This is a genomic window from Hymenobacter perfusus, from assembly GCF_003944765.1.
GTDB lineage: Bacteria > Bacteroidota > Bacteroidia > Cytophagales > Hymenobacteraceae > Hymenobacter > Hymenobacter perfusus.
Window position 1 is genome coordinate 340,563 of record NZ_RWIU01000002.1, and the last position, 57,671, is coordinate 398,233.

General features: G+C 60.5%; 51 protein-coding genes (1 of these 51 only partly in view). 26 read left to right on the top strand and 25 right to left on the bottom strand.

The window, feature by feature from the left end:
* The 8 genes from EI293_RS07580 to EI293_RS07610 form a co-directional block, all read right to left on the bottom strand.
* Positions 1-1,797: the 5' portion of an efflux RND transporter permease subunit gene (locus tag EI293_RS07580; protein WP_125436542.1), read on the bottom strand. 1,365 nt of this gene lie to the left of the window's left edge; 1,797 of the gene's 3,162 nt are visible here — the first part of the coding sequence; the start codon lies at positions 1,795-1,797; its stop codon lies off the left edge, out of view.
* Positions 1,798-2,023: 226 nt separating this feature from the next.
* Positions 2,024-3,118 carry an efflux RND transporter periplasmic adaptor subunit gene (locus EI293_RS07585; RefSeq protein ID WP_125436543.1) on the bottom strand — a complete coding sequence of 365 codons (1,095 nt, stop codon included), beginning with the start codon at positions 3,116-3,118 and terminating at the stop codon, positions 2,024-2,026.
* A 125-nt stretch (positions 3,119-3,243) separates the two neighbouring features.
* Positions 3,244-4,533: a TolC family protein gene (locus tag EI293_RS07590; RefSeq protein WP_125436544.1), complete on the bottom strand. Its 1,290-nt coding sequence runs from the start codon at positions 4,531-4,533 to the stop codon at positions 3,244-3,246.
* A gap of 54 nt (positions 4,534-4,587) precedes the next feature.
* A complete protein-coding gene (locus EI293_RS21985; protein WP_148103276.1) occupies positions 4,588-4,782 on the bottom strand; it encodes a hypothetical protein in 195 nt (64 codons plus the stop codon).
* Complete coding sequence (locus EI293_RS07595) at positions 4,775-5,854, bottom strand: efflux RND transporter periplasmic adaptor subunit (RefSeq protein WP_125436545.1); 1,080 nt, start codon at positions 5,852-5,854, stop codon at positions 4,775-4,777. The genes EI293_RS21985 and EI293_RS07595 overlap by 8 nt, the downstream gene beginning before the upstream one ends.
* A 389-nt stretch (positions 5,855-6,243) precedes the next feature.
* Positions 6,244-7,593: an ATP-binding protein gene (locus tag EI293_RS07600; RefSeq protein WP_125436546.1), complete on the bottom strand. Its 1,350-nt coding sequence runs from the start codon at positions 7,591-7,593 to the stop codon at positions 6,244-6,246.
* A 199-nt stretch (positions 7,594-7,792) separates the two neighbouring features.
* Positions 7,793-8,470: a response regulator gene (locus EI293_RS07605; protein ID WP_125436547.1), complete on the bottom strand. Its 678-nt coding sequence runs from the start codon at positions 8,468-8,470 to the stop codon at positions 7,793-7,795.
* A 169-nt stretch (positions 8,471-8,639) separates the two neighbouring features.
* On the bottom strand, positions 8,640-8,981 hold the full coding sequence (locus EI293_RS07610; protein ID WP_125436548.1) for a tetratricopeptide repeat protein: 342 nt from the start codon (positions 8,979-8,981) through the stop codon (positions 8,640-8,642).
* Positions 8,982-9,055: 74 nt separating this feature from the next.
* On the opposite strand from EI293_RS07610, the gene EI293_RS07615 reads away from it, so the two are divergent.
* From EI293_RS07615 to EI293_RS07630, 4 genes are all read left to right on the top strand, one after another.
* On the top strand, positions 9,056-9,796 hold the full coding sequence (locus EI293_RS07615; RefSeq protein ID WP_125436549.1) for an electron transfer flavoprotein subunit beta/FixA family protein: 741 nt from the start codon (positions 9,056-9,058) through the stop codon (positions 9,794-9,796).
* A 125-nt stretch (positions 9,797-9,921) separates the two neighbouring features.
* Positions 9,922-10,899: an electron transfer flavoprotein subunit alpha/FixB family protein gene (locus EI293_RS07620; RefSeq protein ID WP_125436550.1), complete on the top strand. Its 978-nt coding sequence runs from the start codon at positions 9,922-9,924 to the stop codon at positions 10,897-10,899.
* Positions 10,900-10,998: 99 nt separating this feature from the next.
* Entirely contained in the window at positions 10,999-11,625 is a 627-nt protein-coding gene (locus tag EI293_RS07625; protein WP_125436551.1) for a bifunctional nuclease family protein, read from the top strand.
* A 111-nt stretch (positions 11,626-11,736) separates the two neighbouring features.
* Entirely contained in the window at positions 11,737-12,279 is a 543-nt protein-coding gene (locus EI293_RS07630; protein ID WP_125436552.1) for a YfiT family bacillithiol transferase, read from the top strand.
* Positions 12,280-12,363: 84 nt separating this feature from the next.
* On the opposite strand, the gene EI293_RS07635 is transcribed toward EI293_RS07630, so the two are convergent.
* Positions 12,364-13,173 (bottom strand): ABC transporter ATP-binding protein, encoded by an 810-nt coding sequence (locus tag EI293_RS07635; RefSeq protein ID WP_125436553.1) that lies wholly within the window; start codon positions 13,171-13,173, stop codon positions 12,364-12,366.
* A gap of 79 nt (positions 13,174-13,252) precedes the next feature.
* On the bottom strand, positions 13,253-13,942 hold the full coding sequence (locus tag EI293_RS07640; protein WP_394343395.1) for an MlaE family ABC transporter permease: 690 nt from the start codon (positions 13,940-13,942) through the stop codon (positions 13,253-13,255).
* Positions 13,943-14,101: 159 nt separating this feature from the next.
* Between EI293_RS07640 and EI293_RS07645 the strand changes: the two genes are divergently transcribed.
* Positions 14,102-14,812, top strand: coding sequence for an SDR family oxidoreductase (locus EI293_RS07645; protein ID WP_125436555.1), 711 nt, complete (start codon positions 14,102-14,104; stop codon positions 14,810-14,812).
* On the opposite strand, the gene EI293_RS07650 is transcribed toward EI293_RS07645, so the two are convergent.
* Entirely contained in the window at positions 14,809-15,240 is a 432-nt protein-coding gene (locus EI293_RS07650) for a hypothetical protein (RefSeq protein ID WP_125436556.1), read from the bottom strand. The two genes, EI293_RS07645 and EI293_RS07650, sit on opposite strands and share 4 nt — an antisense overlap.
* A gap of 10 nt (positions 15,241-15,250) precedes the next feature.
* A complete protein-coding gene (locus EI293_RS07655; RefSeq protein WP_246010596.1) occupies positions 15,251-16,009 on the bottom strand; it encodes a GIN domain-containing protein in 759 nt (252 codons plus the stop codon).
* Positions 16,010-16,044: 35 nt separating this feature from the next.
* Between EI293_RS07655 and EI293_RS07660 the strand changes: the two genes are divergently transcribed.
* The 11 genes from EI293_RS07660 (at position 16,045) to gldC (ending at position 26,855) form a co-directional block, all read left to right on the top strand.
* On the top strand, positions 16,045-16,737 hold the full coding sequence (locus EI293_RS07660; protein WP_125436558.1) for an SDR family oxidoreductase: 693 nt from the start codon (positions 16,045-16,047) through the stop codon (positions 16,735-16,737).
* Between the two features lie 104 nt (positions 16,738-16,841).
* Positions 16,842-17,744, top strand: a complete 903-nt coding sequence (gene gldA / locus EI293_RS07665; protein ID WP_125436559.1) for a gliding motility-associated ABC transporter ATP-binding subunit GldA — start codon at positions 16,842-16,844, stop codon at positions 17,742-17,744.
* Positions 17,745-17,901: 157 nt separating this feature from the next.
* A complete protein-coding gene (gldF, locus tag EI293_RS07670) occupies positions 17,902-18,627 on the top strand; it encodes a gliding motility-associated ABC transporter permease subunit GldF (RefSeq protein ID WP_125436560.1) in 726 nt (241 codons plus the stop codon).
* A gap of 111 nt (positions 18,628-18,738) precedes the next feature.
* Complete coding sequence (gene gldG / locus EI293_RS07675; protein WP_170170294.1) at positions 18,739-20,478, top strand: gliding motility-associated ABC transporter substrate-binding protein GldG; 1,740 nt, start codon at positions 18,739-18,741, stop codon at positions 20,476-20,478.
* A 38-nt stretch (positions 20,479-20,516) separates the two neighbouring features.
* Entirely contained in the window at positions 20,517-20,786 is a 270-nt protein-coding gene (locus EI293_RS07680) for a hypothetical protein (RefSeq protein ID WP_125436561.1), read from the top strand.
* A gap of 203 nt (positions 20,787-20,989) precedes the next feature.
* Positions 20,990-22,714 carry a circadian clock protein KaiC gene (kaiC, locus tag EI293_RS07685; RefSeq protein ID WP_125437124.1) on the top strand — a complete coding sequence of 575 codons (1,725 nt, stop codon included), beginning with the start codon at positions 20,990-20,992 and terminating at the stop codon, positions 22,712-22,714.
* Positions 22,715-22,721: 7 nt separating this feature from the next.
* Complete coding sequence (locus EI293_RS07690; protein ID WP_125436562.1) at positions 22,722-23,039, top strand: circadian clock KaiB family protein; 318 nt, start codon at positions 22,722-22,724, stop codon at positions 23,037-23,039.
* Positions 23,036-23,386, top strand: coding sequence for a circadian clock KaiB family protein (locus EI293_RS07695; protein WP_246010574.1), 351 nt, complete (start codon positions 23,036-23,038; stop codon positions 23,384-23,386). The genes EI293_RS07690 and EI293_RS07695 overlap by 4 nt, the downstream gene beginning before the upstream one ends.
* Positions 23,379-25,085 (top strand): sensor histidine kinase, encoded by a 1,707-nt coding sequence (locus EI293_RS22730; RefSeq protein WP_125436563.1) that lies wholly within the window; start codon positions 23,379-23,381, stop codon positions 25,083-25,085. Before EI293_RS07695 ends, EI293_RS22730 begins: the two co-directional genes overlap by 8 nt.
* 136 nt (positions 25,086-25,221) lie before the next feature.
* Positions 25,222-26,346 carry a DNA polymerase III subunit beta gene (gene dnaN / locus EI293_RS07705; protein ID WP_044002528.1) on the top strand — a complete coding sequence of 375 codons (1,125 nt, stop codon included), beginning with the start codon at positions 25,222-25,224 and terminating at the stop codon, positions 26,344-26,346.
* A gap of 167 nt (positions 26,347-26,513) precedes the next feature.
* A complete protein-coding gene (gldC, locus tag EI293_RS07710; protein WP_125437128.1) occupies positions 26,514-26,855 on the top strand; it encodes a gliding motility protein GldC in 342 nt (113 codons plus the stop codon).
* Positions 26,856-26,943: 88 nt separating this feature from the next.
* Here the strand turns inward: gldC and EI293_RS07715 are convergent, their stop codons facing one another.
* From EI293_RS07715 to EI293_RS07735, 5 genes are all read right to left on the bottom strand, one after another.
* A complete protein-coding gene (locus EI293_RS07715; protein WP_125436564.1) occupies positions 26,944-27,465 on the bottom strand; it encodes a hypothetical protein in 522 nt (173 codons plus the stop codon).
* Positions 27,466-27,655: 190 nt separating this feature from the next.
* Entirely contained in the window at positions 27,656-28,192 is a 537-nt protein-coding gene (dcd, locus tag EI293_RS07720) for a dCTP deaminase (protein WP_125436565.1), read from the bottom strand.
* A gap of 110 nt (positions 28,193-28,302) precedes the next feature.
* Complete coding sequence (locus EI293_RS07725) at positions 28,303-29,148, bottom strand: hypothetical protein (protein ID WP_125436566.1); 846 nt, start codon at positions 29,146-29,148, stop codon at positions 28,303-28,305.
* Positions 29,149-29,279: 131 nt separating this feature from the next.
* The gene (hemL, locus tag EI293_RS07730) at positions 29,280-30,581 is read right to left on the bottom strand and encodes a glutamate-1-semialdehyde 2,1-aminomutase (RefSeq protein WP_125436567.1); all 1,302 of its coding nucleotides are present in this window, start codon (positions 30,579-30,581) and stop codon (positions 29,280-29,282) included.
* 126 nt (positions 30,582-30,707) lie between these two features.
* Positions 30,708-32,642, bottom strand: a complete 1,935-nt coding sequence (locus EI293_RS07735; RefSeq protein ID WP_125436568.1) for an ABC transporter substrate-binding protein — start codon at positions 32,640-32,642, stop codon at positions 30,708-30,710.
* 348 nt (positions 32,643-32,990) lie between these two features.
* Between EI293_RS07735 and EI293_RS07740 the strand changes: the two genes are divergently transcribed.
* From EI293_RS07740 to dgt, 5 genes are all read left to right on the top strand, one after another.
* Positions 32,991-34,706, top strand: coding sequence for a peptidase domain-containing ABC transporter (locus EI293_RS07740; RefSeq protein WP_125436569.1), 1,716 nt, complete (start codon positions 32,991-32,993; stop codon positions 34,704-34,706).
* Between the two features lie 68 nt (positions 34,707-34,774).
* Complete coding sequence (locus tag EI293_RS07745) at positions 34,775-36,169, top strand: HlyD family secretion protein (protein WP_125436570.1); 1,395 nt, start codon at positions 34,775-34,777, stop codon at positions 36,167-36,169.
* A 125-nt stretch (positions 36,170-36,294) separates the two neighbouring features.
* Entirely contained in the window at positions 36,295-37,701 is a 1,407-nt protein-coding gene (locus EI293_RS07750; RefSeq protein WP_170170295.1) for a TolC family protein, read from the top strand.
* A 192-nt stretch (positions 37,702-37,893) separates the two neighbouring features.
* Positions 37,894-38,583 (top strand): DUF1361 domain-containing protein, encoded by a 690-nt coding sequence (locus EI293_RS07755; protein WP_170170296.1) that lies wholly within the window; start codon positions 37,894-37,896, stop codon positions 38,581-38,583.
* A gap of 54 nt (positions 38,584-38,637) precedes the next feature.
* Positions 38,638-40,068: a dGTP triphosphohydrolase gene (gene dgt, locus EI293_RS07760; RefSeq protein ID WP_125436573.1), complete on the top strand. Its 1,431-nt coding sequence runs from the start codon at positions 38,638-38,640 to the stop codon at positions 40,066-40,068.
* Between the two features lie 68 nt (positions 40,069-40,136).
* On the opposite strand, the gene EI293_RS07765 is transcribed toward dgt, so the two are convergent.
* The gene (locus EI293_RS07765) at positions 40,137-43,373 is read right to left on the bottom strand and encodes an AsmA family protein (protein ID WP_170170297.1); all 3,237 of its coding nucleotides are present in this window, start codon (positions 43,371-43,373) and stop codon (positions 40,137-40,139) included.
* A 217-nt stretch (positions 43,374-43,590) separates the two neighbouring features.
* Between EI293_RS07765 and EI293_RS07770 the strand changes: the two genes are divergently transcribed.
* Positions 43,591-43,902, top strand: a complete 312-nt coding sequence (locus tag EI293_RS07770; RefSeq protein ID WP_125436575.1) for a DUF6686 family protein — start codon at positions 43,591-43,593, stop codon at positions 43,900-43,902.
* A gap of 197 nt (positions 43,903-44,099) precedes the next feature.
* Here the strand turns inward: EI293_RS07770 and EI293_RS07775 are convergent, their stop codons facing one another.
* Positions 44,100-44,576 carry a nucleoside deaminase gene (locus EI293_RS07775; protein WP_125436576.1) on the bottom strand — a complete coding sequence of 159 codons (477 nt, stop codon included), beginning with the start codon at positions 44,574-44,576 and terminating at the stop codon, positions 44,100-44,102.
* An 803-nt stretch (positions 44,577-45,379) separates the two neighbouring features.
* On the opposite strand from EI293_RS07775, the gene EI293_RS07780 reads away from it, so the two are divergent.
* Positions 45,380-46,927, top strand: a complete 1,548-nt coding sequence (locus EI293_RS07780) for an alpha-N-arabinofuranosidase (RefSeq protein WP_317127205.1) — start codon at positions 45,380-45,382, stop codon at positions 46,925-46,927.
* 173 nt (positions 46,928-47,100) lie between these two features.
* Complete coding sequence (galB, locus tag EI293_RS07785) at positions 47,101-49,575, top strand: beta-galactosidase GalB (RefSeq protein WP_125436578.1); 2,475 nt, start codon at positions 47,101-47,103, stop codon at positions 49,573-49,575.
* Between the two features lie 85 nt (positions 49,576-49,660).
* Here galB and EI293_RS07790 read toward each other — a convergent pair whose 3' ends face one another.
* From EI293_RS07790 to galK, 4 genes are all read right to left on the bottom strand, one after another.
* Positions 49,661-50,272: a glutathione peroxidase gene (locus EI293_RS07790; protein ID WP_125436579.1), complete on the bottom strand. Its 612-nt coding sequence runs from the start codon at positions 50,270-50,272 to the stop codon at positions 49,661-49,663.
* A 140-nt stretch (positions 50,273-50,412) separates the two neighbouring features.
* Entirely contained in the window at positions 50,413-51,489 is a 1,077-nt protein-coding gene (locus tag EI293_RS07795; protein ID WP_125436580.1) for a LacI family DNA-binding transcriptional regulator, read from the bottom strand.
* Between the two features lie 153 nt (positions 51,490-51,642).
* Complete coding sequence (locus EI293_RS07800) at positions 51,643-52,695, bottom strand: UDP-glucose--hexose-1-phosphate uridylyltransferase (RefSeq protein WP_125436581.1); 1,053 nt, start codon at positions 52,693-52,695, stop codon at positions 51,643-51,645.
* A 201-nt stretch (positions 52,696-52,896) separates the two neighbouring features.
* The gene (gene galK, locus EI293_RS07805; RefSeq protein WP_125436582.1) at positions 52,897-54,066 is read right to left on the bottom strand and encodes a galactokinase; all 1,170 of its coding nucleotides are present in this window, start codon (positions 54,064-54,066) and stop codon (positions 52,897-52,899) included.
* Positions 54,067-54,369: 303 nt separating this feature from the next.
* Between galK and EI293_RS07810 the strand changes: the two genes are divergently transcribed.
* Positions 54,370-56,073, top strand: a complete 1,704-nt coding sequence (locus tag EI293_RS07810; protein ID WP_125436583.1) for a sodium:solute symporter family transporter — start codon at positions 54,370-54,372, stop codon at positions 56,071-56,073.
* Positions 56,074-56,153: 80 nt separating this feature from the next.
* On the opposite strand, the gene EI293_RS07815 is transcribed toward EI293_RS07810, so the two are convergent.
* The gene (locus EI293_RS07815) at positions 56,154-56,528 is read right to left on the bottom strand and encodes a hypothetical protein (RefSeq protein ID WP_125436584.1); all 375 of its coding nucleotides are present in this window, start codon (positions 56,526-56,528) and stop codon (positions 56,154-56,156) included.
* Positions 56,529-56,598: 70 nt separating this feature from the next.
* The gene (locus EI293_RS07820; protein WP_125436585.1) at positions 56,599-56,766 is read right to left on the bottom strand and encodes a DUF2256 domain-containing protein; all 168 of its coding nucleotides are present in this window, start codon (positions 56,764-56,766) and stop codon (positions 56,599-56,601) included.
* Between the two features lie 95 nt (positions 56,767-56,861).
* Between EI293_RS07820 and EI293_RS07825 the strand changes: the two genes are divergently transcribed.
* The gene (locus tag EI293_RS07825) at positions 56,862-57,596 is read left to right on the top strand and encodes a class I SAM-dependent methyltransferase (protein ID WP_125436586.1); all 735 of its coding nucleotides are present in this window, start codon (positions 56,862-56,864) and stop codon (positions 57,594-57,596) included.
* Positions 57,597-57,671: the final 75 nt, after the last annotated feature.

Consider the following 57,671-nt stretch of genomic DNA (forward strand, 5'->3'; position numbering starts at 1 on the left):
GCCCACCTCAGGGAAACTCAGGAATACCCGGCGCATCTCGTTGCAGAGCTTGTTCGATTCATCCAGGCTGATGCTCAGCGGCAGCTGAGCCCGCACGTAAATGGAGCCTTCGTTCAGCTCGGGCAGGAACTCGGAACCCAGGAAGTGAAAGGCGCCCATGCCCAGCACCACAGCCACGGTGGCTACCAGCAGACTGGCGGTTTTGCGGGCGTAAGTGAAGGAAAAGAACCGCTCGGCCCCGCGGTTGATGCCCCGCACGAAGAAGTTATCCTTCTCCACCACGTTCTTTTTGAGCAGCAGCGAGGTGAGCACCGGCACCAGCGTGAGCGTGAAAATCAGGGCCCCCAGTAGGGCGAAACCCAGCGTCCAGGCCAGGGGCGAGAACACCTTGCCTTCCACCTTCTCGAAGGAGAAAATGGGCAGCAGGGCGGTGATGATGATGGCTTTGGAGAAGAAAATGGCTTTGCCCATGTCGCGGCCGGTTTTCTTGATCAGGCCCAGCTTGGCTACTTTGTTGAACCGCTCCATGCCCATGCGGTGCGCCTTGTGGTCGAGGGCCACAAAGAGCCCTTCCACCATCACCACGGCCCCGTCGATGATGATGCCGAAGTCGATGGCGCCCATGCTGAGCAGGTTGGCCGACATGCCCTTCAGCCGGAGGCAGATGAAGGCAAACAGCAAGGCCAGCGGAATAATCACGCTCACAATCACCGTGGTGCGCCAGTCGGCCATGAACACGAACACGATGACCGTGACCAGCACAATGCCTTCCAGCAGGTTGTGGATTACCGTTTCGGTGGAGAAGTCGATGAGCTGCTGCCGGTCGTAGAAGGTTTGAATCTTCACATCGGAGGGCAGAATCTTCTCATTGAGGTCGGCTACTTTATCCTTGAGGCGGGCAATGACTTCAGAGGGATTTTCGCCTTTGCGCATCACCACAATGCCTTCCAGCACGTCGTCGTTCAGGCCCCGGCCCACCTTGCCAAACCGCGGCAGCGCCGATTCGTGCACGATGGCCACGTCCTTCACCAGGATGGGGGCCCCGTTCACGTTCTTGATAACCGTGTTGTTGATGTCGTTGATGTTGTTGAGCAGGCCAATGCCGCGCACCACGTAGTTCTGCTGGCCCTCGTTTATCACGTCGCCGCCCACGTTGATGTTGCTGCGCTGGATGGCGTTGTAGAGGTCGAGCGGGGTGAGGCCCAAGTCCTGGAGCTTGCCGGGGTTCACGCTGATTTCGTAGTCCTTCACCTCGCCGCCGAAGCTGTTCACGTCGGCCACGCCGGGCACGGCTTTCAGGTTGCGTTCCACCACCCAGTCCTGCAGGGTTTTCAGCTCGCGGGTGGTTTTGTTGTTGCTCTTGAGGGTGTAGCGGAAAATTTCGCCGGTGGGGCCGTAGGGCGGCTGCACGTCTGGGTCGGCGCCCTCGGGAAGGTCGGCCTGGCTGAGCAGGTTGTTCACCTGCACCCGGGCAAAGGCATCGTCCACGCCATCATCGAAAATCACCTTCACCACCGACAGCCCAAACAGGGTGGTGCTGCGGATGCTGGTTTTCTTCTGCACCGGGTTCAGCGCAATTTCGATGGGGGCCGTCACGAACTTCTCAATCTCCTCGGCCGAGCGGCCGGGCCACTGCGTGATGATGGTAATTTCGGTGTTGGTAACGTCGGGGAAGGCCTCGATGGGCGTATTCCGGTAGCTCATCACCCCGGCCACAATGACCACAAAGGTCATCAGGAACACGAAGCCCCGGTTTTTAAGCGAAAAGGCGATAATGCCCTGGATGAATTTGTTCATGGTAAGTCGGTGCTGACTTAAAGGAGGTCGTCATGCAGAGCGGAGCGAAGCATCTCGCGTGCTGACTTGGAAATGGCAATGGTCGTGTCATGCTGAGCCCCGCGAAGCATCTCTGCCTCAGGCTGACTCAGTGGTGGTAACGAAGCGGTAGAGATGCTTCGCGGGGCTCAGCATGACAGATAGCTTCTGGCGAGATGCTTCGGCTGCGCCTCTGCATGACGTTCTTTTAATCGTTTAGCTCGTCGTAGACCAGCAGCTGGTTTTGGGCGATGATGTGCTCCCCGTCTTTCAGGCCCGATTGCACGTAGCTCACGTCGCCCACGGTTTTGGCAATTTTGACCTCGCGGGTTTCCACGTGGTGCCGGTCCCGGAACACCATCACGAAGTTGCGGTCCTTATCGAAGACCACGCATTTGGCGGGCACAGCCAGCATCTGCCGGTTTTCGGTGTTGAGCACCTTGATTTGGGCGTACATCTCGGGCTTGAGCTGGTAGCCGGGGTTGTTGAGCTTCACGCGCACCTTCATCACCTTGCTTTCGGGGTCGAGCACGTTGAACACCTTATCGATGCGGCCCTGGAAGTGTTTGTCGGGGTAGGAGAGGGTGGTCACGTCGGCCTGGTAGCCCTGCTGCACCTTGCTGATGTCCGACTCAAACACGTTGGCCATGATCCACACGTCATCCAAGTTGCTCACCGTAAACAGGTTGCCCACGTTGTCGGCGTTGAACTGCATGTGGTCGGTCACGTTCTTCTCCGTGATGAAGCCCGAAATGGGGGCCCGCAACGTGTAGGTCCCATCGGCCGACACGCCGTACACGCCGAGCTGCTTCTGGCTCTTGCCCACGTTGCTTTGGGCTTTGCGCAGCTCCTGGCGGGCCAAACTCACGTCGCGCTCCGAGGCCAAGCCCGATTTGTACTGGTCTTCCAGTACCGAGAGGTTCTTGCGGGCAATATCCAGGTCGGTGCCGGCGGTGCTGCTCTGGTTTTGCAGGTCGGCAATTTCCCCGCTCTTGATGACGGCCAGCACCTGGCCCTTGGTTACATGGTCGCCTAGCTCCACGCTCAGCTGCTCCACCACGCCGCCCACCAGCGGGTACACCTTCACGGTTTTGTCGCCGTCGGTGGCAATCTGGCCCGAGAGGTTCAGCTCGTCGCGCACGGGCTCCCGGCGCACCGTGTCAATCTTCAGCTCCCGCAACATCTGGTCCGACATCGAGAAGCCGGCTTCGGCCTTCTGCGGGGCGTCCGTTTCTTCAGATTTCGAGCAGCCCGTTAGCGTCAGCGAGAGGGCAAAGGGAAGTAAGGGGAGGAGGCGGTTCATGAGTATATGCGGTTGAGGTCGGGCAGAGTCCCCAGGGCTGAAGCCCTGGGCTACGGAGCAGGAAGTGGATGTTGGGGAAACCGGGCGCTGCTTAGCCCAGGGCTTCAGCCCTGGGAACGGGCGAGCTATTCGGCGTTGAACACCGGGCGGCCCACGGCGTAGTTGAGCTGTTCGAAGGCGCGCACCCGGTTGGCGCGCAGGTTGTTGAGTTGCACCAGGTTGTTCTTGTAGCTCTCGTAGAAATCCAGGAACTCCACAATAGTGAGGTTGCGCTTGGCGTAGCTCTCATCAATGCCCTTCATCAGGCGGTCGAAGTCGGAGGTTTCGCGGGCGGTGCCCTGGTAGAGCTGGTCGTTCTGGCGGGCCAGGCGCCAGGCTTCCTGCACGTCGTTCTGCACCTGCAGCTGCTGCTGGCCCAGCTGGGCCTTGCTCACCTCAATCTGGTTTTGCGCCGTGCGGATGTTGCCCTGGTTGCGGTTGAACAGGGGCACGGCCACGCCCAGCGTGAGGGCGTTGTAGTTCTGGATGTAGTTGCCGGCCCGGTCGTACACGTAGCCCACGGCCAAGTCGGGAGTGGCCAAAGCGCGTTGGAGGCGCAGGTTCTGGGTTTGCTGCTGCACGGCGGCCTGGCGGGCCTTCAGGTCGGCGCGGTTCACCTGGGCCGAATCGATGAGCTGCGCCTCGGTGCGGTTGGTCAGGCTCAGGGCTTTCAGGCGGTTCTGGTCGGCCTGGGGCAGGTAATAGGCCCCGCTGGTGTCGCGCATGAGAGTGCGCAAATCGGCTTGCTCGGCGGCAATGTCGTTGAGCAGATTCTGCCGCTCGTTGCGGAGCTGAAACAGGAAGGCCTTAAGCCGAATCACTTCTTTCAGAGCAATGTTGCCCTTGTCGTATTGGCCCTGATACAGACTTACGGTGCGCTGGAAGCTGGCCACTTCCTTGTCGTACACGCCCACGCTCTGCTGCTTGAAATACAGATCGTAGAAGGTGCTGCGGAGCTGGTAGCGCAGGGTGCGCAGCAAATCCTGAAACGTGAACTGCTCCACCAATGCATTCTGCTGGGCCACGCTGGCGGCGGCTTTGCGGCGGCCGGCCAAAGCAAACAGCTGCTGCACCTGCACAATGGAGTTGCCGGTTTTGGTCACGTCCAGCACCTTGCGCGTCTGCGGGTTGTAGGTGTTCTGCTCGATGGAAACCGTGGGGTTGTCCCAGAGCCGGGCCTGCAGAATCTGGGCCTCGGCGGCCGATACGTTATAGCGCTGGGCCAGCAGATTCAGGTTGTTCTGCACGAACCGCTGTTCGGCGTCGGAGAGGGTGAGCCGCACCGTGTCGCCTGCGAGGGGAGCGGCCGAGGCGGTGCGGGTAGTGACGCCGCCGAGCAGCAGGGCCGTCAGCAGCAGAAAAAGGAAGCGTTGCATAACCGGATTCGGTGGTTGGTTATGCAAGAGTACGCCCCCCGTATTAGGACTGAATTAGAGGTAGATTAGAAACGGATTAGAGGAGAAAAATTTTCTCAGAAAGTCCATTTGCGGCTGATTGGTTTGGTTTTGCGTGGCTGCCGAAATAGAATAATCCGGCCGCTGCGCCAACTCCCGCTCCGAGGTCCACATGGCCCGCTCCACCCACTGCCGCGCCGTCCCGGCCGTTAGTTCGTCGGGCCTAGTCATTGAGCTCCTTGTAGATAAGCAGCGGGTTGCCGGTCACCACTTGCTCGCCGGGCGTCAGGCCGCTGCGCACGAAGCTCATGCCGCCCACCGTCTGGCCGGGCTCCACCAGCCGGGTTTCCACCTTCCCCGATTCCTGCAATACCAGCGCGTAGCGGCGGCCGTTGGCAAATACCAAGCTGCCGGCCGGCACGGCGGGTAGCTGCTCGGGCAGGGTGCTGGTGAGCTGCACCTGGGTGTACATGCCGGGCTTCAGCAGGTGGCCGGGGTTGCTGAGCCGCACCCGCACCTGCAGGCTCTTGCTGGTGGCGTGCAGTAGGTTGAACACCTTGTCAACCTGTCCGGTGAACACCTTATCGGGATAGGCCAGCGTCCGGATTTCGGCCGGCACGCCCACCCGCACGCCGGCAATGTCGGCCTGGAACACGTCGGCCAGCACCCACACTTCGTCCAGGTTGGCCAGGGTGAACAAGGCATCCACCTGCCCCGGCTCAAACTGCATACCGGCGCTGACATGCTTAGCGGTGATGGTGCCCGCCAGCGGGGCCCGCACCACGTACCGCTCCTGCGACGCGCCCAGCACCGCCTGCTGCTGCTGCACCCGGCTCACCTCGGCCTGGGCCGTGCGCCACGCCGCCCGGGCCTGAGCCAGCTCCAGCTCCGAGGCCATGCCATCGGCGTGCAGGTCCTCGGTGGCGGCCAGCTCCCGGCGGGCGGTAGCCAGGTTTACGGCTGCTACCTGGGTTTCCTGCGCCAGCCCTGCTACCCGCGTGCTGCGCACCACGGCCAGCACCTGACCCTTGCTCACCTCATCGCCCAGCGTAACGGGCACCGACTCCACCACGCCTCCCGCCACCGGGTACACGGGGGCCGTACGGTCGGCATTGACTACCACCTGCCCGCTTAGCTTGAGTTGGGTTTGCACGGGGGCCAGGCGCACGGTATCGGTAACGAGGTGGGCCAGTTGGGGCGCGGCGGCCGGCACCAAGGCCTCCGCAGCTTCTTCGGAGCAGGCAGTCAGACTCAGGCCCGAAGGCACCAGCAGCAGGCTGGCAAAGTGGAATAAACGGTTCATCGTATCAGCAGCACAAGTGAAGTGCAAGCTTACGCCGCCAGTATTAGGACCCGGTTAGAGCCACATTAGAAACTGATTAGAGCGTGAGTTTTTGATGAAGTTTCTTCCGGATTCCGACGAAAAGAACGTCATGCAGTGGCGCAGATGAGGTGTTTAGCTGAACGAGGTAGAGACGCAATACTTTGCGTCTCGTCGTTGCTGATGTTGTTAGTTCGTAGGATGAGCAGAACGATGTAGAAACGCAACACTTTGCGTCTCGTCGTTGAACGAATGGGACTGCACGCCGCCGCGTAGCTTCAACAACATCGGCAATGGATGAGACGCGCAGTTTAAACAACATCAGCAACGACGAGACGCACAGTGTTGCGTCTCTACACCGTTCTAAACCGCTACAAAACCACCTCCACCACTGTGCCCTGGCCCGGCTGGGAGCTGAGGTGCACCTCGCCGCCGTGCAGCTGAATAATCTTGCGGGCCAAGGGCAGCCCCACGCCGTGCCCCACCACGTGGCGGGCGTTATCGGCCCGGAAAAACGGCTGAAAAACCTGCGGCAGCGCCTTTTCGCTGATGCCGATGCCGTGGTCCTGCACCCGAATGTAGCGCCGCCCGGCCCGGTATTCCAGCTGCACCACCACGGGTTGGTCGGCGGGTGAATACTTCAGGGCGTTGTCGAACAGGTTGGTAAAGGCCCGGCTCAGCAGCTGCCGGTTGCCCTTGATTTCCAGCGCTTCCGCCTCTTCCGGCAACTGGCCAAAGGTGAGCTGCACCCGGCGCCGCTGCTCCGGCAGCACCGCCTCGCGCGCCTCCGACAGCAGCTCATCCAGCCGGATTTCCTCCTGGGCTCCCGTGTTGGTCTGGGTCAGGTCGAGCAGGTTGTTGATGAGCAGCTTGAGTTGTTGCAGCTCGTGTAGCACCGAGGCCACCGCCTCCCGGTACGCGGCCGGGTCCCGCTCCCGGTTCAGCAGCACCTGCAGCTCCCCGATGGTGGCCGTGAGGGGCGTGCGCAGCTCGTGCGAGGCATTGCTGACGAAGGTGCGCTGCGTCTCAAAACCATCTTCCAGCCGTTCCAGCATGCGGTTGAAGGTGCGGGCCAGGCGGGTTATTTCGTCCTGCTCGTGGCTGATGCCCTCGTTTACGCGCAGGTGCAGATCCTGGGTGGTAATGCGGTCCACCTGGTCGTTGACGGCGGCAATGGGGGCCAGGGCCTTGCCCGAAAATACCCGCCCGGCCACGTAAATCACCACCAGACTCACCACAAAAATGCTGGTCAGAATCATCACCAGATGTTCCAGCCGCGCCGCGCCGGAGTGGTTCTGCGCGGCGGCTACAATAATGAACTGGCCCTGGTTGTCGGTGTAAAACAGGCCAATGGCCTGCCGGCTGCCCAACGTGAAATACACTTCTTTCTCGGTGATAATCCGGGTGAGAATCCGGTCGGGAATGTCTACGCGGTCATCCTGTTCAATGAAGCGCGGCTGCAGCTGGTCGTCGTAAATCTGCAGCACCTCGCCGGTGAGGGTGCGCAGGTAGCGGCGCTGAAACTCTCGAAACGCCTCGGCCCGCAACTCGTCCTGCTCCAGAAATACGTAGCCCGTCACCTCGGCCCGGTCGCGCAGGCGCTGGTGAAACTCCTCGTGGGTGTAGTCGGCCTGCAGCAGGTAAATCGTCGTCATCACCCCCAGCAGAATCACGGCCACTACCCCCAAAAACAGCCACGTCAATCGGTTCCGGATGGTCATGAAGGGAATGGTGAATTAGACGGGTGGTAGAACAGCAAAGGAAGCAAAAGACCTAAAAGAACGTCATTCTGAGCGAAGCCGAAGAATCTCTACCGCTTCGTTGCCTCACGACCAAGATTACTATTGCGGTAGAGATTCTTCGGCTTCGCCTCCGGACCCTGGCTCGATGCGCCACCTGCTCAGAATGACGTTCCTTTTCTCACTCCTGAGCCCGCAGCACGTAGCCCATGCCCACTACCGTGTGAATGAGCTTGCGGGGGAAGGGCTTGTCGACTTTGTTGCGCAGGTAGTTCACGTACACGTCCACCACGTTGGAGCCGGCGTCGAAGGAGTCCTCCCACACGTCGGCGGCCAGCTCGGCGCGGCTGAGCACGCGGCCGGGGTGGCGCAACAGCAACTCCAGCAGCCCAAATTCGCGGGCCGTGAGCTTGAGCGGCTGCCCGGCCCGCGTCACGGTTTTGGCGGCCGAGTCCAGCGTCAAGTCCTCGAATTGCAGCACGGCGCTTTTGGCCTGCTGGCCCCGGCGGCGGGTGAGGGCCCGCACCCGGGCCACCAATTCCGGAAAATCGAAAGGCTTCACCAGGTAGTCATCGGCTCCGCCGCCGAAGCCGTGCAGCTTGTCCTGGGTGGTGCCCAAAGCCGTGAGCATGAGCACCGGCGTCTGCTGGTCCTGCGCCCGGATGGCTTCCAGCACCTCCAGCCCGCTGAAGTAGGGCAGAATTACGTCCAGAATAATCAGCTCGTAGGCGTGGGAGAGGGCCAACTGCCGCCCAAACCGCCCATCGTAGGCCACTTCCACCTCAAACCCTTCCTCCTCCAGCCCCCGCTTAATAAATGCCGATACCTTAGGCTCATCTTCAACCAGCAGAATTTTCATGGGAAAAGGGGATGGTTGAACAGATAGGTGGGTAAAACTAAGACGCAACAGAACGTCATTCCGAGCTTGCCGAGGAATCTCGCGTGCTGACGTTGAGTTACTATTACAACGTCAGCACGCGAGATTCCTCGGCAAGCTCGGAATGACGTTCTAAGTAACTTGTGCCGTCCTAGTCCTCATCCTCGTAATCCAGACCCAGCAACTGGTTCATGGCTTGCTGGATTTCGCTGGCGGCGTGCAGTTGCCCGGCTTTGCGGGCCACAGTGAGGCCTTTGCGGTAAACTTTTTCGGCTTCTTCAGGCTTTTCCAGCTGTTGCAGCATCTTGCCAGCGTGGTAGTACGTACCCACGTAATCCGGATGCTCGTCGAGCAGTTTCTGGTAGTACGTCATGGCCTTTTCCGGCTCCGTAACGCGGTATTCGGTGGCCAGCGCGTAGATGGTAAACGCGTCGGTAGGATCATCCTGGTAGAAGGCCAGGAGTTGTTGCAGGCGGCTCGGCGCAGTTTCCATGGGGCGGGAGTTTTGAGTATCTTCGCCCCAAATTTGGCACTTTCTCCTAGTATCTTCCATATAAGCAGCCGTAGATGAAGTTTCTCGTTTGCATCAGCAACGTACCCGACACGACCACCAAAATCACGTTTACTCCTGATAACAAGGAGTTTAACAAAGCTGGCGTGCAGTTCGTGATTAATCCGTGGGATGAGTATGCACTCACTCGCGCCATCGAACTCAAAGAAGCCCAGGGTGGTGGCACCGTAACGGTGCTCAACGTAGGTGAGGCCGACACCGAGCCCAACATCCGCAAGGCCCTAGCCATCGGTGCCGACGACGCCATCCGCGTAAACGCTCACCCGAAGGATGCCTTCTTCGTGGCCCAGCAAATTGCCAACATCGCCAAAGACGGCGGATACGACGTGATTCTGATGGGTAAGGAGAGCATCGACTACAACGGCTTCCAGGTGCACGGCATGGTGGGCGAGCTGCTCGGCATCCCCACGGTGGCCCCGGCCATGAAGCTGGATATGAGCGGCAACACTGCCACGCTGGAGCGCGAAATCGAAGGCGGCAAGGAAATCGTGGAAGTAAACGCCCCGTTCGTGGCTTCCTGCCAGCAGCCGATGTGCGAGCCCCGCATCCCGAACATGCGTGGCATCATGACGGCCCGCACCAAGCCCCTGAAAGTGGTGGAAGCCACCGCCGATGCGGCCCGTACCGAGGTAGCCGCCTTCGCGCTGCCCCCGCAGAAGCAGGGCGTGAAGCTCATCCCGGCCGAAAGCGCCGGCGACCTGATCAAACTGCTCCGCAACGAAGCCAAGGTTATCTAAACATCAATTAATAATTAGCAATTAAGAATTAGTAATTGGCTGACCATGAGCCGGCGAAGGTCGCTCCGATGGGAAAAGCTGATAATTCTTAATTACTAATTCTTAATTACTAATTAAGAAAAGAAATGTCTGTACTAGTAGTTGTTGAATGTGACGGCGGCGAGGTAAAGAAATCCTCGCTGGAAGTAGCTTCCTACGGCAGCCAGGTGGCCCAGATGCTGGGTACCACCGCTACGGCCGTAGCCGTGGGTGAAGCCACCGAAGCCAACCTGGCCAAGCTGGGCGAGCAGGGCATCACCAAGGTGTTGCACGACGCCGAGCCCCGCCTCAAAGATTTCGTGAACGGGGCCTACACCAAGCTGATTGCCGCCGCCGCTCAGAAGGAGGACGCCAAAATCATCGTGCTGGCTAACTCCAACATCGGTGCTTCGGTTGGTTCGCGCCTGTCGATTCGGTTGCAGGCCAGCATTGCTACTAACGTGGTGGAGCTGCCCAAAACCGACGGTGGCTCATTCACGGTGAAGCGCGGCGCCTTCTCGGGCAAAGCCTTTGCCGACGTGACGCTGGCTGGTGACCGGAAAATCATTGCCGTTAAAAAGAACTCCATTGAGGCCCTGCACGAAGCCGGCAAAACCGCCCAGGTAGAGTCGTTCTCGGCGCAGCTGTCGGATGCTGACTTTGCTGACGCCCCCAAACAGGTAGTGATGCAGGATCAGGCCGGCGGCATTCTGCTGCCCGAGGCTGACCTCGTGGTATCGGGTGGCCGTGGCATGAAAGGCCCCGAGAACTGGAACCTCATCGAGGACTTGGCGAAGGCACTGGGCGCAGCTACGGCCTGCTCCAAGCCCGTATCGGACGTGGATTGGCGCCCTCACCACGAGCACGTGGGCCAGACCGGCATCACCGTATCGCCGAACCTGTACATTGCCTGCGGTATTTCGGGGGCCATCCAGCACCTGGCCGGCGTGAACTCGAGCAAGGTAATCGTGGTCATCAACAAAGACCCCGAGGCGCCGTTCTTCAAGGCGGCCGACTACGGCATTGTAGGCGACGTGTTCGACGTGTTGCCCAAGCTGACTCAGGCGGTAAAAGAGCTGAATTAAGGTGACTGAAATGTGCATGCGATGGGAAGGCCAGGCCCGGCTACCCTTCGTATGCACATTTTTCACAACCTTCACCGTAGCACATTCACCTAGACCCTAGTGAAAAAAATACCGCTCGAAATCCTGGGCCTCTCGTCCAGCCAGTCGCAGTCGGGTTCGTTCGCCCTTATTCTGGGGGAGAAGACCGGCAACCGGCGTCTGCCGATCATCATCGGCATGTTTGAGGCGCAGAGCATTGCCATTCAGATAGAAAAAATCAGCCCGAACCGGCCGCTTACGCACGATTTGTTTAAATCTTTCGCTGAGCAGCTGCACGTAGCCGTGCTGGAAGTGCTGATTTCCGATCTGAAGGAGGGAGTGTTCTACTCCAAAATCGTGTGCTCCGACGGGGCCACCACCTTCGAGCTGGATTCGCGCCCTTCCGACGCCATTGCCATTGGTCTGCGCTTCGGCGTGCCCATTTTCACGGTGGAAAGCGTATTGAGCGAAGCCGGTATTATCCTTTCGGACCTCGACGAAAACGCTGAGGACTCAGATGAAGATGATGACGACGACGAGGATGACGACGCCGGCGACCGGCCCGTGACCTCGCCCACTGAGCCTAAGGAGCCCAGCGGCCAGGTGTCGCTGGACGAGCTGACCAAAATGCTGGCCCAGGCCTTGGAGCGCGAGGACTACGAGAAAGCCGCCAAAATCCGCGACGAACTCAACAAGCGCAACGACTAACCGTCGCCGCCTCGCTTACCAAAAGCCCCGAACACCCACCCGATTGGCTGTTCGGGGCTTTTGCTTTGCCGCGAAGGCCTACTTTTTCAACTGTTTCTACTCCTTCCCTGCATGGAAACTCCCGATTTACGTTATCCCATCGGCCACCCGGTGCTGCCCGATGAAACCCTGGACCGGGGTGCACGCACGGCCTATATGGCCCAGATTGCCACCCTGCCCGATCAGATACGGGCGGCCGTAGCCGGCCTCACGCCCGAACAGTTGGATACGCCCTACCGGCCCGGGGGCTGGACGGTGCGCCAGGTAATCCACCATCTGCCCGATTCCCACCTGAATGCTTACACCCGCTTCCGGCTGGCTCTCACGGAGGATAATCCTACCATCAAGCCCTACGACGAAGCCGCCTGGGCCGAGCTGCCCGACGTGGCCACCACACCGTCGGCCGTGTCGCTGGCGCTGCTGGAAGCCTTGCACATCCGCTGGATAAAACTGCTGCGCGGCCTCAATGACGCCCAGTGGCAACGCACCTTTTCCCACCCCGAAACCAAGCGCACGTTCACCCTCGACCAGGCCCTGGTGCTGTACGCTTGGCATGGCCGCCACCACCTGGCCCACTTGGCTCATCTGGTGCAGCGGGAAGGCTGGCGGAAATAGAAGTAAAAAGTCAAAGCGCCATTGATTATCCTGAACGAAGCAGGAGACCAATGGCGCTTTGACTTTTTACTTGATACTTTTTACTTAAATATTAATAGCCTCGTCGGTGGTAGCGGCGGCGAGGCCGCCTTCGGTTTCATCGTCTACCTTCTTGGCGGCGCGTACCAAGCTGCTGCTAAAGATGAACTCTTTCAGCTCGGGCACCTGGGCGTTCAGGATTTCATCCTTGTTGCCGTCCCATAGCTTCTGGCCTTTGTAGAGGAAGATGATATGGTCCCCGATTTCGATAACGGAGTTCATATCGTGGGTTACTACCACGGTGGTAATGCCGTACTCGTGAGTGATTTCGTGGATGAGTTCGTCGATTTTGATGCTGGTGAGCGGGTCGAGGCCGGAGTTGGGCTCGTCGCAGAACAGGTAGGTGCAGTTGGGGGCAATGGCGCGGGCAATGCCCACGCGCTTCTTCATGCCGCCCGAAATTTCGGAGGGCATTTTGGTGCCGGCATTTTCCAGCCCCACCCGTTTGAGGCAGAACTCCACCCGGTCGCGGCGCTCCTCCCGACTCATCTCGGGCGTGAGCATCTTGAGCGGGAATTCCACGTTCTCGTACACGGTCATGGAGTCGAACAGCGCGGAGCCCTGAAACAGCATGCCGATTTTGCGGCGGATTTCCTGCCGGATCTGCACTTTGTTGTTGGTGAACATAGTGCCGTCGAAGGTGATGCTGCCGAGGTCCGGCTGCATCAGGCCTACAATGCACTGCAGCAGCACTGACTTGCCGGTGCCGGAACCGCCCAGCAGCAGATTACACTTACCGGTTTCGAAGGTGCAGGTAATGCCCTTGAGTACCTGGTTGCCGTTGAAAGACTTCTGGACGTTATGAACTTCAATCATGATTGTTGTGAGCTGCAAGCTATAAGCCGCAAGCCGCAAGTGATTTATGCTAAACGATGAGCTTACAGCTTGTAGCTTCTTAGAGAAGCAACGCGGCCAGGGCGAAGTCGGCCACCAGAATAGCAATGATGGAGTTGTTGACGGCCGTAGTGCTGGCGTTACCAACTTCCAAAGCTCCGCCCTCCGTGAAATAGCCCTTAAACGAAGAAATGGCCGATACCAAAAAGGCGAATACCACCGATTTGATGAGGGCGAACAGGATGTTGTAGGGAATGAAATCAGTGCGGATGCCCTCAATGTACTCCTGAGCCGATACGGCACCTGTAAGCGAGCCGGCCAGGTAGCCCCCCACGATGGACAGCGCCATAGCCACAATCACCAGCAGCGGAAACATGAGCATGGAAGCCAGAATACGCGGCAACACCAGATAGGAGGCAGAGTTGATGCCCATTACTTCCAGCGCCGATACCTGCTCGGTGATGCGCATGGTGCCCAAGCCGCCGGCAATACTGGAGCCTACTTTGCCCGCCAGCACGATGCTGGTGATGGTAGGAGCCAGCTCCAGAATCGTCATCTCGCGCACCATGTACCCGATGGTGCTTTTTGGGATGAGCGGGTTGGTGAGGTTGTAAGCAATCTGCACACAGGTTACGGCCCCAATAAAGGCCGACACGATGGAAACGATGAAGATGGAGTTGATACCAATAGTGACGCATTCGTCCATTGTCCGATTCCACAGCACCCGCAGGCGCTCTTTCCGCGTGAGCATGCTCTGAATAAAGAGCAGGAATTCACCGAATGATTTGACCATAAAAAGCAGAAAACAACAGGAAAAGCGGAAACTTGCGGCCTCAGTGCCCCACGCGGAGTACCTCCGGAAAAGAGGTGCCGCTCAGCTTACGTAAAAACCACTTCAGGAATCAAAGGAATGCAAAAAAATATCGTTGTTACGGGTGGTACCAAAGGAATTGGGCGGGCTCTGGTGATTCGCTTTCTGCGGGCCGGCTACCCGGTGGTTACCTGCGCCCGCTCCGCCGCCGACCTGGCCGCGCTGCAAGCGGCTGCTACGGAGCAGGTTCCCGGGGCCGTGCTGCACACTTTCGTGGCCGACCTGAGCAAGCGCACGGAAACGGTTTTATTTACGGAGTTCGTGCAAAGCCAGGGGCCGGTGGAAGTACTCATCAACAACGCCGGGGCATTTATCCCGGGCCGCTTGCAAGACGAGCCGTTGGATGGCTCCCAGCTGCGCCAGATGCTGGACGTGAACCTGCTCAGCGCCTACGACGTGACCCAGGCCCTGCTGCCGGGGCTGCTGGCCCAGCGCAGCGGCTATGTCTTCAACATCTGCTCTACGGCCAGCCTCACGGCATACCCGAACGGCGGCTCCTACGGCATTGCCAAGCACGCGCTGCTGGGCTTCACCCGCAACCTGCGCGAAGAACTGAAGGACGCCGGCATCCGGGTAACGGCGGTGCTGCCGGGCGCTACGCTCACGGCCAGCTGGGAAGGCGTAGACCTGCCCGCCGAGCGGTTCATCCGGGCCGAAGACGTGGCGGATACCATTTTCGGGGCCTTTTCCCTTTCGCCCCAGGCGGTGATAGAGGAACTGCTGATCCGGCCGCAGCTGGGGGATATTTAAGCGGTGGGCGGCTGGGTTGAACGCCGGATATAGGTGACGTACACAAAGTCGAGAATGATGGCCCACATAGTGGCTTGCAGTAATCCGCCAAGCCAAGGCAGCCCCAGCCGCCAGCCGATGCCCAACGAAATGCCAGAAAACCCCAGCGCTACCCCGTAGCTCAGCTTCAGCCAGTCGAGCCGCTGCCGTTGTTTTTTTCGGGTGTTCCAGATTGCGTAGAACACTATGAGCAAGGTTCCGCCACCTATCAGCAGTTCAGCAGCTCCTGCCCAATGCTGCAGCTTAAACAGACCACCCAGCACCAACGCAGACACAGCCGCTAACACTGGAATAAAAAAGGCAGAGCTGCTGAGGCTGCCTTTGTAGATGACTACAAGCAGCAGCGCATAAGCTACGGCGGATATCAGGAGAGGAAAGGGAAAATTCATACGGACACATTTACTCGGCCTTCACCTGGCCCTTGCCGGTAACTTTCAGCTCGCGCCGGGTTGGGGCCGGCAGAGCGTAAAACACCGTCCCGAACCCCTCGTGCGCACCGGCCAACAGCCGGCCCACGCGCAGGTGGGCATTGCCGCTGCTGTTGGCATTGGTTTGCAGGTACATATCCTGCAAGGAAAAATCGGCGGCGTACAGGCTGCCGCTGCCACCCAGCGTATGGTGCAGCTCCTGAGTGCTGCCGCTGAGGTAGATGTCCCCCAACTCGTACTGACTCATGCCGATGTACTGGCTGGCAAGGTTCAGGTGAAAGTCGCCGGAACCGATAAGATGCGCGAAAATAGTGTCCTGCTCAAACGGTCTGTCGGTGCGGATATCAGCCTGCCCGCGCAGGAAGATGCTGGTGATATGGGGCGTGTGCAGCGTTACCTCGCGCGGGGTATCGTAGCGGCGCACCCAGTTGCAGCGGCTGGTGTTGCGGATGGTCAACTGGTCACTTTTGACGTCCAGCCGGATATCATCCTGGAGGTTTTTGCCGGCCCGCACTTCGGCGTAGGTTTCCGCGTCCTGCACCAGGGTTACCTGCACGTTGTCGTAAGCCGAGAGTACCTGAAAAGGAGGGAGGCTGCGGCGTTCCGTGACGATATTGCCGGTGCTGGTGAAACAGCCGGCGTCGTTTTCCTTGGTGCAGCCTGGCAACATGACCAGCAGGCTCAGGCCGGCCGCGCCGCGCAAAACCCACCGGGAGCAGCTAACTTGCATCTTCAATTCTGACCACCACATAACAACCGGGCACTATGGACCTCAACGGCAAGGTAGCCATTATCACAGGCGTCAGCAAAGGAATCGGGCGGGCCACCGTGGAACTGCTGCTGGCCCGCGGCATGCATGTGGCCGGCTGGGGCCGCACCGCGCCTGCCGACTTCCGGCACCCGCGCTTCCTGTTCATCGAGTGTGATATCCGCCAGGAAGCCGAAGTGCAGAAAGCCTACAAGGCCACCGAGAAGGCCCTGGGCAAAGAAATCCATGTGCTGGTGAACAACGCCGGCCTCGGCAACTTCGGCCCTATTGATGGGTTTTCGTCGGAGCAGTGGCACGAGATGTTCGATACCAACGTGCACGGCCTGTTTTACTGCACCCGCGCCGTACTGCCCGCCATGAAAAAGCAGCAGCTGGGCCACATCATCAACGTGGCCTCCCTGGCCGGCACGGCGGGCACGGCTAACCTGGCCGGCTACTGCGCCACCAAGTACGCCGTGCGCGGTTTCTCCGATGCTTTGTTCAAGGAAGTGCGCCCCCAGGGTGTGCGTGTTACCTGCGTAATGCCCGGCTCGGTGGAAACCAACTTCGGCGGCAAGGAGCCCGGCCAGGAACCCGATCCGCACAAAATGCAGCCCGAAGACATTGCCGCTGCCATCGTCCACGCGCTGGAAGCCCCGCAGACCGTTATGATTTCGGAGCTGCAAATGCGACCCACGCAGGTGAAGTGAGTTGCCGGCTGATGACAACCAGTAGAACGTCATTGTGAGCGTAGTGCAACGAAGCCGAGGAATCTCGGAATAACGGGCTGACAGAACCAGATTATAATACCTACATGGTAGAAGTCCAGAATCTTACGAAAACCTTCGGCGCGCAGGCGGCCGTGGATAACATCAGCTTTTCGGTAGGGAAGGGGGAAATTCTGGGCTTCCTGGGTCCGAACGGGGCCGGCAAGTCCACTACTATGAAGATTGCCACTGGTTACCTGCCCCCCTCAGCCGGCACCATCGTGGTGGATGGCTTCGACGTGCAGACGGCCCCGCTGGAAGTGCGCCGTCGGGTGGGCTACCTGCCCGAGCACAACCCGCTGTACCTGGATATGTATGTGCATGAGTACCTCGAATTCATCGGCGCGGTGCACGGGCTGGGCGGCAGCGCGCTGCGCCAGCGGGTGCGCCAGCTGGTAGATAGGGTAGGGCTGGGGCGCGAGCAGAACAAGCAGATTGGGGCCCTCTCGAAAGGCTACCGGCAGCGCGTGGGGCTGGCCCAGGCCCTTATCCACGACCCCGGCGTACTCATCCTCGACGAGCCCACCACCGGACTCGACCCCAACCAGATCGGCGAAATCCGCAGCCTGATCCGGGAGCTGGGCCAGGACAAAACGGTTATCTTCAGCACCCACATTCTGCCCGAGGTGGAAGCCTTGTGCAGCCGCGCCGTCATCATCAACCGGGGCCGCCTCGTGGCCGACTCGCCTGTTTCGGAGCTGGGAGCCCGCGCCGCCGGCGAGACCATCATCCGCGCCGAGTTTGAGCAGGCCATCGACGTAGATGTCCTTGCAATGATGCACGGAGTTAAGAGTGTGGTGCTAGAAAAGGGTACTACCTACCTTATTCGTGCTGAGTTTGATCAACGTGCCGCTATTTCCCGGATTGCGGCGGCCCAGGGCTGGGTGCTGCTGGGGCTGCGTCAGGAAGAGCAGCGGCTGGAGCAGGTTTTTCAGGAACTGACCAAATGAAAATGAACGTCATGCTGAGCGAAGGCGGAGCCGTAGTCGACGCATCTCTACCTCTGGCTAATTCCTATTTGTAAACGAAGCGGTAGAGATGCTCCGCCTTCGCTCAGCATGACGTTTTACCGGCCCTACTAAGTACTATATCACCACATCAACCTCGATGCTCGCCATCCTTCGCAAAGAATTCAACAGCTTCCTGAACTCGCCCGTGGCCTACGTGGTGCTGGGTGTGTTTCTGGTGGCTACCGGCCTGTTCGTGTGGGTGTTCCCGGATAGCTCGGTGCTCGACTACGGGTTTGCCGATTTGCAGACGCTGTTCAACATTGCCCCCTGGATTTTCCTGTTCCTGATTCCGGCCCTCACCATGCGCACCTTTGCCGAGGAGAAGAAGGCCGGCACCATGGAGCTGCTGCTCACCCGCCCGCTCACCGATGGCCAGATCATCGGGGGCAAGTACCTGGCCTGTCTGCTGCTGGCGTTGCTGGCGCTGGTGCCCACGCTGCTCTATTACTACTCGGTGTACCAGCTGGGCAACCCGGCCGGCAACATCGACTCGGCCGCGACGGTGGGCTCCTACCTGGGCCTCACGCTGCTGGCGGCCGTGTTTGCGGCCATCGGAGTGCTGGCCTCGGCCCTCACGCGGGACCAGATTGTGGCCTTCCTGGCGGCCGTAGTGGGCTGCTTTCTGGTGTACTCGGGCTTCGATTCGCTGGCCTCGGTGTTTGATGGCGGCCTAGCCTACTACATCGGTCAGCTGGGCATTGCCGCCCACTACCGCGACCTGGCCAAGGGCCTCATCGACTCCCGCGACCTGCTGTACTTCTTCAGCCTGACGGCCGGCTGCCTGCTGGCTACGCGGCTGGTGCTGCAAAGTCGGAATTGGTAGAGGTTTTTGAGCGGTTAGCTGATGGCGGTTAGCTGTTGGCTTTTCTGAAATGAAAGTGAGGAGTTGGCTGCCGGATCTGGGGGCCGACCTGACATAAAAAGACATCCACAAGTGAGTACAGAACCCCAGCCATCAGCTACCAGCCAACAGCTACCAGCTAATCCGGCAGCTACCAGAAAACGTCGTGACCTGACGCGCTTCGGGGCGGTGCTGCTGGGGCTGCTGCTGCTCAATTTCCTCGGGGGGCTGTACTTCTTCCGCCTCGACCTTACGGAGGAAAAGCGCTACACGATGTCGGCGGCCACCCAGACGCTGCTTTCGGGTCTCAAGCAGCCGGTTACCGTCACGGTGTACCTGGATGGCGACTTCCCGCCGGCCTTCCGGCGGTTGCAGCAGTCGGTGCGCGAGACGCTGAACGAGATGCAGCTGCACAGCGGCTCCAACCTGCGCTACGTGTTCGTGGACCCCTCGGCGGCCGGCACCGAAAAGGCCCGCAACGACTACTACCAGACCTTGTTCAAGAAGGGCCTGAGCCCCACCAACCTAGGCGCTAATGAGAACGGCAAGCGCATCGAGAAAATCATCTTCCCCTGGGCCGTGGTATCGGCGGGCGGCAAGGAGCAGAACGTGCTGCTGCTGCGCGGCAACCAGGCCGCCCCCTCCGATGTACGCCTCAACCAGAGCATCGAAGGGCTGGAATATGAATTGGCCTCGGCCATCCGCAAGCTTAGCCCTGGCCAGCGCAAGCGCATCGGGGTGGTGGAAGGCCACAGCGAGCTGAGTAACCTGGAAGCCGGCGACCTGATCGGCTCCCTGAGTCAGTACTACGACGTGTTCCGGGTAAACCTGGCCCAGTCAAGGCCCGAGGCGCTACAAACGCTCAGTGCCCTCATCGTGGCCAAGCCGGCGGGCGCGTACACTGAGACCGAGAAATTCAAGCTCGACCAGTTCATCACCCGGGGCGGCAACGCGCTGTTCTTCGTGGATGCCATGCGCGTGAACCTCGACAGCGCCAGTCGGGGCGGCATGCTGGCCTTCCCCCAGTCGCACAACCTCGATGATCTGCTGTTCAAGTACGGTGTGCGCATCAACCCCGATCTGCTGCTCGACCTCAACTCCGGCGTGATTCCGCTGGTGACGGGCATGACTGGCAACAAGCCCAAGGTGGAGCCCATGCCCTGGCAGTTCTACCCGCTCATCAACAAGTTCAGCCCGCACCCCATCACCCGCAACCTCGATGCGGTATACACCAAATTCGTGAGCAGCATGGATACGGTGAAGGCCACCGGCATCCGCAAAACGCCGCTGCTGTTCACCTCGCGCTACACCCGGGTGCTACCCTCGCCGGTACCCGTAAACCTGAACGATGCCCGCCTGGAGCCGAACCCCAAGCTCTACACTTCGCAATTTAAGCCCGTAGGCTACCTGCTCGAAGGCCAGTTTGGCTCCCTCTACGCCAACCGCGCCGAGCCCGGCACCACCAACTTCCAGCCCGCCACGCCCGCTGGGGCCAGGCCCGCCAAAATTCTGGTGGTGTCGGATGGCGACTTCGTGCGCAACGAGGTAGACCCCAAAACCAACCGGCCCTTCCGCCTGGGCTTCGACCGCCTCGCCAGCACCGAGTTTGCTAACCGCGAGCTGCTGCTCAACGCCGTGGACTACATGCTCGACGAATCGGGCCTGATTGCCGTGCGCGGCAAGCAAATTACCCTGCGCCCCCTCGATAAGCTGCGGGTAGTGGAGGAGCGCCGCCGCTGGCAGCTGCTGAACCTGGGCGCGCCGTTGGTGCTACTGGCTCTATTCGGGGCCGTGCGTGCCTGGCGGCGGAAGCGGCGGTATGCTCGGTTTTAGCGGCATCATTTCGTATTCAAGCCTTAACTCAGGGCAGGATGTTCGATTTTATCTTTGAAGTGGTATTCGAAGTGCTGTTTGCGGGGTTGCTGAATTGGCTGCTGTTCACGCCCATTGGCTTTCTGTACCTCTACATCCGCTACCGCAGCCGCCCCGGGGTAGCGTTGGTGCTGAGTCAGAAATACGAAGGCAAGTATGCTAATGCCGGGCAGGAGCTGCTATTGAATGCGTTCATCTTAGTGCTGATAGTGCCTATCCTGTTGATGGTGGTGTGGGCGATTTACAGTAGCATCCTTCGGTTGCTGTAAACGTCCCCCCGTTGCCCCGGTCCGGCAGCTGCAGCCTGCCGGACCGGTTGCCGCCGGCTGACACCCGAACGACTTCACGCGGCGCGGCGGCAGCAAGTCCTGCAACAACTCGGCTTTGCGCTACGGCCGCCCGCAAAACACCGGCCGGGCGGCTGCGGCCTGAATGCGTATCTTTGAAGGAAACTAATCAGTGTATGCAGGATATGTTAGCTTCTTCGGCCGCCGCGCGCCCTCAGCTGCCCAAGGCCCCCACGGGCATTGACGGGCTGGATGAAATTACCGAAGGCGGCCTGCCCCTGGGTCGGCCCACGCTGGTGTGCGGCAGCGCGGGCTGCGGTAAGACCCTCATGGGCGTGGAGTTTCTGGTGCGCGGCATTCTCAACCACGACGAGCCCGGCGTGCTGATGGCCTTCGAGGAAACCGCCGACGAGCTGACCGCCAACGTCACGTCCCTGGGCTTCGACCTGAAAGCGCTGCAGGCCGCCGGCAAGCTCAAGCTCGACCACGTTCACGTCGACCGCTCTGAGATTGAGGAAACCGGCGAGTACGACCTGGAAGGGCTATTTATCCGACTGGGCTACGCCATTGACTCCATCGGGGCCAAGCGTGTGGTGCTCGATACCATTGAGGCCCTGTTTTCGGGCTTTCCGAACCAGGCCGTGCTGCGCTCCGAAATCCGCCGGCTGTTCCGCTGGCTCAAAGACAAGGGCGTGACTACTGTCATCACGGCCGAGCGGGGCGAGGGTTCCCTCACCCGCCAGGGCCTGGAGGAATACGTGTCGGACTGCGTGATTCTGCTGGATAACCGCGTGATTGACCAGATTACCACCCGCCGGCTGCGCATTGTAAAATACCGGGGCAGCACCCACGGCACCAACGAGTACCCCTACCTCATCACCGAGGACGGTATTTCGGTAGTGCCCGTCACGTCGCTGAAGCTGGCCCACGAGGTATCCGACGAAATCGTGTCGTCGGGGGTGCCGGCGCTGGATGCCATGTTCGGGCGGCGCGGGTTCTTCCAGGGCAGCAGCGTGCTGATTACGGGTACGGCGGGCACAGCCAAAACCACACTGGCCGCTGCGTTTGCCGCCGAAATCTGTCGCCAGGGTAAGCGGTGCATCTTCTTCGCCTTTGAGGAGTCTCCCCGGCAGCTGGTGCGCAACATGCGTTCCGTGGGGCTCGATCTGGCCCCGTACCAGGAGCAGGGCCTGCTGTACATCGAGTCGTCGCGGCCGACCCTGAACGGGCTGGAAAAGCACCTCGTCACGCTGCACAAGCTGGTGGCCGAGCAGAAGCCGGCGGCCGTCATCATCGACCCCATCAGCAACCTGATTACGGTGGGCAACACCGCCGAAGTCAGCAGCATGCTCACCCGCCTCATCGATTTCCTGAAAGTGCATAACGTGACGGCGCTATTTACCTCGCTCATCAGCGGCCGGAACGTGCAGCAGGAAATGACGGAGGAAGGTGTATCCTCACTAGTAGACACCTGGCTCAGCGTGCGCGACCTGGAAGGCATCGGGGAGCGGAACCGGGGCATCAGCATCCTCAAATCCCGGGGCATGAGCCACTCCAACCAAGTGCGGGAGTTTATCGTGACGGATGAGGGCATCCAGTTGCTGGAGGTAGTGGTGGGGCCGGCGGGCATTGTCACGGGTGCCGGTCGGCTCACCCAGCAGCTGCAAGAGGAAACCCTGGCCCTGGCCGCCCGCCAGGAAGCGGAACGCAAGGACCGGGAAATTGAGCGTCGGCGCCGGATGCTGGAAGCCACCATTGATAACCTACGCACCGAGTTTGAATCAGTGGAAGAAGAGCTGCGCCGCATCAACCAGGAGGAGCTGCTGCGCCAGCAGGCCCAGCTTACTAACCGCCAGCAGATTGCTTCCTCCGATGGCCGCCCTTCGGCCGCTTCTCCACCACTCGCGTAATACCCTTATGGATACTATCCCCGCCCCCCCAGCCGCCGCCGATTCGGCCGCCGAAACCTGGGAGCTGCGCCTGTACGTGGCCGGCCAGACGGTAAAATCCGTGACGGCCCTGGCCAACCTGAGAAAATACTGCGAGGAGCACCTGAAAGGGCGTTACAAGCTGGAGGTAATTGACCTGCTGCTGCATCCACAGCTGGCCGAAGGTGACCAGATTCTGGCCATTCCCACGCTGGTGCGCAAAGTGCCGGTGCCCATCCGCAAAATCATTGGTGACCTCTCGAACCAGGAAAAGGTGCTGGTGGGGCTGGATATCCGGACGGTTTGAGCAGCGAGCAACCGGGCGGGCTGGCCCCCGCAAACCCCGGTGAAGGTGCCTCCCCCGCGTACGTGCTGCTGCACCTGTACATTGCGGGAGCCACGCCCAACTCTACCCGCGCCGTGCAAAACCTCAAAGCCATCTGCACCCAGTACCTGCCCGGCCGGCATGAGTTGTTGATCATAGATATTTATCAGCAGCCCGAGCTGGCCAGTCAGCAGCAGATTATTGCCTCGCCCACGCTAGTGAAGCTGTGGCCGCTGCCCGTGCGCCGCCTGATCGGGGACCTTTCGGACCGCCACAAGGTGCTGGTGGCCCTGGGCCTGACGCCTCCCGATTCCGCTCCCCATGACTGATGCCCAGGCGGCCGAGCTGGCCCGCGAAAATGAAGAGCTACGGCAGCAGCTCCAAGAAGCCGACGAGCTGATTTCCGCCATCCGGACCGGGGCCGTGGATGCGCTGGCGGTTCAGAGTGCCGACGGCCCCCGCATCTTTACGCTGCAAAGCGCCGACCAGGGCTACCGCACGCTCATTGAGCAGATGAATGAGGGGGCGCTGCTGCTAAGTGCTGATGGCACCATTCTGTACGGCAATGCGTCTCTGGCCGGGCTGTTGGAGTTGCAGTTGCAGGAGTTTATCGGCAGCTCCTTCGAGCGGTTCGTGCCCCGGGAATTTAGCGCGTACTGGCAGCTGCTGTTCAAAACTGGCTGGAGCAGTAAAAGTAAGGGTGAGTTACCGCTACTGGCCAAATCGGGGATGCTGCGGCCGTTTCTGGTGTCGATGAACGTGCTGACGTTTGACGCGCTGCCGGTGCTGGCCGTGATTCTGACCGATATATCGGCCCAGCAGGAAATCCGGCATGTGCGGGCCCAGGTGGAGGAGCAGAATGCGCTGCTGGTACGTAAAAACCAGGAGCTTAAGGAGCAGGAAGCTGAGCACCTGACCATCAGCCAGGCCGCCGCCGAGGCCAACCGGATGCTGGAAGGCATCCCGCAGATTGCCTGGACGGCCGACCCGCAGGGCCGCCTGACTTACCTCAACCAGCAGTGGTTCTATTATGCCGGTCACCACCATTTGGAAGCTATCAGCGAGCAGCTGCCCGCCCGCCTGCACCCTGAGGATGCGGCGGCGGCCACCGCCCGCTGGCAGAACAGTCTGCATACCGGTCACGCCCTGGAAGTGGAATGCCGCCTGCTGAGCCGCGCCGGCCACTACCGCTGGATGCTGGGCCGGGCGCTGCCCTCTCGCAACGAGCAGGGCGATATTATCCAGTGGATTGGTACCTACACCGACATCCACGAGCACAAGCTGGCCCAGGAGCGCATCGACCAGGCCCAGCGGCAACTGCAGGAAAACAACGAGCGCCTCACCCGCGTGAACGTGGACCTGGATAACTTCATTTACACCGCTTCCCACGACCTCAAAGCCCCCATCAACAACATTGAGGGGCTGCTGCACGCGCTGCTGCCGGAACTGGTAGACCCGGCCGCCACGGGCAGCCAGGTACCGCTGCTGCTGGGCATGATGCAGGAGTCGGTAGACCGTTTCAAGCGCACCATCGAGCACCTGACGGAGGTCACCAAGCTGCAGAAGGAGAATGACCAGCCCATGGCCGTGGTGGATCTGGCCACGGTTATCCGGGAAATCAGCCTGGACCTGGCCCCGCTGCTGGCCGAGGCCGGGGGGCAGGTCCAGGTAACCGTAGACGCCTGCCCGACGGTGTCGTTTTCGGAGAAAAACATGCGCAGCATCCTCTACAACCTGCTGAGCAACGCCCTCAAATACCGCTCCCCGGACCGCGTAACGCACATTCATATCCGATGCGAAAGCCACGGCTCCAACGTGGTACTGATGGTGCAGGACAACGGTCTGGGCATTCGGGAAGCCTTCCAGCCCAAGCTGTTTACCATGTTCCAGCGCTTCCACGACCACGTGGAAGGCAGCGGCATCGGGCTGTACATGGTGAAAAAGATGGTGGAAAATGCCGGAGGCCGCATTGAGGTGCAGAGCACGGAGGGCGTAGGCTCCACATTCACCATTTACCTGAAACGCTGAGCCGCCCGGCCCTGGCGAAATACCCGGCGGCGCATGGTCCGCAACTGCTAAACCTGGCGCGGCGGCCGTTAGAAAACCCGCTGCCCGTTCCGTATCTTTGCCCTCTACCCAACCAAGCCCGAAACGACTCTTCCGTATGAAATTTATCGTCTCGTCTTCCGCCCTGCTCAAGCAGCTTCAGAGCATCAACGGCGTGGTTACGAACAACCCCGTGGTGCCCATTCTGGAGAACTTCCTCTTCGAAATTGAGGACGGCAAGCTGACGATTACCGCCTCCGATCTGGAAACCAGCATGATGACCGAGCTGCCGGTGGAAGCCCGCGAAAGTGGCCGCATTGCCGCCCCCGCCCGCATTCTGCTCGATACGCTCAAGAACCTGCCCGACCAGCCCGTGACCTTCACCCTGGACGAGGAAACCTACACCATCGAAATTGCCAGCAGCAACGGCCGCTACAAGCTGGCCGGCGAAAACGCTACCGATTTCCCCCGCGTGCCGGTGGTAAAAGGCTCGGCTCCGGTCGAAATTCCCTCCACCTCCCTGGCCCGAGCTATCAACAAAACCATCTTCGCGGTGAGTACCGACGAGCTGCGCCCTGCCATGACCGGCATTCTGGTGCAGCTGGCCGATAACCAGGTAACCTTTGTAGCCACCGACGGCCACCGCCTGCTGCGCTACCGCCGCTCCGACGTGGGCGCAGGCCAGACCTCGAACATCATCATCCCGCGCAAGGCGTTCAACCTATTGAAAGGCGCGCTGCCCTCCGAGGCCACTACCGTGCGCATGGAGTTCAACAGCTCCAACGCCTTCTTCTCGTTCAACCAGATGCGCCTGGTGTGCCGCCTGATTGATGAGCGTTACCCCGATTACGAAAACGTAATTCCGGTAAGCAACCCCAATAAGCTTATCATCAGCCGTCAGGAAATCCTGAACTCGGTGAAGCGCATCAGCATCTACTCCAACAAAACCACCCACCAGGTGCGCCTGCGCCTGGCCGGTTCGGAGCTGACGGTTTCGGCCGAGGACCTAGACTTCTCGAACGAAGCCAACGAGAAGCTGGCCTGCCAGTACGACGGCGAGGACATGGAAATCGGCTTCAACGCTAAATTCCTGCAGGAAATGCTCAGCAACATCGACTCCGAGGAAATTACCCTGGAGCTGAGCACCCCCAACCGCGCCGGCCTGCTCATGCCCACCCTCGCCGACGACAACGAGAGCATCCTGATGCTGGTCATGCCGGTAATGCTCAATAACTACGTCTGATCACAGATGGTGCAGATGGCGCGGATTACGCAAATGCGGACGACTCCCACGGCTCTACACCAATCCATTTTTGAACGGAGTACCCTTTAAATTCGATGGCCTGGAAAACGCAGCGGCGTAAGTAGTCGTCCGCATCTGCGTAATCCGCGCCATCTGCACCATCTGTGATGAAGAAATCTGAAATCCGCTTCAGCATTGCCCTGGACGACCAGAAAGTACCCGAGGCCATCAGCTGGACGGCCACCGATGCCGGCCCCGATATTCATTTTGCCAAAGCCATCAACATTGCCCTCTGGGACCGGGATGAGCGCGGCACGATGAAAATCGACCTCTGGACCAAGGAAATGCCCGTGGACGAGATGAAGCGTTTCTACGTGGACACCATGGGCGCTATGGCCGAAAGCATCATCACCGCCACCAACGACTCAGTAATGGCCACCAAAATGCGCAACCTCTGCCGCGAGCTGATGGACCACATCGAGGAGGAAGAAAGCAAGCAGCCGCGCTAAACCTGCGGCTTCACTTCACCTGAATCAGACAAAAAAGCCCCGCCGGAAGCTCTTCCGGCGGGGCTTTTTTTATGGAACGTTATACGTGCTACTGGCGGGTGCGGGTAGCGGGAGCGGCCGTGGAACGCGCCGGCCCTACGGTAGAACCGTTGCTGCTGGCCGGCAGCGGGTTCTGCACCGAGTTGACGAAAATAGCGTTGGCGGCTTTGCTGCCGTAGCTCATGCTGAACGTGTTGTACGTGCGGCGCGAGTCGTAGTAATTGCTGTACTGGTCGGTGCTGAGCACGCTTTGCAGCTCTTTGTCACGCTCCTTGCACACGGCATCACACTGCTCTTTAATGAGCTTGGTATTGCCAGCATTCTTTTGGTTGATGGCCACGATTTTAGCCTGCTTCTCCTCGTTGATGGCCTGGAGGCGGGTTTTCTGGTAGCCGTTCAAGCGCAGGTCGCGGGCCATCTGGTCGGAGAGCTGGCGGGCGTGTTCCTGGAACGGATTGAGGCGGGGCGAAGGCTGGGTTTTATCCTGCGGGGCCAGCGTGGGCTTCTGTTGGGCCTGGGCCCCGAAGGAAGCAACGAGCAAGGCAGCCGCAGCGGCAAGTTTCTTAGTCATGATATCAGGCAGTTCGGTTCAGGAAAGGACCGGCAGCTTTTCAACGCATCAGAAAACCGCTGGCTGTTAAGTCCTAACGAAAAACTATGCCAGCTAGTTTACTGCCTTCCGGAAAAACCGCACAATAACGCCGCCGCACCCAGCAGGTACGGCGGCGTTATGGCGTACAAAAAACAGCTCTGTTACCGAGCTAGAACTTGTTTTTCCACATCATGGATTCCACCGGTTTGTTGGTGCGCTCATTGTACTTGGCGTTGGGCTTGCGGTTGTAGAAATTCTCCACATCACCCTGCACGGTGAAGTATATGAGCTGGCCCACGGGCATGTTGTAGTACACCCGCACCGGCATGGAAACACTGATTTCCAGCGTCCAGGTGTTGCAGAAACCGATGTCGCCCTTACCAGCAGTGGCGTGAATATCAATGCCCAGGCGGCCGACGCTGCTCTTGCCTTCCAGGAACGGGACGTGGGCGTGGGTTTCGGTGTACTCATCGGTTACGCCCAGGTACAGGGTACCAGGCTGCAGCACGAAGCCTTCCTTCGGAATCTCAAACACGTCGATTTCGTTGTGCTTGCGGGCGTCCAGTACCGCGTCGCGGTAGGTGGCCAGATAGCGGCCCAGGTGCACATCATACGAGTTGGTTCCGAGGCAGCTCCGGTCGTAAGGTTCAATGAGGATGGTGCCCCGCTCTATTTCGGCGAGAATCTGCTGATCGGTGAGAATCATGGGGTGAATTGAGAATTATGAATTACGAATTAAAAATGGCGCTCATTCCAACTGCTATGCAGCGTCAGAAGGCAGGACGACTTTTAATTCTCAATTTTTAATTGAAAAAATTACTCCTCGTCCTCGTACCGGTCTTCGGGGAGGGGGGCGCGGCGGCGGGTGCGCGGGGCGGTTGGTTCGGCGTCGCTGAGGGTATCGAGACGGGTGCGCAGGTCAGGCAGCACGCTGGTAACCAGGTAGAGCAGCAGCAGGAATGAGCCACTGGCCAGCATCAGAGTCAGGTAGTCCATCCAGTCGTGGCGGGGCGGCACATCGAGCGAGCGGGGGGCGGCGTAACCGGCATCCGGCACTGAGGTCAGGCTGGCTTCCGGGGCGGGCTGCGGGTCCTCAGCGGCAGCGGCCGGGGCCAGAGTGGCCGTTTCGCCGTCGGCGGGCGGCACGGCGGCAGCATCGGCGGCCAAATCTTCCGGGGCCGGGTCTTCGGAGGCGTTGAACTGGGCCGTGCCCTGCTTGATGTAGCGTTGCAGGCTCCGAATGAGGGCCACCCGTTCATCGCGCGGCAGCACCCGGATGAAGAATTCGAAGTTGCGGTCAACCAAGATGGTGTTCAGTTCCTTCTCAAACTCCACCAGATCGGCGCGGCCCTTGCCGAAACGGCTTTTATAGTGGGCCGAAATGTCGTTGTAGTTATGGAAGAGCTTCTTGAGGTCGTCGCGGCCGGGAAAGTTGTTGAACTCCTGGCGGGCTTTCACGGAGCGCAACGAGGCCGGGAATTTGCCCCGGGCAAACGACTTATCGTACACCGTTTCCATCGTCCGGAAGTTGAGCTCCTCCACGGTGCGGTCGAACAGGCGCTTATTGGCCGCGGCGGGCGTTTCCATCTGGGCGCGGAGCGGGCCGGGCACAACAAGCCACAACAGCAAAAAAAGCGGCAGTAGCTGACGAAATCGGAACATACGGGCGGCAGAAATTTCGCGCAAAGGTAGATAGTTGTTGGCTGGTAGTTGTCAGTTGGTAGTTGATAAAATGGCTGACAACTGATAACTACCAGCCAACAACTACCAACTGACATCCAACAACTGCTGACTTACAGCCCGTGGGCTTCCTGCATGGAGGCGCGACAAGCAGTGAGGTAGTGGTCCACGAGGTCGTCGGTCATGGCAGTGCTCACGAACAGGGCCTCGTACTGGGCCGGAGCTAGGTAAATACCCCGGTGGAGCATGGCCTGGAAGTAGCGGCCGAAGGCTTCGGTATCGGAGGTTTTAGCCGATTCCAAGTCGGTTACGGGCTGATCGGTGAAGAACACGCTGAACATGGAGCCGACCTGATTCACGGTGTAGTTCAGGCCCAGCTCTTGGCAGATCTGGCGGGTGCCGTCGGCAATGCGGGTGGTGGTGCGGTTGAGCTGGTCGTAGAGCTCGGGGTGCTGCTGCAGGTAGGTCAGCTGGGCAATGCCGGCGGCGGTGGCAATGGGGTTGCCTGAGAGCGTGCCCGCCTGGTACACCTTGCCGGCCGGGGCCACGTTGTCCATGATGTCCTGGCGGCCGCCGTACGCGCCCACCGGCATCCCACCCCCGATGATTTTGCCTAGCGTCGTCATGTCGGGGGTGATGCCGTAGAGCTCCTGCGCCCCGCCCCGGGCCAGCCGGAAGCCGGTCATTACCTCATCGAAAATCAACACGATGCCGTGTTGGGTACACAGGTCGCGCAATCCTTGCAGGTAGCCTTCGGCGGGAGCCACCAGGCCCATATTGCCCACTACCGGCTCCAGAATAAGGGCGGCTACCCGGCCGTCGTTGGCAGCAATGATGCGCTCCACGGCGGGCAGGTCGTTGTAGGGCACCGTGAGGGTATCCTGGGCCACGCCCTCAGTAACGCCCGGCGAATCGGGCGCGCCGAGGGTGAGGGCGCCCGAGCCGGCGGCAATCAGGAAGGAGTCGCCGTGACCGTGGTAGCAGCCTTCGAACTTGATGATTTTGTTGCGGCCAGTGTAGCCCCGCGCCACCCGAATAGCCGACATCGTGGCCTCGGTGCCGGAATTCACCAGCCGAACTTTCTCGATGCTGGGCACCATCTGCTTGATGAGCTCGGCCATTTCCACCTCCCGCTGGGTAGGCGCGCCAAAGGAAAGCGAGTTGCCGATGGCGCCGCGCACGGCTTCCAGCACAATTTCCGGAGCATGACCCAGAATCATCGGGCCCCAGGAGTTGATGAAGTCGAGGTAGCGGTTGCCGTCCACGTCGGTCAGCCAGGCCCCTTTAGCCGACTGCATGAACACCGGATGGCCGCCCACAGCGCGAAAAGCGCGCACCGGAGAGTTTACCCCACCCGGAATATGGTCTTTGGCCCGGGTGAACAGGGCATCGGAAGTGGCTAAGGAGAGGGGCATAGCGGGTGTTGCGGATGCAGACATGAACGGAAAGCTGAGGGAGACGTGCAGTGAAACAGAGAACAAAACAGCGGAGTGACGGGCATCTCACTACTCAATACCCACTACTCTATACTAATAAGCAACCTACCGGATGCCCACCGGGTTCAGGACTTCCACTTCCAGTCGTTCCAGTTTGGTAATGGGCACGTACTGGTTGTCGTGGGCGCCGGCCGGGTAGCCGATGCCCTGGAACACGGCTCCCGAAACCGGCCCGCCATTGGCCAGCTGCTGCTGAAACGCGGGGCCGTATTGATGCAGCTGGCTACCGAAATAGTACAGCAGCTCGAAGCCGGTGAAGGCAAAAACCGACGGCGGCAGGTTCTGGCGCTGCACGTAAAGCTGCCGGAAGCGGCGCACCCCGGAGTTGGTTTTATCGAGGAATTTCGGGTGCACAAAGTACACATCGCGGGCATCCAGCTGGCCCAGACCGATGCGGTTGTTATCCAGCCAGGAAGCGTAGGTAATGACCGGCAGACGAGCGTCCTGAGCCTTGAGCATGCCCAGCGTATACGGCCCGGCCTTCTTCCCATCGGAGGCTACCACCAGATGCCCGATGTTTTTCAGATCAACACCCGCAAAGCCGGCGGCCAGGGACTCTTCCACGTCGGAGTTGATGCGGCGCAGCTGCAGCACGCGGCCACCCAGCGCCTCGTAGGCCTGCTTGTAGGCGGCCCCGAAATCTTCCTCGTCCTTGGTGTCTTCGTAGAGTACCACGGCCGTACGAGAGCCGCCGAGGCGGCTAAAGGCAAACTGCGCCGCCTGCCGGGCCTGGGTGGCGGTGCTGGGCTCGAACAGGTAATGCCAGGGATTGTCCAGCACCAGACTGCCATCCTGCGACAACGGGTTGACCACCGCAATCTGCCGCTGCTGAGCGTAGCGGGCCAGAATCTTGGACCCCGACTTGTATACCGGCCCGATGATCAGGTCCATGCCGGCCAGCTCGGGCAGGGCCAGCACCTGTTTGAGCTGGGTGGTATCGGCACCGGTATCGTAGGTGAACAGCTGCACCGGCCGGCCTTCGCGCTGCAAGGAGTCCTGGGCCAGGCGCAGGCCGGCGTACAGGTCCGTCACGAACTGATTTTTGCGCCGCTTCTCCCAGCTCGGGTCGTTGAACTCGAAGGGTAGGAGTACCCCGATGTTGTAGGTGGATTTTTTAGCGGCCTGGGGGCGGGGTGTGTAGCGGGTCCGGTCGAGCTGAAACTGGCTGATAAGCTGGTCGAGCTGGCCTTTGTCGGCCTCGGTGTACCAGCCGCCGTTGGCCAGCTTATCGGCGTAGGCGCGGGCCAGCATGGCTTCCTGGGGGTAGCTTTTGAGCAGGTTCTGGAAAGTGGCTTTGTCCTTAACGCGGGGCAGGTAGGTGGCCTTCATGTTCTCCCGCTCGGTGGTCAGGCGGCCTTCCGGTACCTGGACCAGCACCCGCAGGGCATTCTCGAAGTCGCCCTGCTCAAACGATACCTGACCCTGCAGGAAAAATGCCTCCGCCAGCGCCGGCCACTGGGCATACTCGCTGCGCAGCAGGTTCAGCATCTGCTCGGCTTCGGCCCACTTCTTGGCGCGGCTGGCGGCTACGGCGTAGAGGTAAGCAGCTTCCGGGGCCTTGGCAAACTTGGTGGCCGGGGCCGTGAGGGGCTCCAGCTCCTGCAGCGCCAGATCGTAGCGCGCTTGGTCTAGCAGGGTTTTACCGTTTTTGTAGCGCACGTTGGGGTCGGTGGAACCCAGGTTAGCCGGTAGGGGAGGCCCCGTAGGCTTGGGTGCCGCAGAAGTAGCCGGCCGGGTAGGGGTGGGCTTAGCGGGGGCCGTTGGGGCAGGTTTGGGGGCCGTGGCCGCCGGTTTGGTAGCAGCGGCGGCGGGCTTGGCCGGAGTTGTTGCTGGTCTGGCGGGTGTGCCAGGGGCGGGCTTGCTGGTGGCCGGAGCCGTGGCGGCGGGTTTCTTGGCAGGTGTCTGCTGAGCCGTAGCAGGCGCGACCAGGCCCAGACCGGCCGAAAAAACAACAGCGGGGAGAAAAGAGGAAAGCCTCATAAACCGAGGAGCCAGGGGAAAAGGCGGGAGGAACCACGGAGCCGCAACCGGCGCAACTCACCGGGCAAAGGTACGCAGTTGCGGCGGGGAAGACGTAGCCCCGCTGCGTCCGGGCGGCTACCGGCGGTTAATTGGAATTATTTTAATCTGGAATTAAGCTGCATTTAACCCGGTCTTAAGTTTAGGCCTGCCGGGCGGCCGTACCTTTGTCACGGTTGAGCTGCCGTCGATTCAGTGGTCCTACGCAGGTTGTAGAACTTTCCGGTGCGTGGGAGTTATTGAGTTGCTGGCCTGCTTCCAACTGGCTCTTCGGAGCTGCCTGTTCTGCTTGCCACCACTACTCCCCCTATGGCCGACCACCCCGAACCCTCCCTCACTCCCGGGCAGCGCCTGCTGCGCCTGCTGGCGTCTGAGCGCCGCGACATTACCTACTTATACGTGTACGCCGCCCTCACCGGGCTTATCAGCCTGACGCTGCCGCTGGGCGTACAATCCGTTATCGGCTTCGTGAGCAGCGGCGACGTGAGCACCTCGCTCATCGTGCTCATCGGCTTTATTGTGGTGGGCACGTTTCTGGTAGGCGCGCTGCAGGTAATGCAGCTGTACCTGGTAGAGTTTATTCAGCAGCGGCTGTTTGCCCGCATCAGCCTGGATTTTGCCGTCCGCCTGCCCCGCATCCGGACCGAGCAGCTGGATGGCCAGTACCTGCCGGAGCTGGTAAACCGCCTGCTTGATACGCCCACGCTGCAAAAAGGCCTTTCCACGCTGCTGGTCGAGTTTTCGGCGGCGGCTTTGCAGATTTTGTTTGGGTTGATTCTGCTCAGCTTTTATCATCCCATCTTCATTGCGTTCGGCCTGCTGCTGATTGGCTTGCTGGTGCTGATGGTGCGCCTGACGGGTGGTGACGGCTTGAAAACCAGTCTGGTAGAATCGAAATACAAGTACCGCGTGGTGGCTTGGCTCGAAGACGTGGCCCGCACGGTGCATACTTTCCGCCACGGCCAGCGGCAGGAGTTGGCCCTCAGCCGCACCGATGGGCTGGTGCAGGGCTACCTCACGGCGCGGCAAAGTCACTTCCGGGTGCTCCTGACGCAATTCTGGGGCTTCGTGGCATTCAAAACGCTCATTACTGCCTCCCTGCTCATCATCGGGTGCTGGCTGCTGATCAGCAAGCAGATCAATATTGGTCAGTTCGTGGCGGCCGAAATCGTCATCATCCTCATCATCTCGGCCGTGGAGAAGCTGCTGCTCAAGCTGGATGTGGTGTACGACGCCCTGACGTCGCTCGATAAAATCGGCCATGTGCTGGATCTGCCGGTGCTGACGCCCCACGTGGGCGTGGAGCTGCCGCTGCCCGCTACCAATGCCGGAATACGCGTGGAGCTGCGCCACTTGGCGTACCAGTACCCCGGCGGCACCAAGCAGCCGGTGCAGGAAGTGTCGCTGACGTTGACCGCCGGGGAGCACCTGGGCTTAGCCGGCACCGATGGCTCGGGCAAAACTACGCTGCTGCGCATTCTGGCCGGCTTGCTCGACGGCTACACCGGCGTGGTCGCCTACGATGGGTTGGCGCTGCAGGACATTTCCAGCGAGGCCCTGGGCCGCTACGTGGGCGACAATATTGCGCATCAGCACCTGTTCGACGGCACCCTGCTCCAGAATCTGACCCTTGACCAGCCCCGCGTGAGTGCCGACGATGTGGCCTGGGCGCTGGAGCTGGTGGGCCTGCGCGACGACTTCTACAGCCGGCCGCAGGGCCTGAACACGCCCCTGGGTATCGGTACTCCATTTTCCGACAGCGTCCGGCAGAAGCTGCTGCTGGCCCGCGCTCTGGTAAGCCGGCCCCGCCTGCTGCTGCTCGATAACTTCCTGCCCGGCGTAGAGCCCGTGGAACGCCTACGTATTCTGCGCCGTTTGCTCGATGCTGCTCAGCCCTGGACCATTATTCTGGCTTCCAACGACCGCGGCGTACTGGAGCTTTGTCCCCGGCTGGCTCTGCTGCGCGAAGGCCGTCTAGTGGCCAATGGCTCTTTTGAAGACGTTGCCCCGCAACTCACCCGCTAAGCCCGCTCCGGGGTGGCTGCCCTGGCTGGCCGCCCCGCTCTTCCCTCACTGACTAATTCCGCTATCCTGTGCCTTTCGCTGAACACCCACTGGAAGAAACCAACCCGCTGACGTCGCGCTTCCGCTCGTTTGAGCAGGTGCAGACGCCACGCGCCGGCCGCACCGTGGCCCGCTGGCTGGGCGGGTTGGGCATCCTCATCATTCTGGCCGGCTTTCTGCCTTGGACGCAGAACATCCGCTCCACCGGCCAGCTCACCACCCTGCGCCCCCAGGACCGCCCCCAAACCGTGCCCAGCACCATTGGCGGCCGGATTAATAAATGGCTGGTGCGGGAAGGCCAGCGCGTAGCCAAGGGCGATACGCTGGTGCTCATCACCGAAATCAAGGAAAAGTATTTCGACCCCGAGCTGCTGACCCGTACCCGCGAGCAGCTGGCGGCCAAAATTGCCTCGCTGGAAGAAAACAAGGGCAAAACCGTGGCCCTCGGCGACCAGCAGGTGGCCCTGCGCAGCGGCCTGGCCGTGAGCCTCGACAAGGCCCGCAACAAAGTCAGCCAAGCCCGTCTCAAAGTAAACTCCGATGAGGCCGAGCTGCGCGCCGCCAACAACGACTTCAGCATTGCCGAGCAACAGCTGGCCCGCCAGGAGGCCCTCTACAAGCAGGGCCTCAAGAGCCTGACCGAGCTGGAGCAGCGCCGCCTGAAGTTTCAGGAAAGCACCGCCAAGCGCCAGGCCGTGGAAAACAAGCTGGGTGCTTCGCGGCAGGAGCTGGTGAATTCCCAGCTGGAGCTGTCATCGTTGCAGGCTGAATATCAGGACAAACTAGCCAAGTCCGAATCGGACCGCCGCTCGGCCGTGGCCTACCAGTTTGACTCGGAAGGCCAGATTGCCAAGCTACGCAACGAGCTGGCCAACCTCAGCATCCGCTCGGGCTACTACCACATCACGGCCCCGCAGGACGGTTACGTGGTGCGGGCCCTGAAGGAAGGCCTCGGCGAGATTATCAAGGAAGGCGAAGACATCGTCACCATCATGCCTATTGCCCCCGCCCTGGCCGCCGAGCTGTACGTGCAGCCCATGGATATCCCGCTGCTGAGCGTGGGCCGCAAGGTGCGCCTGCAGTTTGATGGGTGGCCGGCACTGGTATTCAGCGGCTGGCCCGGCACCAGCTTCGGCACCTTCGGGGGCCGGGTGGCGGTCATCGATAATATCGACTCGCAGGGGCAGTACCGTATTCTGGTAATTCCCGACCCCGAGCTGGAAGCCTGGCCGAAGCCATTGCGGGTAGGCTCGGGCGTATACGGCTGGGCGTTGCTCGACGACGTGCCCATCTGGTACGAGCTGTGGCGGCAGCTCAATGGCTTCCCGCCCGATTTCGTGGGTCGCCCGGCCGAATCGGCCAAGAAGGACGCCAAGAAAGCCGCCAAACCCACGGGCTCGGCGGAGGAGGAGGAAGCCAAATGAGCCGCTCCTCAGTAGGGATGACCCCCACCTCAGGGCGGAGCCGTCGGAAACTCCTATGGCTTCTGGTGTGGGCTATAGCCGGGCTGCTGCCGCACTTGGCTACGGCACAGCCCGTAGTCCGGCCCTTGACGCCACCCCTGACCCGGCCTGCCACCAGTATTGCCCCGGCCGATTCCGGGCAGGTGTTTTCGCTCAACGATTTGCTGACTTACGTGGCCCTGCGGCACCCGGTGGCCCGGCAGGCCGGGCTTCTGCCCGAGCGCGCCCTGCAGGAAGTACGCTACGCCCGGGGCATGTTCGACCCCACCGCCGCCAGCAAATACTACGGTAAAACCTTCGGCGGCAAAGAGTATTTCCACGACTGGGATTCGCAGCTGCGGGTGCCCCTCTGGTTCGGGGCTGATGTAAAAGCTGGTTTCGATAGGGGCGTGGGTACCTACATCAACCCCGAGAGCCAGACCTCGCCGGCCGGCCTGAGCTACCTGGGCCTTTCGGTGCCGCTGGCTCAGGGGCTGCTCATTGATGAGCGCCGTGCCGCCGTGCGCCAGGCGCAGGCACTGCAGGGCTTGGCCGAAGCCGAGCGGCGCGGGGCCCTCAACAAGCTGCTGCTGCAAGCCGCTAAGGACTACTGGGACTGGAGCCTGAACTACCAGCGGCTGCGGCTACTGGACCGCAACGCGGGCCTGGCCAACGTGCGCTTCGAGGCCGTGCGTCAGCGCGTGCTGTTCGGCGACCTGGCCGCCATCGACTCGGTGGAGGCCCTGACGGAGCTGCAGAACCGGCTGGCCACGCTCAGTCAGGCGCGGGTGCAGTTCCGCAACTCCACGCTGCTGCTTAGCAACTACCTCTGGGACGAGCAGCAGCAGCCCCGGGAACTGCCCGCCGCCACCCGGCCCCAGGTGCTGCCCGGTCCCGCCGACTGGCGCACCCTGCCGCCCGACTCGGTGGCCCAGCTCAGCCAGCTGGCCCAGCAGATTCATCCGGAGCTGCAGAAGAGCCGGGCCAAGCTCAGCCAGCTGGGCGTGGAGCGGCGCCTGCTCACCAATAAGCTGCTGCCCAAGCTTTCCGTCGATTACAACCTGTTGCAGGCCGGCCAGCCCTTCAATCCCGAAAAGCCGGCCAGTCTGAGCGGCGCGTATCTGCAGAACAACTACAAGCTAGGCGTGAGCTTTGCCTACCCGCTGCTGCTACGCCAGGAGCGCGCCAAGCTCCAGCTGAACCGCCTCAAGCAGCAGGAGCTGCAATTCGATCTGCAGCAGGACACCCGCGAGATTGAAACCGGTGTGCGCACCGTGGCCAACGAGTGGGAGGCCCTGCGCGAACAGCTGACCCTGCAGGAGCAGGTAGTGCGCAACGCCGAGCGGCTGCGGACCGGCGAGCAGATCCGTTTCGAGAACGGGGAAAGCTCGGTGTTCCTCATTAACTCCCGCGAAGCCACGTTGGTATCGGCCCGCGTGAAGCTGGCTGAACTGCAGGCCAAGTACGCCCAGACCCAAGCCACACTGCGCTGGGCTGCAGGTGGTATCGAGTAGCGCACTAGCGTGAACTGTACGTCCCGGTCCGGCGGCTGTAAGCTGTCGGGCCGGTTGTCGTTTGAGGCCATCTAAATGATACCGGAGTAGCAGTAACTGGCAACGCACAACTGGCAACAGGGTGAGCACACCAAACAGGGCAACCCGCCGTTATCATCGGCGGTTAAAAATTCCGTACTTGTGCATATGCCGATGTCCGTTGCTGCCTTGTCTTTGCCCCAACTGCGCCAGCGCCTGAACCTGCTACTGGTGCTGGGCGCGTCGCTCACGCTGAGCGTGGTGCTGATTACCTTCCGCGTATTCCTGACGCACAAGATTTCCTTCGTCTTTCTGCTCTGGAACCTGTTTCTGGCTCTGATTCCGTTCGGGCTGAGCACCATGCTGGGGTTGTCGGCGGGGAAGTTGCGGGCGCGGGTGCTGCTGCCGGTGGGGGCGGCCTGGCTGCTGTTCTTCCCGAACGCGCCCTACATCCTCACCGACCTGTTTCACCTGGAGCCCCGCGCCGGCGTGCCCTATTGGTACGATCTGGCCCTGATTCTGAGTTGCGCTTGGAACGGGCTGATGCTGGCCTACGCCTCCCTCACCGATATGCAGCAGCTGGTAGCGCGCCGCCTGGGCGCGGGGGCGGGCTGGGCTTTTGCCACGGTGGCTCTGCTGCTAAGCAGCTTCGGCATTTACCTGGGCCGCTTCCTGCGCTTCAATAGCTGGGATATCCTTACCAACCCCGTCACGCTGTTTTATGATATTGTGAGCCGGTTGCTGCACCCGGCCGCGCACCGGGGCACCTGGGGCGTTACGCTGCTCTATGGCGTGTTTCTACTGCTGGGCTACGCCACCGTGCGGCTGCTGGGCCGGCTGGGAGAGGAGCGGGAAGCGGCATAACCAACGGCGGCTGGCATAGCGTATATCGGCCTACCCTGCTACCTTGCCCGCCCTATGCTGCACCTCACCCCCGACGAGAATTCTCCCACCCCGATGAGCTGGCCGCGCCTGCTCAGCCGCCGCCGCTACCCCGAGCAGCCCCAACTCCACGTTGTCACGGATGCGCCGCCGGTGCGCGGAGCCTTCGTGCAGGATTACGACCGGGTGGTGTTCAGCTCGGCCTTCCGACGGCTGCAGCGCAAAACCCAGGTGATGCCGCTGCCCGAAACCGACTTCGTGCATACCCGCCTCACCCACGCCCTCGAAACAGCCAGTGTGGGCCGCTCCCTGGGCCGCCTCGGAGGCCGGCTGCTACTGGAGGAAAGTGAGGAACTCGCCGCCCAGCTCCCGCACCTGGATAGCGACTTCGGCGACATTGTGGCCGCCGCCTGTCTGGTTCACGATATCGGTAACCCGCCCTTCGGTCATTCCGGTGAGGATGCTATTTCGGCGTACTTCCGCAGCAGTGCCGCCGAGCCTTTCGTGCGGATGCTCACGCCCGCCCAGCGCGCCGATTTGCAGCAGTTTGAGGGCAACGCGGCAGGTTTCCGGGTGCTCACCCACACCTACGCGGCCCACAGCAGCGGCTCGGCTGGCCTGGGGCTGACTTACGCCACGCTGGGGGCGTTCCTGAAGTACCCCCGGCCTTCAATAAGCGACGAAACTACCCTCACCGGCGGTATCAGTGAGCAGCGGTATGGTTACTTCCAGACCGAAGCCCCGCGCTTTCGGGAAGTGGCCCGCGAGCTGGGCCTGCTGGCCCGGTCAGCCACGCCCGATGCTGATGTCGAGGCTACCGCGTTCTGCCGACACCCGCTGGCGTTTCTGGTAGAGGCCGCCGATGACATCTGCTACCGCATCATTGATCTGGAAGACGGGCTGCGGCTGGGACTGATTCCGGCCGCCGAAGGGCTGGGCCTGCTGCGCGAGCTGCTGGGCGACGCGCCCAATCGCCAGGGTTCGGTGGAGTGGCGCGACTGGCGCGAGGAGCTGGGTTACCTGCGCGCGCGCCTCATCAACCGACTGGTGCAGCAGACGGCCCGCCTGTTTGCTGACCGCGCCGCCGCCCTGCTACGCGGCCACGCCGATGAGCCGCTGGTGCAGCAGCTGGACTGCTGGCCGCAGCTGCAGGAAATCGGGCGGCTCACGCGGTACTACCTCTACGAAAGCCGGCCGGTGCTCGAAATTGAGGCCGCCGGGTTCGAGGTGCTGGCGGGCCTGCTGCACGCCTTCCTGCACGCCACCTTCGACCCGCAGCAGAGTCCCCGTTCCCGCAAGCTGCTACAACTGCTGCCGGCGCAGTTTCGGGCCGTGGGGCCGCAGCAGGAAGCCACACCCTACGAGCAGATTATCCTGCTTACCGATTACATTGGTGGCCTGACGGATGAAAATGCGCTGAGTCTGTTCCGGACCATTCACGGAACAGACCTGCCCGGCCGCCTGTAAGCGGTGAGCATTTGGCATAGCATATTTTACCCGGAAGCCATTCGTTCTCCTTATCAGGTAGCCGTCGGCTACTGCAGCAGCCGAAAAGTAGTATCCAGGGGTTGAATGCGCAGGAGCTGCTGGTATTTGGCCTGCAGCTCCTGCTGCATTTGGTGCTGTTCCTTTTTCTTGAACAGGCGCACTTTGTACGGGGTACCCGGCGTCCGGCGTAGATTCACGAATACCAGGCCCCGGCTGCGCCGCTGGGTGGCTTCGCCGCTCTGGATGCGGGCAATGCGCTTGCGGTTGTTGCCCAGCAGGGCCTGGAGCGGGCTGAGACCCACGTACAGGTTGGCGTGGCCATCGAGGCTGTATTCGCCGGTTACCTGCATATCTGTGAGGTTACTGCTCAGGTTGAGGCCCGGGATAAGCACTTTGCTGCCTTCCAGCACAAAGCGGGGCTGCACCGGCTCGAAGAACAGGTGGCTGGTTCGCTTTTCGCTCAGGATGCGCAGGGCCTGCATCAGGGCGTCTACCTGCAGCAGTTCCAGGTTGCGCAAATCGGTGCGTAGAAAAGCCCGGGTACTGGCGAGGCGGGGCAGAAACGTCTGGTCTAGGTCGGTGCGAACGTCGGCCTGGGCCTGCATAGTGCCCCGGATATTCTCCGGTCCCAGTACATCGAAGCCCAGTTCCCGCGCCAAGGCAAACAGTGCCGGCAGTTGCACCTGCTGCACCCGCACCTGAGCGTGCAGCGGGTGGTGGTTCGCCCCCGAATCGGTTTGCAGAATACCTTTCAGGTACAGCTGTCCGCCAAAAGCCTGCATCGAGCATTCTTCCACCCGCGCTCTGCCCGCTTCCAGGTAGCTCATCAACCGGAAGTTCTGGCCGCGCAGGGCTCCGTAGTGCATCGCATCCGCTGTTACCCGAACCTGACCCGTCACGGTGCCATCAAGAAAAGGAGAGGGTGAGCCGGCAGCCCGGCGGGTACGGCTGCGGGTACTGTTGGCCGGTTGTTCCGGCACCGTGCTCAGGGCCGCCAGCAGTTGCAGCAGTGCCTGCACATCCAGCGTGGCGTAGCGCAGGTCCAGGTTGGCACGGGCGCGGCTGAGGTGGTGGCCAGCCAGCCGCGCACTGGCACTGATGCGCCCTTGCCCGCCCATCCCCGTCCGGAATGTAAACGCCGGGATCTGAAAGTCGGGGCCGTTTTTTTTCAGCTGGACTTGTACCTGGGTCAGCTCATCGGAACCGGGCAGCTGCAGCCGGTCGATGGTAGCTGTAACGTCGCTGTTGGCTGCCAGCAGCACGTCGCGCAGGGTTGGGTCAGGGGCTGCTTTGGCGGGGCGGCGGCTCGGACGAGTAATTCTACCTAACAATTGCTGGTAGCTAAGGGTGGGAAAATGCACTGCCAGACGGGCCGCTATGGGCTGTAGGTTCAGCGTATCAGTAGGCCAGCTGACCACCCCGCTGAGCTGCCCTCCCCATACTTCTACGTGCAGGTCACGGAGTTGCACATTGTGGCCGTCGTGGCGTACCGTGGCGGCCATGCGCCGGAGAGTATCATGGCCTACCACCAGCCGCTGGCAGTGCAGGGCCACGTTCAGCCGCAGGCCGGGCGGCAAAACATTAAGGGCCCGGGCAGCCAGATCCTGGTTGCGGGTATAACCCGCCCGGGGGGACTGGGCCGGCTTTTTGCGCCCGCCGCCGGGCGCCGCCAGCAGACGCCGCAACTCATTCAACTGAATTTCATCTACCGCGAAAGTGCCCTCTACTCGGGTAGTAGAATGCTGCCCGCTGAAATAGGCCAGCAAATGGGTAGTGGTAGCATTGGCCTGTACGCGCATGCCATTGAGCCGGCCCGTCAGGTTTTCCAGCCGCCAGATACTGTCCTGCAACCGCACCTGTACGTTCAGATTGCTCATGCGGGCCCGGCGGCTCGGAATATCAAAGGTGGCCTTTTCGAGGCGTACGGTGCCCCGGGCGGCAATGGGCGGCAGTAGCGTGTCAGCAAGCAATGCCCGGCGGGCAGTGCGGTTCGGAATGGCCGGCAGTATTCCGTTCAGCTCCAGGTCAAGCGCCGCCTGGCCCTGGCGCGCGCGCCATAAATCGGGTACCACCACCGAGGCCAGCGTCTGCAGCTCAGTACGCCCGCGTACGTGGCCGCTCAGATGCGGGCGGGTGAAGTCGCGCACCAGCAGCACCGCGTCCAGCTGACCCGCTTCCGAGTACAGCCGGCACTGATCAAACCGCAGCGACGTGGTGCGGGGCGCGTGGTCCGGCCCGTTGTCGAAGGTGCCCCGGGCGTCCCAGCGCTTAATCCGCCGCGCCGAATCGGCCCACTGGACCTGGGCATTACGCATGGTGAAGTGCAGCACCGTGCGCGGCCGGGTGGTAGGGCCGCTGAGGCCCCGGATGGTATAATGAATATGGGCGTGACTGGGGCTCCGGGCTCCGCGCAGAAACCGCTCCAGCCCGGGCGGCAGGGCCGTGTGCAGAATCTCCAGCAACGGCTGATTGCCCTGAAACGTGAGGTTGAGATGGGTACCACGGGGTTCAGCGGGGCTGGCACCACGGTGCGTACCGTTTACCAGCACCGTGTCGCCGTTGAGCGTGGCGCGGGTACGCTCAAACGTACCTTCCCGCCGCTGAAAATCGTAGCGGTAGCGGATACGTGCCACCACGGGCTCCTGTTCAAACAGATTGCCCCGGCTGCTGCGCAGATACACCAGTTGCCCGTTCAGCCAGCCCCGCACGTTTGCCTGGCCTGCTTTTACCTGCACCCGCAGCCGGCCCTGGCGCACATGAGCCGAGAAGCCGCTGTTATGAAGCTCATTGCGGTTAATAACCCGCACGTTCAGCAGCCGCAGAGAATCCAGGTTGAAATCGGGGGGCGACTTAGGCTGACTCCGGCGCGGACCTTTGCCCCTTAGGCCCCAGTCGCGGCCCAGGGAGTCAGTTACCTGCCGGAATACGGCATCCTGAATGGTGAGGTGGCTTACCCGGAACTCGCCCCGCCAGATGTGGCGCAGCTCCAGCCTCACATCGGCCCGACCAATCTGCAGGACCGGCACGGCCCGCTGGTAGGAGGTATCCGTGAGGGAAAGATGCTGCACCGAGGCCGTCAGGTGGGGGAAGTCGCGTAGCATCGAGAAATCTATTTCCATCGGCCCCAGCACCAGGTCCGATTGCCGGGCCAGGCGTTGCCGGATCAAGTGTTCCAGCTGTTGCCGCCCCCAGTGCGTACTCAGCAGCCAGCCCCCTGCTACTACCGCCAGCAGCAGCCCCACAACAGAAAAGGCCAGTACACGGCGGAACAGAGGCATTTTCATAGAAGCGCGAACGAACAGGTAGCAGGTTGGTCGTTGGCTTCTACGCAGAAAGCGCATTGCGTGCCACGTCGCTCGCCAGAAATTACCGTTCCACTCTCATCCCGTCTTGCCGCCTCGGCTAACCGTCGCCGGAGAAGAAATATGGTAGAATTTTATTTATACAAATTCTAAATAGTTATACTTGCAACTACCTGCACACCGTTGAACAGCATGCTTTATGGCTCAATTCTTTCATCACAACGATTTCGGGTATTGTGCCCGCTGTCCGCGCACCCGGCATCTGCACGTGTGCTTCGGCAATGTGGCTTTGGCTACTACGCCCGAAGAGTTTCAGAAATTTCGCCGTTCCGTAGGTGACACCTGGCAGCATCACTGCCTGCGCACCCACGACCCAGAAGCACGGTGCATTGCCCTGCGCACCTCCGCCCTCCGGCTGGCCCTGGTGTTCTCACTGGTAGAACTCACTCAGCTCCGTGATATTCTGGAAAACACAGCTCTGTTGTTGGAAGTAGAGTTGCTGCTGCAATAAGCGCGTCTTTCGGAGCGGGGCCAGTTGATGCTGCCTGTGCCAGTTAGCTGCCGATGCTTTGGGAGCGGTAATGGCCAAACAGCAGAGAGGACTTGCGGCTCCTGAAAATGTCATGGCTAAGCTTGCAGGGCAATACAAGCAAATGGCCCTGCAGCTGCAAAACCGGAGGGCCATTTGTTGACAGGAGACAGGCCGGATTAGTAATCGGTACGGCCTTCTTTTTGCGACCAGGCTTGAAAGCCGGCCAAAGCTTCTTCCCGCAGTAATTCCACCATTGGGATGCGGCGGTCCTCCAGGGGCTGCTCAAGCTCTTCGTAAATAAACTGGTCGTCAAACCCGATAGCCGCCGCGTCCTGCTTGTTATTGCCGTAGAAAACGCGGCGGGGGCGGGCCCAGTAGATGGCTCCAAGGCACATCGGACAGGGCTCGCAACTTGTGTACAGGTCGCAGCCGTCGAGCTGGAAGGTGCCCAGCGCGGCGCAGGCCTTGCGGATGGCGTCTACTTCGGCGTGGCAGGTGGGGTCGTTGGTGCTGGTTACCTGATTGAAGCCCCGGGCAATAATTTGCCCATCCTTCACGACTACTGCCCCGAAAGGGCCACCAAAGCCGGCCTGCATTTTCTCAATGGACAAGCGAATTGCTTCGCGCATAAATTCGGGATTGGGAGTATCCATAAGGGAGCAGTGCCGGAAGAGGCAGAAAAAGCCGGAAAAATGAAAAACAGTGAAAAACTGCGCAAAATACACTCAAAAGCCCGTTTACACTACTGCCAACACAACCGGTGCTCATAGCCCCTTGGGTACCGGCTAGTTGGCATTTCCGCAGCGCTCCGATTTTTTTCGAAACGCTATGCAACCTTTCCTGGCCCTCATCGACTCTCTATCGTGTAGACACTATAGAAGCTGTTCTGCAGTGGCTTAATTCAATAGCGGGAAAGTTTTTCTGGCCCGATAATTGTCTTGAGTAATGCTGAAAGAATAGTTTTTTTAGGTGTTTTGGTTGTGGAAAAGGGGCGGCTCACTGAGTCGCCTTTTTTTATGCCTGCTAATGAGCGTGTTGATGCCACAACAGTTCGGGAGAGACACAGCTAATTGACTTCGTGGGTTAGCTAAGCGAGCATATGGCTGATAGAGTCCTACGCGACTATTCTTCACGACTACAGCCCGTTGCGGGAGTAGCATGCTGATTATTAATGCACGAATGAATCGTAAATCGTGCAAACGTTTGCTATATGCACAAACGATTGTGCGAAAAAAATCGGAGTTTAGGGTCCTGAAAGTCATCGGACGGCTAGTGGCTTTCGCTAATCTGCCTGAAAAAGAAAGTAACACGTGGATCGAGGCCGCATTCGACTCTTTCTACACTTATGATTTGAAGTACACGCGCCTTGAATGCGCATTGCCGACTTACCGTTTCTGCCATGCCCACCCATTCGATTTTTGTATTGAATCAGTGTTATTGTTCCCGATGGAAGCAGTTGGTACGTGTTGCGCTGGCTCCCGTGCTAAGCCTGCTGCCGCTGCTGGCCCCGGCCCAGACGGTGCAGATGACGGTACAGCCTGGTAACCCAAAGCTGGAAATCAGCCGGCATATTCAGGGTCAGTTTGCCGAGCACCTGGGCCGCTGCATCTACGACGGTATCTGGGTGGAAGAGGGGCTGAACGTGCCGAAGCAGGGCCGGATCCGGCTGGATGTGGTGGAGGCGCTGCGCAAAATTAAGGTGCCCAACCTGCGCTGGCCCGGCGGCTGCTTCGCCGATACGTACCACTGGCGTGACGGCGTGGGTCCAACGGACCAGCGCCCCAAAATGCTGAATATGTGGTGGGGCAACAATCTGGAGGACAATAGCTTCGGGACACACGAGTTTCTGGAGCTGTGTCAGTTGCTGGGCACTGAGCCTTACCTGGCCGCCAACGTCGGCAGCGGCACGGTGCAGGAAATGGCCGGCTGGATGGAGTATCTCAACTCCAACGACGATACCCCACTGGTGCTGGAGCGCCGCAAAAACGGCCACCCCGAGCCGTTTAAAGTGAGCTGGTGGGGCATTGGCAACGAAAGCTGGGGCTGCGGCGGCAACATGACGGCCGACTACTATACCGACGTGTACAAGCGCTACGCCACCTTCGCCCACAACTACCCGGCCTCACCACCATTGAAGAAAATTGTGAGCGGAGCCAACGGCGACGACGCACACTGGACGGAAACGTGCATGAAACGAATTCCACTCAATCAGATGTGGGGGCTCACGCTGCACCAGTACACCCTGCCTACCGGCAACTGGAGCGGCAGCAAGGGCAAAGCTACGGGCTTCGGCGAACAGGAGTATTTCAATACCCTGCGCAACGGCCTCAGGATGGAGGCCATTGTTACCAAGCACGCGGCCATTATGGACCGGTACGACCCGGAGAAGAAAGTGGCCCTGCTGGTGGATGAGTGGGGAATCTGGACCGATGTGGAGCCGGGGACTAACCCAGGCTTTCTGTATCAGCAGAATACCCTGCGCGACGCGCTGCTGGCTGGCACCACGCTCAACATCTTCAATAATCACTGCGACCGAGTGCGCGGGGCTAACCTGGCCCAAGCCATCAATGTGCTGCAGGCGGTTATCCTCACCGAAAAGGAAAAGATGCTGCTCACGCCTACTTACCACGTTTTCGACCTTTACCAGGTGCATCAGGATGCGCAGTACCTGCCGTTGCAATTCCAGAGCCCCGATTACGTGCTGGGCGGGGAGAAAATTCCGGCCCTGAATGCCTCGGCTTCCAAAGACAAGAGCGGGGCGGTGCATATTTCCCTCGTCAACCTGGACCCCAACAAGGCGCTGATGTTGGAAACCGTGCTGCCCGGCGTCAGCTGGAAAACAGTATCGGGCCGCATCCTCACCTCGGCTAATGTAGCTGATTACAACACCTTTGATAAACCTGCCACCGTGAAGCTGGCCGACTTCAAAGGCGCAAAGAAGAAAGGCAGCAATCTGGCCGTAACACTGCCGGCCCGGTCGGTGGTAGTGCTGGAACTGAAGTAACCGATTGGTTGCCTCCTGGTGCTCCACAGACGGTAATGCCCGGAGCGAAGGAGGACTACCTGGCCACCCGTTTTGCAAGCCTGCGCCTTCATGTCATCAACCAATACCTGAGAGTTCTTTTTTTACTTGGCAGTCTGGCTGCGAGAAGCTGTCGGCTGCCCGTTTTTTACCCTATGTCCCGTCCTTTCTTCTGGCCCACGCTGGCCCTGTTGTGCGTAATCTCCGTTCCTGCCGCTGCGCAAACCCGTCAGGAAACCCTGCTGACCACCGACTGGAAGTTTACCAAGGGTGACGTGCCCGAGGCTTCCCGCCCCGATTTTAAAGATGCCAAATGGCAAACCGTAAGCGTGCCCCACGACTGGGCTATTTACGGTCCGTTTGATGGCAACAACGACCTGCAAACCGTTAAGATTGAGCAGAACCAGGAGCAAAAAGCTACTCAGAAGGCCGGCCGTACCGGCGGGCTGCCCTTCATTGGTACCGGCTGGTACCGGCGGCAGTTGGCGGTGCCCGGTTTCGGGCCGGGTAAGCGGGCGGTGCTGCTGTTTGATGGAGCCATGAGTGACGCGCACGTATTCGTGAACGGTAAAGAAGTGGGCGCCTGGCCCTATGGCTATAACTCCTTCTCCTGCGACATTACCGACGCGCTCCGGCCCGATGGCCGGAATGTGCTGGCCGTACGGCTGCGTAACCAACCCGAAGCCTCGCGCTGGTACCCCGGCGCGGGCCTGTACCGGAACGTCCACTTGGTAGTAACCCAGAATGTGCACATTCCGGTGTGGGGAACCTACCTCACTACGCCCGAAATCAAGGCGGAGTATGCCAAGGTGAAGCTGCGCACGAAAGTGGAAACTCCGGGCGGGAGTTTTCAGCCGTTGCGCCTGGAAACCGAAATCCGCGACGCGGCCGGGCAGGTAGTAGCTACCACCAAGGCCACGCTGGCCGCCACCGACGGGCAGGAATTCGAGCAGAACCTGGTGGTGCCCAAACCGCAGCTTTGGTCGCCGGAAACGCCTGTTCTCTACTCTGCCTCCTCGAAGCTCTACAGCGGCGACGTGCTGAAGGATGAGTACCGGACGTCGTTCGGGATTCGTTCGTTCCGGTTTGAGGCCAACAAGGGCTTCTCGCTGAACGGACAGCCGCGCAAGTTCAAAGGTGTGTGCAACCACCACGACCTGGGCCCGCTGGGTGCGGCCGTGAATACGGCCGCGCTGCGCCGCCAGCTGACGCTGCTGAAGGACCTGGGCTGTGATGCCATCCGGACCACGCACAACATGCCCGCGCCGGAACTGGTAACGCTCTGCGACGAAATGGGCTTCATGCTGATTGTAGAGTCGTTTGATGAGTGGAAAAAGCCCAAAGTCAAGAACGGCTACAGCCAGTATTTCGACGCGTGGTCGGAGAAGGACCTGGTGAATATGGTGCACCATTACCGCAATAATCCGTCGGTTATCATGTGGAGTATCGGCAACGAGGTGCCCGACCAGTGGGCACCCGGTGGCGTGGCCATTGCGCAGCGCCTACAGGATATTGTGCACCGCGAAGACCCCACCCGCCCCGTCACGGCCGGCATGGATCAGTTTGACGCGGCCGTGGGCAACGGCTTTGCGGCCCTGCTCGATGTGCCGGGCTTCAACTACAAGCCCAGCCGCTACCCCGAAGCCCGCGCCAAGCTGCCTCAGGGCTTGATGCTGGGTTCCGAAACTGCCTCTACGGTGAGCAGCCGGGGCGTATATAAGTTTCCGGTGGAGCTGGCCAAGCAGAAAAAATACCCCGATAATCAGTCATCTTCCTACGACCTGGAGTCCTGCGTGTGGTCCCAGACGCCCGACGAGGAATTTGTGCAGCAGGATGCGCTGCCGTACGTGATGGGCGAATTCGTTTGGACCGGCTTCGATTACCTGGGGGAGCCTACGCCTTACGACGAAGCCTGGCCCTCGCATAGCTCCTACTTCGGTATTATGGATCTGGCCGGCCTGCCCAAGGACCGGTACTACCTCTACCGCTCGCGCTGGAATACGGCCAGCCCCACGCTGCACCTGCTGCCCCATTGGACCTGGCCCGGCCGCGAGGGCCAGACGACGCCCGTGTACTGCTACACCAACTACCCCTCGGCCGAGCTGTTCGTGAACGGCGTAAGCCAGGGCCGCCGGACCAAAGGCCCTTCCGATAAGCTCCAGACGCAATTTCGCCTGATGTGGAACGATGTGAAATACGCGCCCGGCAGCATTAAAGTGGTAGCGTACGATGCCGCCGGCAAGGCCGTGGCGGAAGAGGAAGTGCGCACCGCCGGCCAGCCTCACCACCTCCGGCTGGTAACCGACCACACCCGCCTCACGGCCGACGGTCAGGACCTGGCGTACATAACGGTCCGCGTGGAAGATGCGCAGGGCAACCTCTGCCCCGATGCCACCAATCAGGTGCAGTTCAGCGTGAAGGGGCAGGGCAGCTTCCGGGCCGTGGCTAACGGCGACGCCACCAGCCTGGAACCCTTCCAGCAGCCCCGCATGCACGCCTTCCACGGCCAACTAGTAGCCACGGTGCAGGCTACCGCTCAGGCTGGCCCAATGGAGGTAAAGGCCACCGCGAAAGGCTTGCCAAACGTGGTCCTGAAGCTGGAAACAGTCAGCGCATTGGCTACTAAATAGAAAGTAGCTCTTCCTGAAAACAAAAAGAGCGGACCAACTTGGTCCGCTCTTTTTGTTGGAAACGCCGAAGTCTTGTTCAGATAGCCTATTTACCAGCGGCTTTACCAGCGGCCTTGATGCTGCCTATCACCGTGTCGCTGAGCGGGGAAACGGCGGGGCCGAAGTAGTTGAGCAAGCGGCCATCCTCACTGACGAGGTACTTGGAGAAATTCCAGTCGGGAGCCTGCTCGTTCCAGCCGTTACGGCCGGCGTCGGAGAGCCACTGGTAGACCGGATGCTGCTCGCTTTGCTTTACCACCACGCTTTTCTTCATCAGCGGAAACGACACGCCAAAGTTCACCTGGCAAAACTGGCTGATGGTTGTATCATCGTCCTTTTCCTGCTCGGCAAAGTCGTTGGCCGGAAAGCCCAACACTACCAGCTCATCTTTAAACTGCTCCGAAAGCCGCTGCAGCTCCTCGTACTGATTCGTAAAGCCGCAGTTGGAGGCCGTATTTACCAGCAGGACTTTCTTGCCTTTCAGATCCTGAAATGCCAGATTCTGGCCGCTGTTTAGTTTGCTGTCGAGCTGATAGAAAGAGGCCGGACCGGCTACCTGGCCCTTGTTTTCCAGCACCTTGCCCCGGTTGCTGGACTTCGACAGACGCATGATGAGGGGATACAGCAGTTTGAGAGCTTTCTGACGAAATGAGGGCATGGCAGTGATGATGAGTGAAAGGGGGGAGCGGCGTTGGATATGTAACAATACCAACCCGTGAAGTAGCGGTAGTAACCAGTTGCGGCCCGAAGTGTTGGGCAAGACAGAAGCCAGAAACGTTGCTACTAAACGGCAAGCCGCTACTGCTTGCCGTTTAGCAGCAACGAGGACTCTCGGATCAGCAGGTCGGGCTGGAGCACTACGCGGCGGGGCGAAAACGTTGTGCTGCTTTCCTCCCGCATCTCCAGAAACAGCCGCACGGCCGACTGACCCATCTGCTCGCAGCGCTGGTCCACGGAGGTCAGCATGGGCTCGGTTAAGGAGGTGAACATTTCGTTGCTGAAGCCAACCAGGGCAATATCCTGCGGCACGCGCAGCTTTCTGCGCTTGAGCTCCTGCAAGGCGCCCACCACCGAAAAGTCGCTGGCAGAAAATACGGCATCGGGCGGAGTGGGGAGTGCCAGCATCTGCTGCATGCCCCGAATGCCGTCTTCCAGGGTCATGTCGCAGTAGAATATCAATTCTTCCTGCAGCGGCAGGCCCGCTTCCAGCAGCGCATCAATGTAGCCCTGGCGGCGGTTTTTGTAGATGTTCAGGTGCTGGGGGCCGCCAAAGTGGGCAATGTGCCGACAGCCCTGTTTGATGAGGTGCTTGGTAGACTGGTAGCCACCTTCCCGATCATCGAGCACCACGGCACTTACATCCAGGCCATCGAGCACGCGGTCAAAAAACACCAGCGGAATTTCCTGCTTGCGCACTTTCTCAAAGTGCCGGAAGTCGCGGGTAGTGCGCGACATGGATACCAGAATACCCTCCACCTGCGCGCTTAGCAGGGTTTCGATGTTTTTTCGCTCGTGCGCCACGTCTTCGTTCGACTGGCAGATCATGATGTTATAGCCGGCCTTGGAGGCGACGGTTTCAATCCCTTTCACAATCATCGTGAAAAAGTGGCCATCAATGTGTGGCACCAGCACCCCCAGCAGATTGCTCCGGCCTTTGCGCAACCCGGCGGCCATGTGGTTCGGTTGGTAATGCAACTCCTTGGCCAGCTTCCAGACCTTTTTCTTGGTGGCGTCGCTGATGCCCGGATGGTCACTCAGAGCGCGGGAAACGGTCGAAACCGATACGCCCAGCTGCTGGGCTAGGTCGGTGATGGAGGCTTTGGTGCGGGCCAACGGCGTGCTTGGTGAGGTGCGCTTGTGCAAGTAGCTGCGCAAACTTTGTGCAACTGATTATGCAAACTTACGCAAAGAACCCGGCCTTCCCGTTACCGGCCCTGGGGCGTCAGAAGAAAGCCGGGTTCTTTGCAACCGGAGCAAGCGGTGAACTGCCGGCCTGACGCCCTGCTGCACAGCCACCGGCAACCTGCGCTAGGCTTCCGCCTGCTTGTAGTGAACTTCCGACTGCTCCCGCAGCTGCTGGGCGGCGTACTCCGGGGTGATGTCGCGCTGGGGATTGGCCAGCAGCTCATAACCCACCATGAACTTGCGCACGGTGGCGGAGCGCAACAGGGGAGGGAAGAAGTGCATGTGCAGGTGCCACTCGGGGTGCGGCTGGCCGTCGGTGGGGCGCTGATGCAGGCCGGCGGAGTAGGGGAAGGACGTCTGGAACAGGTTATCGTAGCGGATGGTGAGGCGGCGGATGGCGTCGGCAAAGGCGTCGCGCTCCGCGTCGGTGAGCTGCGTCACATCCTGCACCGGGCGGCGCGGCAGCACCAGCGTCTCGAAGGGCCAGGCGGCCCAGAAGGGGACCAGCACCACCCAATGCTCGTTTTGCAGCACCACGCGGGTCTGCTCCCGCAGCTCAATTTCCAGATAAGCAGAAAGCAGCGTGCGGCCGTGTTGCTCGAAGTAGGTGGCCTGCTGCTCGGTTTCTTTGGCCGGGTCGCCGGGCACAGTGCGCTGCGCCCAGATCTGGCCGTGCGGGTGCGGATTCGAGCAGCCCATTACCGCGCCCTTGTTCTCGAAAATCTGCACGTAATTGATGTCCGGCCGCGCCCCTAACTCGGCGAATTGTGCAGCCCACACATCCACTACCCGCCGGATTTCCGGCGTGCTCATTTCGGGCAGCGTCAGGTCGTGGCGGGGGGAGAAGCAGATAACCCGACCTACGCCCGATTCGGCTTCCGCGCGCAGCAAACCGCCCATTTCCAGGGTGCCCGCAGGCGCATCGGGCGTGAGGGCAGCAAAGTCGTTATCAAATACAAAGGTGCCTTCGTAGGCGGGGTTCACCTCGCCGTTGGCGCGGGTGTTGCCGGGGCAGAGGTAGCACGTGGGGTCGTGGGTGGGGCGCTGGGTGCGGTCGGGGGCTTCCTGCTGGCCCTGCCAGGGCCGTAGTGCCCGGTGCGGCGACACGAGCAGCCATTCGCCCGTGAGCGGGTTGAAACGACGGTGGGGTTGCTGGGCGAGGTCGAAAGAGGCCATCAGAAAAAGAAAAAAGACGGAATACTGCCGTCAGAAAGTCAAGGAGAGAACAATGTGGGGCGGATTCTGAACCCGGTTTGCGTCAACGACAACGGAGTAGGGGAGGATACTACTAATTGCTTCGGACCGGGGCGGCCGGCCGCAGTTCCCACGCCACCGCCTGCCGCTTGCCCGGCCCAAAACAATCAGATACCGAAGGCGCTACGAGCTATAAACGGTTGGCTTCAAGACATCGACGCCGCCCATGATGGTGGTCTGATAGGTTTCCAGCGCAATACCCAGCTGTTGCTGATACGCCGTTTTCATGGCGGCCACAAACGCCTCTACCTGTTCAGGTGCTACCAGGTTGATGGTACAGCCCCCGAAGCCGCCGCCCATCATGCGCGCGCCATATACCCCGGGCAGCGGGCGGGCGGCCTCTACCAGCATATCCAGCTCGGGGCAGCTTACCTCGTAATCGTCGCGCAGGCCGGCATGAGAGGCGTACATGTTCTGTCCGAATGCGGCCAGGTCGCCGGCTTCCAGGTACTCACAGGCAGTGATGACCCGGTGGTTTTCCTCTACCACGTAGCGGCAGCGGCGATATACTACCTCACCCAGCTCTGCCTGGTGGGCCGCCAGCTGCTCCAGCGCCACGTCGCGCAGGCTTTGTACCTGCGGATAATACTGAGCGAGTACCGCCACGCCCTTCTCACACTCCTGCCGGCGCGTGTTGTACTCGGAGCTGGCCAAAGAGTGCTTCACGCCGGAGTTACAGAGGACGATATGGCAGGCCTGCGTATCGAAAGGGAAATACTCGTATTCCAGGGAGCGGCAGTCGAGACGTACCACCTGGTCGGGCCGACCGAACAGGCTGGCAAACTGGTCCATGATGCCGCACTGCACCCCAGCAAACTCATGCTCGGCGAGCTGGGCCATGCGGGCCAGCTCCATGCGCGACAACCCGGTGCCGAGTAGCTCATTCAGGGCGAAGGCCAATCCGCACTCCACGGCCGCCGACGACGACATGCCCGCGCCGATGGGCACGTTGCCGCCAAATACGCAGTCGAAGCCCGGTACCATAATACCGCGCTTGTGAAACTGGGCCACCACGCCTTTGAGGTAGTTGGCCCACTGCGGCTGGCCCGGCTGCACATCGGCCAGCTCGGTGGTGTAGGCTTCCTGCTGATCGTAGGAAAAAAGCCGGGCTTGGGTAGAGCCATTCAGCCCAACGGCAAAGCATATTTCCTTGTCAATGGCGGCCGGCAACACAAAGCCGCCGGTATAATCCGTGTGCTCCCCAATCAGGTTGACGCGGCCGGGCGCGCGTACCAGCAGCGGAGCGGAGGAAAAGCGTTGCTGAAAAGCAGCTAGGATGGTAGTGGCAAGCATAAGAGGCCGCATAAGGAGAGGTAGTAGACGAATGCTGGACGCGCACTAGAAAACGAAATGGAAGTAAGTTGCGCAAACGTTTGCAAAGATAAAAATTAATTGTGAATGGTTTGCTGTCGCAAGCTTAATCCCAGATATTTTGCCCAGTAGAGTTGCAAATTTCGGTTTCATTGTCGCTATTTGTGCAAACGTTTGCAATAGCTGTTCGGCCAATATTCCTGCTCCGGTTATTGTCCGAATGCCCGTCGGCAGCCGCTGATAAGGAGCAATGTCCTCTTTCTGTTTTTCTCCGAACTCCTTTTCATGCGCAACGCTTTTAACTCGCTGGACCTGGCGGTTTTCCTGTTTTACCTGGTAGTTGTATCGGCTTATGGCTTTTACGTGTACCGCAGCAAGCAGAAAGCCCAGGTTGATTCCAAAGATTACTTTCTGGCCGAAGGCTCGCTGACGTGGTGGGCCATTGGGGCCAGCATGATTGCCTCCAACATCTCGGCCGAGCAGTTTATCGGCATGTCGGGCTCCGGCTTTTCGGTGGGGGTGGCCGTGGCCGCTTACGAGTGGGTGGCCGCCATTGTGCTGATTCTGGTGGCCGTGTTCTTCATGCCCATCTACCTGCGCCAGAAGATTTACACCATGCCCCAGTTTCTGGAGCAGCGCTACAACTCCACGCTGAGTTTGGTAATGAGCATTTTCTGGCTGTTTCTGTACGTGCTGGTCAACCTCACGGCCATTTTGTACCTGGGCGCGCTGGCCATCAGCAACCTCATCGGGGGCGGTGAGAGTTTCCATTTGATTCTGGTGGCCCTGGCCGTATTTGCCCTTATTATCACGCTGGGCGGCATGAAAGTGGTGGGCTACACCGATGTAATTCAGGTAACGGTGCTGCTCATCGGAGGCCTGGCCACCAGCTACCTGGCTCTCACGCTGGTCAGCCAGAAGTTCGGCCTCGGCAACGACGTAGTGGCGGGTTTCAACGCCATGATGACGGACGCCAATGACCATTTTCACATGATGTTCGAAAAGCCCGCGCCCGATTCCAACCAGGCCTACATCAACAAATACCTGGCCCTGCCCGGCCTGGCCATGTACGCCGCCGGCCAGTGGGTAGCCAACCTCAACTACTGGGGGTGCAACCAGTACATCACCCAACGCGCCCTCGGAGCCGATTTGCCCACGGCCCGCACCGGTATCCTGTTTGCGGCTTTCCTGAAACTCATTATGCCTGTCATCGTGATGCTGCCCGGCATTGCGGCCTATGTGCTGCACAAAAATGGCTCGTTGCAGGCCGAAATGGCGTCCACCGGGGCCTTCAACCCCGATAACGCGTATTCGGCCATTCTCACGTTTCTGCCCAACGGTCTGAAAGGCCTGAGCCTGGCGGCCCTCACGGCGGCTATTGTGGCCTCGCTGGCGGGTAAGGCTAATTCCATTTCCACCATCTTCACCCTGGATATCTACCACCGCTACCTCAACAAAGAGGCTACCGAACAAAAGCTGGTGTGGGTGGGCCGCGTTACCATCTTCGCCGCCATGTTTATGGCCGTGCTGCTGACGTGGAAGGACTTGCTGGGTATCAGCGGAGAAGGTGGCTTCCAGTTTATTCAGAAATACACCGGCTTTATTTCACCCGGTATTGTGGCCGTGTTCCTGCTGGGCATGTTCTGGAAGCGCACTACGGCCACGGCTGCCGTAGCCGGCATTCTGTCGGGCTTCATCCTGTCGGTATTTTTCAATAACTACGCTCCGGCCGTTTTCGGCCCCGAAACCTTTCTTTACACGGCTTTTCCCACCGGCAAAGGCGGCTACGAAATTCCGTTTCTGATTTGCATGGGCTGGTCGTTCTTTTTTACCGTGCTGCTGATGGTGGCCCTGAGCTTGGCCGGTCCCGCCATCAACCCCAAAGGCCTCAACCTGGAGGCCCGCATGTTCCGGGTGGCCCCGCGCCAACTGGTACTCATCGTGGTAATTCTGCTGCTGATTTCGGCGCTCTATGTGAAGTTCTGGTAGGCTCCTTGCTGGCGCCCCATAAAAAAAGCGGCGGCTCCGTAGTTGGAGCCGCCGCTTTTTATGGGGCGCTGCTGAGCCGGCTAAATAACCACCCGCAGTTCGTACGTTTCGTCTGGCGCGGCCGTGCGGAAGGCGCCTACCCGACTGGGGCCGTAGCCCAGGTTTACCTTCACCCATTCGTCGCGCACGGGCAGCAGGCCGATGATTTCCTGGCGAAGGCGCTGCAAGTCATCCTGGATGTTGTGTAGCTCGTTGGTGGCTTCTTCCGTCTGTTGGGGGTAGCTGCCGGTGGGCGGGCGCTGCTCAAACGGCTCCGTCTCCTGGGCCGTCGGGTGCGTGAGGCTGGTGGCGGCAATTTCGGCCTGGGCTAGGTCTTTTTCAGCTTTCAGATAGGCTTGCACCTTTTCTTCGAGCGGTTGCAGATTGGGGGCGAGGTAGTCGAGGTTGCTGGCCATGTGGCGGGGAGTAGCGGGTTCAGGATAGATGCTGGTCAGAACGCAGAAACCCGGTGGAAGGATGCAGCTGTTAGTTGGCCGCCGCCGCTTTGGGCTTGTTGCGCTGGCATTTCTCGCCGCAGTATTTCACCTCGTCCCAGCAGTTGCGCCACTTCTTGCGGTACTCAAAAGGCCGGCCGCAGGTCAGGCAGATTTTGCTGGGTAGATTGCCTTTCACGAGGCGGGCGGGTAAAGGCATAGGGGCGGGGGTTGTTCTTGCAGGGTAAACTACTGCCAGCTGCCGGAAGTTGCGTTGTTGGCTGCCCGGCACGTTTGGGGCGTTATCTTTGCGGCATGTCGAATACCGTTTCTACCGCGCCCGATGCCCTGGGTCAGGCGTTGCTGGCCTACCAGCACGGCCACCTGAGCGCCACGCTGGCCGTCCACAGCTCCGTGGCTGATGAGGAAGTGCTGCCTGCCGCCTACTTTTTTCGCTCGCTCTGGGAAATGCCCGAAATGGAGCGCACCGCCCTGGAAGAATGCCGGGGCCGGGTGCTCGATTTGGGAGCCGGGGCCGGCTGCCACGCCCTGGAGCTGCAGCAACGCGGCTTCACGGTGAAAGCCGTGGATATTTCCGTGGGGGCCGTGGAGGTGATGCAGGAGCGGGGTGTGCACGAGGTGGCCTGCCACGACATCTTCGACCCGGCCTTGGCCGCCGGCGAGAAGTTTGATACCATTCTGATGCTCATGAACGGAGTGGGCCTGACGGGCACCCTGGCCGGGCTGGAGCGCTTTCTGGAGCACGCCAAAACGCTGCTGGCCCCCGGCGGCCAGATTCTGGCCACGTCCTCCGACATCAGCTACCTCTACGAGGATGAAGATGGCGCGCTGGTGTTCGACCTCAACGGCCCCTACTACGGCGAAGTGGAGTACACCATGCACTACGCCCACCAGACCGGCGCGGCCTTCCACTGGATTTTCACTGACCCCGCCCTGCTGCAGGACTACGCCGAAGCCGCCGGCTACGCCGTGGAGTTTCTGGAAGAAGACGACCAGCAGCAGTACCTCGTACGCCTCACGCTAAGCTAAGCCCGGAATTTCACAACCCCGGTACTCATCCCACATACACGCTAACAGCTAACAGCTAACAGCTAACAGCTAACA

Excerpts from the sequence above, each read along its gene's own strand:
- EI293_RS07585 (WP_125436543.1), bottom strand. The coding sequence starts at position 3,118 with ATGAACCGCCTCCTCCCCTTACTTCCCTTTGCCCTCTCGCTGACGCTA.
- EI293_RS07590 (WP_125436544.1), bottom strand. The coding sequence starts at position 4,533 with ATGCAACGCTTCCTTTTTCTGCTGCTGACGGCCCTGCTGCTCGGCGGC.
- EI293_RS21985 (WP_148103276.1), bottom strand. The coding sequence starts at position 4,782 with ATGACTAGGCCCGACGAACTAACGGCCGGGACGGCGCGGCAGTGGGTG.
- EI293_RS07595 (WP_125436545.1), bottom strand. The coding sequence starts at position 5,854 with ATGAACCGTTTATTCCACTTTGCCAGCCTGCTGCTGGTGCCTTCGGGC.
- EI293_RS07600 (WP_125436546.1), bottom strand. The coding sequence starts at position 7,593 with ATGACCATCCGGAACCGATTGACGTGGCTGTTTTTGGGGGTAGTGGCC.
- EI293_RS07605 (WP_125436547.1), bottom strand. The coding sequence starts at position 8,470 with ATGAAAATTCTGCTGGTTGAAGATGAGCCTAAGGTATCGGCATTTATT.
- EI293_RS07610 (WP_125436548.1), bottom strand. The coding sequence starts at position 8,981 with ATGGAAACTGCGCCGAGCCGCCTGCAACAACTCCTGGCCTTCTACCAG.
- EI293_RS07615 (WP_125436549.1), top strand. The coding sequence starts at position 9,056 with ATGAAGTTTCTCGTTTGCATCAGCAACGTACCCGACACGACCACCAAA.
- EI293_RS07620 (WP_125436550.1), top strand. The coding sequence starts at position 9,922 with ATGTCTGTACTAGTAGTTGTTGAATGTGACGGCGGCGAGGTAAAGAAA.
- EI293_RS07630 (WP_125436552.1), top strand. The coding sequence starts at position 11,737 with ATGGAAACTCCCGATTTACGTTATCCCATCGGCCACCCGGTGCTGCCC.
- EI293_RS07635 (WP_125436553.1), bottom strand. The coding sequence starts at position 13,173 with ATGATTGAAGTTCATAACGTCCAGAAGTCTTTCAACGGCAACCAGGTA.
- EI293_RS07640 (WP_394343395.1), bottom strand. The coding sequence starts at position 13,942 with ATGCTCACGCGGAAAGAGCGCCTGCGGGTGCTGTGGAATCGGACAATG.
- EI293_RS07645 (WP_125436555.1), top strand. The coding sequence starts at position 14,102 with ATGCAAAAAAATATCGTTGTTACGGGTGGTACCAAAGGAATTGGGCGG.
- EI293_RS07650 (WP_125436556.1), bottom strand. The coding sequence starts at position 15,240 with ATGAATTTTCCCTTTCCTCTCCTGATATCCGCCGTAGCTTATGCGCTG.
- EI293_RS07655 (WP_246010596.1), bottom strand. The coding sequence starts at position 16,009 with ATGCAAGTTAGCTGCTCCCGGTGGGTTTTGCGCGGCGCGGCCGGCCTG.
- EI293_RS07660 (WP_125436558.1), top strand. The coding sequence starts at position 16,045 with ATGGACCTCAACGGCAAGGTAGCCATTATCACAGGCGTCAGCAAAGGA.
- gldA (WP_125436559.1), top strand. The coding sequence starts at position 16,842 with ATGGTAGAAGTCCAGAATCTTACGAAAACCTTCGGCGCGCAGGCGGCC.
- gldF (WP_125436560.1), top strand. The coding sequence starts at position 17,902 with ATGCTCGCCATCCTTCGCAAAGAATTCAACAGCTTCCTGAACTCGCCC.
- EI293_RS07680 (WP_125436561.1), top strand. The coding sequence starts at position 20,517 with ATGTTCGATTTTATCTTTGAAGTGGTATTCGAAGTGCTGTTTGCGGGG.
- kaiC (WP_125437124.1), top strand. The coding sequence starts at position 20,990 with ATGTTAGCTTCTTCGGCCGCCGCGCGCCCTCAGCTGCCCAAGGCCCCC.
- EI293_RS07690 (WP_125436562.1), top strand. The coding sequence starts at position 22,722 with ATGGATACTATCCCCGCCCCCCCAGCCGCCGCCGATTCGGCCGCCGAA.
- EI293_RS22730 (WP_125436563.1), top strand. The coding sequence starts at position 23,379 with ATGACTGATGCCCAGGCGGCCGAGCTGGCCCGCGAAAATGAAGAGCTA.
- dnaN (WP_044002528.1), top strand. The coding sequence starts at position 25,222 with ATGAAATTTATCGTCTCGTCTTCCGCCCTGCTCAAGCAGCTTCAGAGC.
- gldC (WP_125437128.1), top strand. The coding sequence starts at position 26,514 with ATGAAGAAATCTGAAATCCGCTTCAGCATTGCCCTGGACGACCAGAAA.
- EI293_RS07715 (WP_125436564.1), bottom strand. The coding sequence starts at position 27,465 with ATGACTAAGAAACTTGCCGCTGCGGCTGCCTTGCTCGTTGCTTCCTTC.
- dcd (WP_125436565.1), bottom strand. The coding sequence starts at position 28,192 with ATGATTCTCACCGATCAGCAGATTCTCGCCGAAATAGAGCGGGGCACC.
- EI293_RS07725 (WP_125436566.1), bottom strand. The coding sequence starts at position 29,148 with ATGTTCCGATTTCGTCAGCTACTGCCGCTTTTTTTGCTGTTGTGGCTT.
- hemL (WP_125436567.1), bottom strand. The coding sequence starts at position 30,581 with ATGCCCCTCTCCTTAGCCACTTCCGATGCCCTGTTCACCCGGGCCAAA.
- EI293_RS07735 (WP_125436568.1), bottom strand. The coding sequence starts at position 32,642 with ATGAGGCTTTCCTCTTTTCTCCCCGCTGTTGTTTTTTCGGCCGGTCTG.
- EI293_RS07740 (WP_125436569.1), top strand. The coding sequence starts at position 32,991 with ATGGCCGACCACCCCGAACCCTCCCTCACTCCCGGGCAGCGCCTGCTG.
- EI293_RS07755 (WP_170170296.1), top strand. The coding sequence starts at position 37,894 with ATGTCCGTTGCTGCCTTGTCTTTGCCCCAACTGCGCCAGCGCCTGAAC.
- dgt (WP_125436573.1), top strand. The coding sequence starts at position 38,638 with ATGCTGCACCTCACCCCCGACGAGAATTCTCCCACCCCGATGAGCTGG.
- EI293_RS07765 (WP_170170297.1), bottom strand. The coding sequence starts at position 43,373 with ATGAAAATGCCTCTGTTCCGCCGTGTACTGGCCTTTTCTGTTGTGGGG.
- EI293_RS07770 (WP_125436575.1), top strand. The coding sequence starts at position 43,591 with ATGGCTCAATTCTTTCATCACAACGATTTCGGGTATTGTGCCCGCTGT.
- EI293_RS07775 (WP_125436576.1), bottom strand. The coding sequence starts at position 44,576 with ATGGATACTCCCAATCCCGAATTTATGCGCGAAGCAATTCGCTTGTCC.
- galB (WP_125436578.1), top strand. The coding sequence starts at position 47,101 with ATGTCCCGTCCTTTCTTCTGGCCCACGCTGGCCCTGTTGTGCGTAATC.
- EI293_RS07790 (WP_125436579.1), bottom strand. The coding sequence starts at position 50,272 with ATGCCCTCATTTCGTCAGAAAGCTCTCAAACTGCTGTATCCCCTCATC.
- EI293_RS07800 (WP_125436581.1), bottom strand. The coding sequence starts at position 52,695 with ATGGCCTCTTTCGACCTCGCCCAGCAACCCCACCGTCGTTTCAACCCG.
- galK (WP_125436582.1), bottom strand. The coding sequence starts at position 54,066 with ATGCTTGCCACTACCATCCTAGCTGCTTTTCAGCAACGCTTTTCCTCC.
- EI293_RS07810 (WP_125436583.1), top strand. The coding sequence starts at position 54,370 with ATGCGCAACGCTTTTAACTCGCTGGACCTGGCGGTTTTCCTGTTTTAC.
- EI293_RS07815 (WP_125436584.1), bottom strand. The coding sequence starts at position 56,528 with ATGGCCAGCAACCTCGACTACCTCGCCCCCAATCTGCAACCGCTCGAA.
- EI293_RS07820 (WP_125436585.1), bottom strand. The coding sequence starts at position 56,766 with ATGCCTTTACCCGCCCGCCTCGTGAAAGGCAATCTACCCAGCAAAATC.
- EI293_RS07825 (WP_125436586.1), top strand. The coding sequence starts at position 56,862 with ATGTCGAATACCGTTTCTACCGCGCCCGATGCCCTGGGTCAGGCGTTG.